The following is a 57671-nucleotide window of genomic DNA, read 5'->3' on the forward strand; positions in this document are numbered from 1 at the left end:
TCACCATCCTCTGGGCGCTCGGCGGCATGTTCGTCGGCGCGTACCTCCAGGGGTACTGGCGGAGCAGGACCCGGGCGCGTGACGCCGCCGCGGCGGGCGCGGACTGACCCGCCCACCCGCAGATGGACCCCGTTCTTTTCGCGCTCTTCATCGGTGCAGCACTGGCCAGCCTGTTCATGTCGTGGGTCATCGGCGCCGGGTCGAGCGGCGCGACGCCGTTCGCCCCCGCCGTCGGCGCGAACGCCATCGGGACGATGCGCGCCGCCCTCCTGGTCGGAGCCTTCGGGTTCACGGGTGCCGTCACGCAGGGGAGCAACGTCTCGGAAGCCGTCGGGAGCGGCCTCGTCGGCGACATCAGCCTCCCCGTCGCCGGCGTCATCCTGGTGTTAGCGCTGGGCGCGGGGTTGATGGCGGTCGGCATCACGACGGGGTACCCCATCGCGACCGCGTTCACGGTGACCGGCGCGGTCATCGGCGTCGGTCTCGCGCTCGGCGGGACCCCGGTCTGGGCGAAGTACCGGCAGATCGCCCTCGTCTGGACGTTGACGCCGTTCGTCGGCGGGGGCATCGCGTTCGGGATCGCGAGCCTCCTGCCGCGTCCCGGGGTCCCCGAGCGGTACTGCGTTCCGGCGCTCGCCGGTCTCGTCGGCGCCGTCCTCGTGAACGTCCGGTTCAGCTTCCTGGGCGACGGGAGCGCCTCGGGGACCGTCCGCGGTCTCGGACAGCGGGCGCTGGAGGTCGACGGCCTCGCGTCGGGGGTCGCCGTTACCGGCGTCGCCGCGCTGGTCGTCGCCGCCGTCGTCTGGTGGGACATCGGGCGCGACGAGCGCGCCGGGCTCCGGCGCGTGTTGCTCGCGCTCGGCTCGCTCGTCGCGTTCTCCGCGGGAGGTAGTCAGGTCGGGCTGGCCGTCGGGCCGCTGTTACCCCTGCTCGACGAGGTCGGGACGATTTCGACGTTCACCGTGCTCGTCGGCGGGGGGCTGGGGATGCTCGTCGGGTCGTGGACGGGCGCACCGCGGATGATCAAGTCCCTCGCGCAGGACTACTCGTCGCTCGGGCCGCGACGCTCGATCTCGGCGCTCGTTCCGTCGTTCCTGATCGCGCAGCTGGCCGTCCTGCTTGGCGTTCCGGTGTCGTTCAACGAGATCGTCGTCAGCGCCATCATCGGGAGCGGCGCCGCCGTCGGCGGCCGGGACGCGGTCGACCTCCGGAAAATCGGTGTGACGGTGGGAGCGTGGGCGGGGTCGTTCGGGGTCTCGTTCGCGCTCGCGTACGCGACCGCGTCTCTCCTCCTCTGAAATCGGCCGTCACTGTATTCTGACGTCGACCGCCGCTTCGCGTCGAGCGCAGCCGTCACCGCCGCGCGTGCGACCGATGTCCCGCGCCTGCGCCGACCGGTCGTCTGGACCGGCGAGCGCAGTACGTTACGCATAAGTTATGAATGGTCGGCCCGAGGTTATTCGGATATAGTATTGTGCGATAATCCCAAAACCGTTATAGGCGTGAACCGGGTAGAGTGAGTTGAACAGAAATGTGCCAACAGCGAATTTCCAACTGCGAAGACCGGGGGACGGATCGATGTCAGGGTTAGAGATTCCCACGTGGGACCCGGAGACGGCCATGCTCATCGGCGCGATCCTCTTGGAAGCGATCGTGCTGTACGTGGGTTACGGCGGGATCGAGCGCCTCTTCGGGCCCCGCTTCATGCGACTCCTAATCGGAGGCGAAGAGGATGCTCAGTAGCCTCTCCGACGGACTCGGCCTCCTCGGGACGAGCCCGGAGATGGCGGCGCTGTTCGTCGGCTTCGGCCTCGTCGTCGGCGTCCTGTTCGGGTTCTTCGGGATGGGCGGGTCGTTCCTCGTTACCCCCGCCCTGCTGATGCTGGACTACCCGGCGCCCGTCGCGGTCGGTAGCGGGATGGCGTTCGTCTTCGGGACGGCCGTCATCGCGACGTTGAAACACCACGACCTCGGGCAGGTCGATTACAAGCTCGGCGCGATCATGATCACCGGGACGACCGTCGGTATCGAGGCCGGCCGCGCCAGCGTCTACTACCTCGAATCGCTGGGACTCGCCGGCGGCGTCATCAGCGTCGCCTACGTCGCCCTGCTCGGCGGCGTCGGGGCGATGGTCACCCGTGACGCCCTGAAAAACGACGACGGCGGCGGCATCGACCACGAGGCGGCCGACCGCGACCTCAGCGAGTACGAGATCCCCGAGATCGCGAAGACGATTCAGCGGACGGTCCGGATTCCGCCGATGGTGACGCTCCGCGGCGACGTCCGCGTCTCCGCGTGGGTCATCACGGCCGTCGCCTTCGCGACCGGCCTCCTGTCGGGATTCCTCGGCGTCGGCGGCGGCTTCATCCGGATGCCGGCGATGATCTACGCGATCGGCGTCCCGGTTCCCGTCGCCGTGGGAACGGACCTGTTCGAGATCGTCTTCTCCGGCGGGCTCGGAAGCTACCTCTACGGACAGGGCGGCGGCGTCGACCTCGGCATCGTCGTCCCGCTGCTGTTCGGGAGCGCGCTCGGCGCCCGCGTCGGCTCCGCCGCGACCGCCGTCGTCGACTCCGACGGCATCAAGGTGTACTTCGGCGGGATGCTGCTCGCCGGCGCCATCGCGGTCGGTATCGGCGAGATCGGGTCCTACATCGGGAACTCGCTCATGGAGACGGTCGGACTGGTCCTCGTGATCGGCGCGGCCGTCGTCGTCGCCGCCGCGGTCATCTACACGTCGGTCGTCTCGCTGCGGACGACGCGCGGCCGACAGACGGCGACGACGGACTGACCGCGGCCGCTCTGGTCGAGGCCGGCCGTCGACTCACGCGACGAGCCGTCGCGGACCCGTCGTCGCTCCGCGACCCGACGAAGCTAGCGCACAATTGTGTAATCTATACACAAGTCTTTTAAGAGCTCACGGCATACGGATAGGTAACAAAATGCCAGATTCGATGTCCGAACAACTCCAGCGGGACATGGTGTGCGAAGGGCTCTTAGAGTGTTTCCACGGACTCAAACAGCTCGACAAGCGGGTTTTCCAAGAGCTCGTCCAGACCGAAACGCCGCTGACGATCGACGAAATTGCCGACGAAGTCGACCGCGAGCGCTCGACCGCGTATCGGGCCGTGCAACGGCTCCTTCAGGCGGGCTTCATTCAGAAGGAACAGGTGAACTACGATCAGGGCGGGTACTACCACGTCTACAGGCCGACCGACCCGGAGAAGGTCGCCGACGACATGCAGCGGATGCTCAACGACTGGTACGCGAAGATGGGTCAGCTCATCCAGGAGTTCGAGGACAAGTACGAGCAGGTGGAGACCTCGTCTCCGGCCGCCGAGAGCTAGCGCCGGCGCTCACTCGCGGCGACGCGGACCGATCGCCCGACTTCGAGGCGAACCGACTCTTCCGTACCGACCGACCTCCGACGCCGACCACCCGGTTTCGCAGGTCACCGAGAGCGCCGCGAAGACATCCGTGGATCCGATCAGATGGTATTGCTCGTTAGCTACAATTCAGGATCGGAGACGATCGGCGTCGGCGACCGTGAATGGCGCGCGACGGCGCGAGCCGCGACCCCCAGACACGCCGCTGAGGGCGCTCGACGCCGTCTCGGAATCGACCCGCTTCGAAGCCGGCGGCCCGCGTCCGAAACGAGGGGCACTCGAAACGGCGGTCGCGAACGAAATCGTAGACCGTCGCGACCGCAAAAATAACAGAATTCGTACTATAGTTAGTAAAGGGTACTTCCCGACACGCGCGAATTGACAGAGGCCACGTCCCTGTGATCTGTTCAGCCGGATTCGAGTATCCCCATTCCGAGGCTCAAAGTCATGAAAAGGCGATTTAAGCGCACTGAGCGTGTCGTTCGGTACGTTACTGCGCCGAGACAGTCGGAGGTCGAACCGGCAATGAGGCGCTCGACCCGATGCGTGGTCCGGGGCAACGAAGAAACCGCCCGAATCGGGCTAATAACGGCCTACAGTGCTGTTCGTGTGAACGGCGTCGAGACGTGACCGCGTCTGACCGCTCAGCGGCAATACGACCGAAGATATATCTGCAATGCGGTATTTTTATTAATCAGTCTGAATTATGAAGTGTTATCGGGTCTCCAGCGCGGCCGGAGAGGGTCGTCACCGAATCTCCTCCTCCCCCTCGCCGGGGATCGCGGTGGTTCCGGACCACCGCCCTCGCCGGGGGGCGGAGTCGTCCCGGGCCGCCCCCTTCGCCGGGGGGCGGAGTCGTTCCGGACCGTTCGCGAGCGGCCGCCGTTAAGCGCGCTGGCCTCCGCGTGAGGCCCCTCACGGTGCCGTCCTAGCGCACCCGCGAGGATCAGTGCGCGAGCGGCGCAGGTGCGAAGCTCCGTGACAGCGGTATACGTGTAATTCAGTCGAGTCGAGACGGTCTCCCCATAATTCTTATTACCCGCCTTCGGTGAGGTAGCGCATGGAGAGGCCAAAAACGGAGTCGGTACGGGCGACGGGGACCTCTATGCGCGTACTGACGGCCATCGCAGACCGGGATGAGGGAGTCTCTATCGCGGAGTTGGTCGAGAGCCTGGACCTGGCCAAGAGCACGGTGTACAAACACCTGATCACGCTCGAGGAGCACGGGCTCGTCGTCAAGCGCGAGGACGGCTACCGGCTCGGCCTCCGCTGCCTGGAGTTCGGTGGGATCGCTCGGCAGTACGACGGCGTCTACGACGTCGCGAAGCCGGAGGTGCGCAAGCTGGCCGAGGAGACGGGCGAACTGGCGAACCTGCTGTTCGAGGAGCGGGGGCTCGGCATCTACGTCTACACCGCTCGCGGCCGGCAGGCGATCGACTTCGACGTCCACCTGGGACGCCGCGTCTACCTCCACACGACGGCGCTCGGCAAGGCCCTGCTCGCGAGCCTCTCCGACGAGCGAGTCGACGAGATCGTCGACCGGCACGGGCTGCCGGCTCGGACCGACGAGACGATCACGACCCGGGACGCGCTGTTCGAGGAGCTCGACCGGATCCGCGAGGAGGGGTTCGCGTACAACGAAGAGGAGCGACTGGGCGGGCTCGGATGCGTGGGCACGCCGATCGAGACGGGGGAGCGTCGAAACGCCGCGATCAGCATCATGACGCCGATCAGCCGCCTGAAGCCCGAGGAGCAGCGGCGCGCGTACACCGAGAGCCTCAACCGGACGGCGAACGTGATCGAGGTCAACCTCACCCACGGACGGTCGTGAACACACGCGAATTACAATTACACCACCAGTCGACATCATTACAATCGTAGTAATGTAATGAAGCGGGTGAATGAGCCGAATTCGGCAGCGGAGCCGCTCGCCGGCCGAACGAATGACACGACTCGCAGTTCGAATATAGGAAACCGATTTTCTTCTCGACGGTGGGTGATTCGACCCGAATCTGGATCGGATTCGGTCGTATTGGCTCTCGGTGACTGACCGAAACAGGCGATATTTCGGTCAAAGCCGACGGAACGTCCGAAATGACTCGAAAAAACACCAGTAGCAAGGCAACGTCGTAATGTACGATATTCCGAAAACTCGATAATCAGTCGTTCGGAATGACGAAACATCTCGGCTGCGGATCGGCAGCGGGCCGAGAAGGGTTACGCGACGCGGTTCCGCAGCGATTCGGCCGCCTGATAGCGCTCGACGTTCTCCGTCACGAGCTCGGCGATGTCGAGGTGGTACCGGTTGGTCGCTGACCCCTTGTGCGGCGAGATGATCACGTCCTCGAAGCCCCAGAGCGGGGAGTCGTCTGGGAGCGGCTCGGTCTCGAACACGTCCAGCCCCGCGCCGTCGATCGCGTCGCTCTCGAGCGCGTCGACGAGCGCGGTCTCGTCGACTAACGGGCCTCGGGCGACGTTGATCAGGTACGCGTCGTCGCGCATCGACTCGAACTCCGCCTCCCCGATGAGCCCGTCGGTCTCGGGGGTGTGCGGCAGCGCGAGCGCGACGAAGCGCGCGTCGTCGATGGCGTCGTGGAGGTCCGACGGGTCGAATATCTCCGACACGCCCGGGACCGGCTCGTCGGACCGTCTGATCCCGATCACGTCCATCCCGAGCGCGTCAGCGCGCTCGGCGATCCCCCGGCCGATCGTTCCGAGACCGACGACGCAGAGCCGCTCGTTCTCCACGGTGAACGGCCGCTCGTACGCCGGCGTGTACCACTGCCGCTCGTTCTGGTGGTCGCGGTACACGTGGTGGAGGCGCGCGAGCGACAGCATGTAGCCGAGCGCGACCTCGCTGACGGTGGTGTCGTGAATGCCGGTGCTGTTGGTGAGCGGGACGCCCGCCGCCTCGTAGGCCGCGGTGTCGAACTCGTCGTAGCCGGCGCGGATACAGTGGACCCACCCCGCGTCGAGGAACTCCGGTCGGGGGACGTAGGTGGCGACGGCGTCGGTCTCGTCGTAGCTCTCGCCGTCGCCGACCAGTTCGACGTCGAGGTCGAGGTCGTCGAACGCCTTAACGAAGGCCTCGGGCGGAATGACGTTCTCGACGGAGTCGTGAACGGACAGGGTATCGAGTTGCGCTCGGTCTGACATACGCGGACCGTCGTCACAGCGGCGTATCAGTCCTTCGGGAGCCGGCAAGATTAGGGACGCGGCCGCGACGGCTCGGACCGCAGCGACGCTCGAAGCGACGAAACCGGCCTCGACAGGTACCTTTATTTAACCCCGGACCGGAGCCAGAAGTATACGATCTAATAAAAGATGAACGTTACAGAAGCCATCGCGAAAGCACTGAAAGAGGAGGGTGTAGAGTATCTGTTCGGATTCCCGAGTAACCCGCTGTTCGACACGGGCGCCGCCGAAGACGCCGGTCTCCGGACGATCATCACTCGTCAGGAGCGGACGGCGGTCCACATGGCGGACGCTATCGGCCGGCTCACGTCCGGCGACGAGGTCGTCGCCTTCGCCTGCCAGCACGGTCCGGGGACGGAGAACTCCATCGGCGCCGTCGCGCAGGCGTACGGCGAGTCGTCGCCGCTGGTGGCGATCCCGGCCGGCTACGACCGCGCCAAGACGGACGTCGATCCGAAGTTCAACTCCCTGGTGAGCTACCAGAGCGTGAGCAAGACGTGCGAGCAGCTCTCGGACCCGGACGCGGTCGGGGAGACGTTCCGCCGGGCGTTCACCGCGGCGCGCAACGGCCGCCCCCGCCCCGCGGTCGTCGAGGTGCCGAAGGACGTCTTCTGGGAGGAGATCGGCGACTTCGAGTACGAGCCGTCGAGCGCCAACCGCGCGGGCGTGGACCCCGACGCGGTCCCGGCGGTCGCGGACGCCCTCGTCGACGCGGAGAACCCGGTCGTCTTCGCCGGACAGGGCGTTCACTACGCCAAGGGATGGGACGAGCTGAAGGAGCTCGCCGAAACGCTCGAAGCGCCGGTCGCCACGAGCCTGAACGGGAAGAGCGCCTTCCCCGAGAGCCACCCGCTCTCGCTCGGCGCCGGGAGCAAGAGCGAGCCCGGACAGCTCGCGCACTTCCTCGACGAGTGCGACGTCCTCTTCGGCGTCGGCTGCAGCTTCACCGAGACCGCCTACGGGATCACGGTCCCCGAGGGCAAGACGGTGATCCACTCGACGCTCGATCCCACCGACATCGACAAAGACGTCGGCTCGGAGATGGCGCTCGTCGGCGACGCGCAGCTCGTCCTCGACGCGGTGACCGACGCCGTGGCGGAGCGCGTCGACGACGACCGCGGCCGCTTCGACGACGTGGCCGAGGAGATCGCGGCGGTCAAGGCCGACTGGCTCGACGAGTGGGAGCCGAAGCTCACGTCCGACGAGACCCCGATCAACCCCTACCGCGTGATCCACGAGATCACGAACGTCGTCGACCCCGACGAGACGGTCATCACGGCCGACGCCGGGAACCCGCGGGACTTCCTCGCGCCGTTCTACGAGACGGACGAGCCCCTCTCGTACATCGGCTGGGGGAAGACGACGCAGCTGGGCTACGGGCTCGGGCTCGCGATCGGCGCGAAGGTCCGCTTCCCCGAGAAGCTCTGTCTCAACATCATGGGCGACGGCGCCATCGGAATGACCGGACTCGACTTCGAGACGGCGGTCCGCGAGGACGCCCCGATCCTCACCGTCCACCTGAACAACTACGAGATGGCGTCGTACGACACGCCGTTCGGCGGCGACTTCGCCGACGTCGGCGAGGCCCTCGGCGGCTACGGGGAGCGCGTCGAGGACCCCGAGGAGGTCGCGCCCGCGCTCGAACGCGCCATCGAGAAGACGGAGGAGGGCACGCCGGCCCTCTTAGAGATAATCACCGCCAAAGAGACGGAGCTCTCTCGGCCAGACCTGGAGTGAGGCCCGGGAGAGCTCGGCGGTCGACGGCGCCCGCGGCCCGGTAGTCCGAGGTCGGCCCGGTCGGTGGACCGCGTTCGAGATGCTCGGACGGGCCGACCGGGCGGCGGGGCGTTTCGCGGAGCGCGGCGAGGCGCCGCGTGGCCGCCTCGTCGACCGATCCCGTATGCTCGTATTTCGATCCGCGCTCGACGGTCCGCCGCGCCGGCGCGAGGGGCCGCGCATCGCGAGACGGGACGGTGACGCCCATAAGTATTTATGCGATTCGCGTAATCGATCGGTATGACGCTAGAAGACGACTCATTGGAGTATCACCGGGCCGACCCGCCCGGGAAGATCGAGATCGCGACGACGAAGCCGACGAACACCCAGCGAGACCTCTCGCTGGCCTACTCGCCCGGCGTGGCGGGGCCGTGCCGCGAGATCGCAGACGACCCCGAGAAGGCGTACGACTACACGGCGAAGGGGAACCTCGTCGGGGTCGTCTCGAACGGCTCGGCCGTGCTCGGTCTCGGCGATATCGGCGCCACGGCGTCGAAGCCGGTCATGGAGGGGAAGGGAGTGCTGTTCAAGCGGTTCGCGGACGTCGACGTCTTCGACGTCGAGCTCGACATCGCGGACGTCGACCCCTTCTGCGAGGCCGTCGCGGCGATGGAGCCGACGTTCGGCGGGATCAACCTCGAAGACATCAAAGCGCCGGAGTGCTTCGAGATCGAGGACCGGCTCCAGGACGAGATGGACATCCCGGTGTTCCACGACGACCAACACGGCACCGCCATCATCAACGGCTCCGGCCTGATCAACGCCGCCGACATCGTCGACAAGGACCTCGGCGACGTGAAGGTCGTGTTCTCGGGGGCCGGCGCGTCGGCGCTCGCGACCGCGCACTTCTACGTCTCGCTCGGGGTCGAGCGGGACAACATCACGCTCTGTGACTCGACGGGCATCATCACGGAGGCGCGGGCCGAAGCGGGCGACGTCAACGAGTACAAGCGTGAGTTCGCCCGGGACGTCCCGGACGGCGACCTCGCCGACGCGATGGATGGCGCGGACGTGCTGGTCGGCCTCTCGGCCGGCGGGATCGTCTCGCCGGAGATGGTGCGGTCGATGGCCGACGACCCGATCATCTTCGCGATGGCGAACCCGACCCCGGAGATCGGCTACGAGGAGGGGAAGAACGCCCGCGACGACACGGTGGTCATGGCGACGGGCCGGTCCGACTACCCGAACCAGGTGAACAACGTGCTCGGCTTCCCGTTCATCTTCCGCGGCGCGCTCGACGTCCGGGCCTCGGAGATCAACGAGGAGATGAAGGTCGCCTGCGCGGAGGCGCTGGCGGAGCTGGCGCGGCAGGACGTCCCCGACGCGGTGCTGAAGGCGTACGGCGACGAGCCGCTGCAGTTCGGGCCGGAGTACATCCTCCCGAAGCCGGTCGACCCGCGCGTGCTGTTCGAGGTCGCGCCGGCGGTCGCGGAGGCGGCCATGGAGTCCGGCGCCGCGCGCGACGAGGTCGACCTCGAAGCGTACCGCGACGACTTGGAGGCGCGCGTCGGGAAGTCGCGCGAGATGATGCGGATCGTCGTCAACAAGGCGAAACAGGACCCCAAGCGCATCGCGCTCGCCGAGGGTGAAGACGAGAAGATGATCCGCGCGGCGTACCAGCTCTCCGAGCAGGGGATCGCCGAGCCCGTCCTGCTCGGCGACGCCGACGCCATCGCCGGGACCGTCGGCGACCTCGGCCTCGACTTCGAGGCGACCGTCGTCGACCCGACCACCGGGGAGTACGACGAGTACGCGGACCGCCTCCACGAGCTCCGCAAGCGGAAGGGAATCACCCGCAGCGAGGCGGGCGACCTGATCCGCAACAACACCGACTACCTCGGCAGCGTGATGGTCGACCAGGGCGACGCCGACGCCATGCTGACGGGGCTGACCCACCACTACCCCTCGGCGCTCCGGCCGCCGCTGCAGGTCATCGGGACCGCCGACGACGCCGAGTACGTCTCCGGCGTCTACATGCTGACGATCGGGAACCGGGTCGTGTTCTTCGCCGACGTCACGGTCAACCGGGAGACCGACGCCGACGTGCTCGCCGAGACGACGCGCCACACCGCGGACCTGGCGCGGCAGTTCAACGTCGACCCGCGGGCGGCGCTGCTGTCGTACTCCAACTTCGGGAGCGTCGACGCCGACACGACCGAGGCGCCGCGGGAGGCGGCCGCCATGCTCCGCGACGACCCGGCGGTCGACTTCCCGGTCGACGGTGAGATGCAGGCCGACACGGCGCTCGTCGAGGAGATGCTCACCGACACCTACGAGTTCTCCGAGCTCGACGAGGCCGCAAACGTCCTCGTCTTCCCGAACCTGGAGTCGGGGAACATCGGCTACAAGCTGCTCCAGCGGCTGGGCGACGCGGACGCCATCGGCCCGATGCTCGTCGGCATGGACGAGCCGGTCCACGTGCTCCAGCGGGGCGACGAGGTCAAAGACATCGTCAACCTCGCGAGCGTCGCCGTCGTCGACGCCCAGCAGCGCGAGTAACCGCCGCGACGGGACCGCGTCCGGGCGGTTCGAACCCCCGACGCGTTCCGCGCGACTCGGAGCGACGACTCGCGTCCTCCCGGCAGTCGTACCGTGTTGACGCGTAACATTCATGTCTACGCCACACTGAGGACAGTCAATTAACCGATGGGATCGAAGAACACAGCACCGGATCCGTCCACCGACCCGCGGGCGAATTACGATTACCAGAGCGAGACCGAGCACGACTCGTCGCTCGTCGCCGACCTCGACGCGCTCGTCGACGGCGACGTGCGCTTCGACGAGTACTCCAAGCAGATGTACGCGACCGACGCCAGCGCGTACGAGGTGACGCCGATCGGGGTCGTCTACCCGACCTCGACCGCGGACGTCGCCGCCGTGATGGAGTACTGCGACGCGGAGGAGATCCCCGCGCTCCCCCGCGGCGGCGGGACGAGCCTCGCCGGCCAGTCGGTGAACGAGGCGATCGTCTTGGACTTCACGCGGTACATGACTGACGTCGTCGACGTCGACCCCGAGGGCGAAGGGGTCCGGGCCCGGACGGGGATCACCCTCGGCGAGCTGAACCGCACCCTCGAACCGCACGGGCTGAAGTTCGCGCCCGACCCGTCGACGGCGGACCGGAGCGCGCTCGGCGGCGCCATCGGGAACAACACGACCGGGGCGCACTCCCTGAAGTACGGGAAGACGGACGCCTACGTGGAGGAGGTCGAGGCGGTGCTGGCCGACGGGAGCGTCGAGACGTTCGGCGAGGTCGACGTCGCCGAGCTGCGCGAGGGAGCCGACCCCGACGGGACGACCCTCGAACGCATCTACGCGGAGATCGTCCGTATCATCGACGAGGAGGCAGACGAGGTCGACGAGCGGTACCCCGACCTCAAGCGGAACGTGTCGGGGTACAACCTCGACGTGCTGATCGAGGAGGCCGAATCGGGGACCGTCAACCTCGCGCGCCTGCTGGTCGGGAGCGAGGGGACCCTCGCGATCGTCACCGAGGCCGAAGTGAGCCTGGAGCCGATTCCGGAGACGAAGGGGGTCGCGCTGCTCACGTACCACGACCTGCTCGACGCGATGGAGGACGTCGGCCCGATCCTCGAACACGACGCGGCGGCGGTCGAAGTGCTCGACGGCGTCCTCGTCGACCTGGCGCGCGAACTCGAGGAGTTCAAGGACGTCATCGGCCTGTTGCCCGACGAGACCGACTCGTTCCTGCTGATCGAGTTCTACGCCGACGACGAGGAGTCGGCCAAGAGGCAGGTCGACGACCTCATCGAAGACCGCGTCGGCGACTTGGCGTTCGACGGGATGGCGGCGTACGACGAGGAGACCCAGAAGAAGTTCTGGAAGATGCGCAAGGCGTCGACGCCGATCCTGCTGTCGCGGACGGGCGACGAGAAGCACATCGCGTTCATCGAGGACCTCGCGATTCCGCCGGAGCACCTGCCGGAGTACACCAAGGAGTTCAAGGAGATCTTCGAGGACCACGACACGTTCGGGAGCTTCTACGCGCACGCCGGCCCGGGTTGCATGCACGTCCGGCCGCTCATCAACACGAAGAACGCCGAGGGGACCGAGACGATGGTGTCCATCTCCGACGCCGCCACGGACCTCGCGGTGAAGTACGGCGGGTCGGTCTCCGGCGAGCACGGCGACGGGCGCGCCCGGACCCAGTGGAACCGGAAGCTGTACGGCGATCGCCTCTGGCACGTCTTTCAGGACCTGAAAACGGCGTTCGACCCCGACTGGCTGCTCAACCCCGGGAGCGTCTGCGGCGACCACGACATGAGCGAGAACCTCCGGTTCGGGGAGGAGTACGAGTTCGACGCCGGCTTCGAGCCGGCCTTGGAGTGGGAGAACGAGAACGGGTTCCAAGGAATGGCCGAACTCTGTCACGGCTGTGGCGGGTGTCGCACCAGTCAGGAGGGCGCGGGCGGCGTGATGTGTCCGACCTACCGGGCGTCACAGGAGGAGATCACCAGCACTCGCGGTCGCGCGAACCTGCTCCGGCAGGCGATGAGCGGGGACCTCTCCGAGGACGAGCGGTTCGACACGGAGTTCATGCGCGAGGTGCTCGACCTCTGCGTCGGCTGTAAGGGGTGTTCGATCGACTGTCCCAGCGAGGTCGACATGGCGAAGATGAAGGTGGAGGTGGAACACGCCCACCACGAGGAACACGGGGCGGACCTCCGGTCGAAGCTGTTCGCGAACGTCGACGCGCTCTCGAAGCTCGGGAGCGCGACGGCGCCCCTGTCGAACCTCGGCACCAAGGTCCCCGGCGCGCGCGTCGTCATGGAGAAGACGCTCGGGATCGCCCGAGAGCGCTCGCTCCCGACGTTCCACCGCGAGACGTTCGTGGACTGGTGGGCTGACCGCGGCGGGTCGACGGTGAGCGAGTCGACCGCGGACCGGCGCGTCGTGCTGGTGCCCGACACGGTCACGAACTACAACAACCCGAAGGCCGGGAAGGCCGCGGTCAGGGTGCTCGAAGCGGCGGGCGTCCACGTCTCCGTCGCCGAGGAGATCACCGACAGCGGCCGCCCCGCGCACTCGAAGGGGCTCCTCGGGAAGGCCCGCGAGACGGCCGAAGCCAACGTCGCGACGCTGGCGGCGCACGTCGACGACGGGCGCGACGTCGTCGTGGTCGAGCCGTCCGACGCCGTCATGCTGCAGTCCGACTACCTCGACCTGTTGTCGTCCGACGCCGCGGCACAGGTCGCCGAGCACGCCTACGGCGTGTTGGAGTACCTCGACACCCGCCGGCTCGACGAGGCGCTCGACGCCGACGGCGGCGCGGAGCGGCTCACCTACCACGGCCACTGCCACCAGAAGTCGGTGAAGAAGGACCACCACGCGGTCGGCGTCCTCCGGCGGACGGGGTTCCGGGTCGACCCGCTCGACACCTCCTGCTGCGGGATGGCCGGGACGTTCGGCTACGAGTCGGAGCATTACTCGATGAGCCAGGCCATCGGCTCCATGCTGTTCGACCGGATCGACGACAGCGACGGCGACTCCGTCGTCGCCCCCGGGGCCTCCTGCCGGACGCAGATCGGCGACGAGTACGACGAGAAGCCGCCGCACCCGATCGAGAAGATCGCCGACGCGCTGGCGTAGGGCGCCTCGGCTCGCGGACGTCGTTCGGTACTTAAATGGGGACGAGCGCGGCGACGGTGTTTATCAATGATTGCGACGGTGCAGTGGCGCGTGCCGGTGAGCGGCCGACAGGCCGTGAACCGCACGCGCGAGGGAGTCGCGAACGGAGTGAGCGACGAGGCTGGGGAGGCGTGAGGTGCTGTGCGGAGCGGTTGGGTGGGACTCAAAGGGGCAGCCGTGAGGGGCGCGGAGGCGTTCACGAGAGCGGAGCTCTCGTGAGCCAATCAGAACGCTTCGCGTTCTGAAGACGATGCAAGCACCGCAGGGAGCGAACAGAGTGAGCGACCGAGGAGCGCAGCGAGGAGCGCAGCGAGCGTGCGCGCCCCTCACGGCTGGGGCTTTGGAGGTGTTCACCGGGTCGTCAGCGACCTATGCGCGATCGGCTACGTCTTTGGAGTGGTTCACCGGCGCTCCGCGATCGACTGTTTATAAACAAAAACGACGAGAAACCGTTTTTCCGTATTAGTCGCCGAACGCGCCGCCCTCGCGCCACTCGTCGAGCGTCGTCTGGTCCCCGGCGACGTCGGCGAACACGGACTCCGTGTGCTCGCCCAGACGCGGCGCTGGCGACCGGATAATGTCGTCGTGCTCGGGGAAGTTGATCGGGTGGCCCGGGAGCAGGCACTCGCCCCAGTCGGGGTCGTCGTGTTCGACGACGAGGTCGCGCGCCCGCGTCTGGTCGTAGTGGACGACGTCCTCAACGTCGTTTATCGGGCCGCAGGGGAAGCCGTAGTCGATGAGGCGGTCGAGCCAGTACTCCGTCGACTCCGTCGCAAACTCCGCCTCGATGATCCCGACGACGGCGTCGGCGTGCTCGAACCGGTCGTCGTTCGTCGGGTACTCCGCCAGCTCGTCGCGGCCGACCAGCTCGACGAAGTCGTCCCACCGGTCGTCGCTCGGGACGCCGGTGACGAGGGCGCCGTCGGCGGTCTCGAACCGCTGGTAGGGAACGAGCGTCTGGTGGGAGGTGCCCTGCGGCCCCGGCACCGACCCGTCCATCGAGTACGACGTGAGGTACTCGTTCAGCAGCGTCACGATGGAGTCGAAGAGGCCGACGTCGAACTTGCCGTTGAACGAGTCGGCGGCGGAATCGGCCTCCTCGCCCTCCGAGCCGCCCGCGTTCCCGCGCTCGTAGAGCCGAGCGAGGATCCCGATCGCGGTGAACATCCCGGTCGTGAGGTCGCCGATGGCCTGCCCGATCTTCACTGGCTCGCCGCCCTCGGGACCGGTGACGCTCATGATCCCGCCCTCCGCCTGCAGGATGAGGTCGAGGCCGGCCTGCTCCTTCCGCGGGCCGGTCTCGCCGTACCCCTTGATGCTGGCGTAGACGATCTCCGGGTTCACTTCCTTGGCGGCCTCGTGGCCGACGCCGAGCTTGTCCGTGACGCCGTAGCCGAAGTTCTCGATGAACACGTCGGCCGCCTCCAGCAGCGACAGCGCCGCCTCGGTGCCCGCGTCGGACTTGAGATCGAGCGTGACGGAGCGCTTGTTCCGGTTGTTCGCCATGAAGTAGCCGGACTTGCCGTCGGGGCCGACGCCCTGACTGCGGGCGGGGTCGCCGACGCCGGGGCGCTCGATCTTCACGACGTCGGCGCCCATGTCGGCGAGGAGCGCGCCGCAGAACGGGCCCGCGCGGTGGCCGGTCATCTCCACGACGGTGAGGCCGGCGAGCGGTCCCCCGGTCATGCGTCGTTGAACTCGTCGACGAGCCGTTCCCGTTCGTCGGTCGCGAACTGGTCCCACCAGACCTCGGACTCGAACGCGCGGTTCTCCTCGGCGCTCTGCGCGTCGACCGCGTGGTTGAACGCGCGCTTGGAGTTCTTCACCGCGGACCGGCCCGTGCTCTGGATCGCCTCGACGATGTCACCGACCGTCTCGTCGAGCTCCTCCCGCGGGACGGCGTGGTTGACGAGCCCGATCCGCTCGGCCTCGTCGGCCTCGATCATCCCGGCGGTGTAGACGAGCTCCTTCGCTTTCGCCTCGCCGACGAGCTCGATCGCGCGCCACGTCGAGTTGCCCGTCGGGATCTGGCCGATGTCGGTCACGGGGACGCCGAACTTCGCGTCGTCGACGGCGATCCGCATGTCGCAGTACATCGCGAAGATGAGGCCGCCGCCCACGCAGTACCCGTTGACCTTCGCGATGACGGGCGCGTGGCACTCGAACGGTTTGCGGTACATCTCGTAAAACAGCTCCTGGCGGTCCTTCTGTCGCGGGTCGTGCTCCTCGGCGGAGCCCGCGTACTGCGAGATGTCCGCGCCGGCGGAGAACGCGTCGTCGCCCTCGCCCGTGATCACGACCACGTCGACGGACCGGTCGAGCTGGATCTCGTCGAACGCTCGGAGCAGGTCCAGCATGACCGTGTCGTTGAGCGCGTTGTACACCTCGGGCCGGTGGAACTCGATCGTCGCCACGCCGTCTGTGACGTCGAGCGAGATACTCTCGTAGGCAGTCTCGCTTACCATGACTCAATCTCCCATCGGGGAGTGAAAAGCGTTGTGAGTGGGGTAATCGCGGGCGATGAGCCGCACCGTTCGCGAGGAGCGATCCGGCCTCGAATCGGGCGGGCAAGGGGTGCCACGGCCCAAAGAGTTTAGATTGTGTGAGCGAATTCCGGAACCATGTCATACGAGATAGCGACGATACCAGGTGACGGTATCGGTCCGGAGGTCGTCGACGAAACGCTCCCGCTCCTTCACGAGGCGGCGTCCCGCCACGGCGTCGACGTCGCGTTCACCGAGTACGACTGGGGGACGGAGCGGTACATGGAGACGGGCGAGATGATGCCGGACGACGCGCTCGATCGGATCGTCGACGCGGATTCGATCCTCCTCGGCGCGGTCGGCCATCCGGACGTCCCGGACCACATCACGCTGCACGGGCTCCTGTTACCGATCCGGAAGGGGTTCAACCAGCAGGTGTGCAAGCGCCCGTCGACCCTCTTCGACGGCGTCGAGAGCCCGCTCCGCGGGTACGAGGGCGGTGACATCGACTTCGTCGTGTACCGCGAGAACACGGAGGGGGAGTACTCGGACGCCGGCGGCCGCGTCCACGAGGGGTTCGACCACGAGGTGGCGATCCAGAGCGCGGTCCACACGCGCGAGGGGACGGAGACCATCGTTCGGGCGGCGTTCGAGGCGGCGACGGAGCGCGAGGGACACCTGACGAGCATCACGAAGTCCAACGCGCAGGCGTTCAGCATGACGTTCTGGGACGACGTCGTCGAGGACGTCGCGACCGAGTACCCCGACGTCGAGGTCGAGTCGCTGCTCATCGACGCCGGGAGCATGGACCTCGTCCGCAGGCCGGAGGAGTTCGACGTGTTGGTCGCCTCCAACCTGTTCGGCGACATCCTCACCGACATCGGCGCCATCGTCAGCGGCAGCATGGGGCTCGCGCCGTCCGGGAACATCAACGTCGACGGCGACTACCCGTCGATGTTCGAGCCCGTCCACGGGAGCGCCCCCGACATCGTCGGGCAGGGCGTCGCGAATCCGATGGCGACCGTGCTCTCGGCCGCGATGCTCTTCGAGGACCTCGGTGAGGCGGCGGTCTCCGACGCCCTCTGGAGCGCGGTTCGGGAAGTGCTCGCCGACGAGGACGCCCCGTCGACGCCGGACCTCGGCGGGTCGGCGTCGACCGGGGAGATCGTCGCGGCGATCGAAGAGCGACTCTGATCAGTCGGCTCTGATCAGTCGGTTCGGATCGAGACGACCGGGGTCTCGGAGTTGAGCATCAGGGACTGAACGACGCTCCCGAACAGCGCCTTCCCGACCGGCGACCGCTTCCGACCGGCGATGACGAGGTACCTGGCGTCGTTGGAGTCGGCGTAGTTGCTGATCTCGTCGGCCGGCTCGCCGAGGAGCCCCACCGGCTCCGCGTCGTCGACGCCCGCCTCGTCGATCGCCTCCTGCGAGAACTCCTCGGCGATCTCGAGGACGTCGTCCCTCGGGATCGACTTCCCGGTGTCGGTCACGCTGGTCCGTTCGAGCCCGACGAACTCCGAGCGGGACAGGACGTGGACGACGTGGACGGGCTCGTCGAACGCCTCGCCGAGCTCGTTCGCTTCCTCGACGATACCCGGCGCTCTCTCCGACCGATCGACGGCTGCAACGATTACCATACTGACCGTATTCCGCCCCGGAATATAAAAGGTTCCTCCCGGTGGGTCGACTCGGGTCACGGGGCCGCGGCGCGCGAACCGGCGCGAACGACGATCGGCGACCGAACTGGCTCTCGCCGGTCGACCGGGGCGCACGCCGCCTTTGTATACCAAGTTCGACATCTGACAACGGGAATTTTAATAGAAACATTTATGATATTGCCACCGAATGGCATGCATGGATACGGCGAAAGCCGAACCCCCGAAAGCGGATCCGGGCGAGAAAACCAGCTGAGCCGACCAACGTGACAAGATGACAGAAGAAACACCAACCGACTCGGTCGAATCGACCTCGAACACGAAGCGGCGACGCTTCCTGCAGGCGATCGGCGCAACCTCCGCCATTTCGCTCGCCGGCTGTTCCGGCAACGGCGGCGACGGCGGCGATGGCGGTGACGGTAGCGACGGCAGTGACGGAAGCGACGGCAGCGACGGAAGCGACGGCAGTGACGGAAGCGACGGCGGCGACGGATGGTCCCCCGAAGGGACGGTCCGGTACATCGTCCCGTACGACGAGGGCGGCGGAACCGACACGTACGCACGCGGGATTCAGCCGGGACTCCGAGAGGCGGTCGGCGAGTCGCTGCAGATCGACAACATCCCGGGCGCCGGGGGTCTGAACGGACTCGGAGAGCTGTACCGCTCGGAGCCCGACGGACAGACCATCGCGGGCAACGCCGGACCGCTCGAAGTCGCGCCGCAGCTGATCAACGAGCCGGACTTCGACATCCGCGACCTCACCGGCCTCGGCGTGGTCGGGCAGTCGACGTGGTGTCTCGTCGTCAACGAGGAGTACCAGGACGAGGTCGAGACGTTCGACGACGTCCTCGCGAAGTACGAGAGCGGCGAGTGGGAGAACATCGGCGTCCAGTCGTCCGGGAGCTCCCAGGACATCATCGTTCTGCTGTACAAGTACGCGTACGAAGACGAGGTCGGCTGGAACTGGCAGAACCGCGTGCAGTACACCGGGACGGGTCCCGTGACGCAGGCGGTCGCCAGCGGCGAGGTCCCGTGCGGTATCGGGACCGACGCCGGGACCCAGTCCGTCGTCGACACGGGCCGCGTCTACCCCGTCGTGACGTTCTTCGGGTCCGGCACCCAGGTCTACCCGGACATCGATTCGGTCACCGACCTCGGCTACCCGGAGATCGACTTCGTCGGCGGCGTCTGGCGCGGCATGTACGGCCCGCCGGAGATGGACCAGGAGATCGCCGACTTCTACGCCGAAGCGCTGGAAGAGACCGTCAACAGCGAGCCCGTGCAGGAGTGGAGCAACGAAACGGGGAACCCGGTCGTGTACGAGGGCCCGGAGGTCGCCGAGCAGAACTTCGCGGACGCCTTCACGCAGTACGAGGAGCTCGAAATCCTCGAACTCGTCAACGAAAACCAGCCCTGAATCGATCGCGGCGCGACCGGCGCGTCGAACTCAATTTATTTATAGTTGGAGTCCAGCGGATCAGATAATACTGTCATGGTCAATTACTCAAAACGACTTGAAGGAATCACGGCGGAACACGTCCTACTCGTAACGCTGCTCGGGCTGTCCGTAGTGTTCTACGTCGACCCGATAATCAAAGATTACCCGGAGAACGCGACGATCTTTCCGCAGTTGATGGCACAGGTCGTCGGGATCGGATCGTTTCTCCTCCTCATACAGAACTACCTCCCGGGACCGCTCCAGAAGTTCGTCGCTCAGGAAGTGAGTATGACGGAGAGCTTCGAGGAGGGCCAAACCGAAGGTGTCGGCGCCATCGAGGACGCCGAGGAGGACGAGGGCTCCACGGACGTCGCGGACACCGCCGTCGACGAGAGGTATCTCGATACCGACGATGACGACGATACCGAGGGCGTCCGGGCGAAAGACCTCCCGCTCCATCAGAAGTGGGGCATCGACATCAACAACACCGTTATCATGATCGTCTTCTCGAGCATCTACTTCGCGCTCGGGTGGGCGGTCGGGTTCCTCTACGTGACGCCGCTGTTCGTCTTCGCGTACACCACGTGGTTCAGAGTGAGACCGCTCAAGTCGGCGTTCCTCGCCGTGCTCGCGACGGTCATCGTGTACGGGTTCATCGTCTTCCTGCTCATGCCGTTCGATCAGGGAGCGATCGTGTTCACGGAGGGGCTCTGAATGGCGGTCGCAAGTCTGGTCGAGGGGATACAGATCGCGGTCAGCTGGCCGGTCATCGGCTGGATGGCCGCCGGGCTGCTCGCGGGGATCGTCCTGGGAGCGCTGCCGGGGATCGGCTCGCCGGTCGGCATGGCGATCGTCCTCCCGCTCACCGTCCCGCTCGATCCGACGCCCGCGCTCATCCTCCTGATCTCGATTTACAGCGGTGCGATGTTCGGCGGGAGCATCTCCGCGATCCTGTTGAACGCCCCCGGGACCGAGTCGGCGGCCGCGACGACGCTCGACGGCTATCCGATGGCGAAGAAGGGGCTCGCGAAGAACGCGCTCGCGATCGCGACGACGGCCTCCGCGTTTAACGGGTTCATCGCCGCGATCCTGTTAGTCCTCATCTCCCCGATCCTCATCGAGGTCGTCCTCCTGTTCGGATCGGTGGAGTACTTCCTCCTCGCGATCCTCGGGATCTCGCTCATCACGATCGTCGCGGACGGGTCGATCGTGAAGGGGATCGTCGCGGGCGCGTTCGGCTTTATGATCTCGACGATGGGCATCGCCATCATGGCGCCGACGCCGCGCTACGCGTTCGGCCAGCTCGCGCTGTACGACGGGCTCAACTTCGTCGCCGCCCTGATCGGGATGTTCGCCTTCGCGGAGATGATGAAGCTCGCGGTCCAAAACCAGATCGCTGAGGACGCGGTCGGCATCACGGGCAGCATCACCGAGGGGATCAAGACGGTGTTCAGGTACCCGAAGTCGCTGTTCAAAGGCGGTGTGATCGGCATGCTGATCGGCGCCGTCCCCGGCTCCGGCGCGACGACGTCGACGTTCGTCGCGTACGCCGAGGAGGCGCGCTCCTCGGCCGCCGCCGGGATATTCGGCGAGGGCGACCCGCGGGGGATCATCGCCCCCGAGGGAGCGAACAACCCGACCGTCAGCGGGTCGCTGGTTCCGACGCTCTCGTTCGGTATTCCCGGGAGCGGTTCGACGGCGGTGTTCCTCGGCGGCATCCTGATGCACGGGCTCCAGCCCGGTCCGGGGCTGTTCGGCGCGCAGCTTCACATCACGTACGCGCTGTTCGTCTCGGTGTTCCTCGGCAACTTCATCATCCTCGCCGTCGGGTACACGGTCATCCCGTACGCGAGCGCGATCACGAAGCTCGACACGGACGTCATCATCCCGATGGTGATCGTCCTCTCGTTCATCGGCGCGTTCAGCCTCAGGCGGAGCTGGTTCGACGCCTTCGGCGTGCTGGCGCTCGGCATCCTCGGCTACTACATGGTGAAGTACAAGTACTCGGTGATAGCGTTCGTCCTCGGGATCGTGCTGGGGCCGATAGCCGAGGAGAACTTCTTCCGCTCGCTACAGCTATCGGGCGGCGGGTACGGCATCTTCGTGTCGCCGAGCCGGCCGCTCTCGCTCGGGATCTCCATCCTGATCCTCCTGGCGCTGTTCGGGCCGTTCCTCGGACCGTACGTGAAAAGGGCGGTGAATAACCTCAGATAGCGCGTCGCCGGACACCCCGGCACGGCGGATCGCTTCGACACTCGGCCGGGCGTCGTTGAGCGCCCGACGACCGACGTACTGCTCGCGGCTCTGTTTTTTAAATGCTCGATCGGACCACCGATGAGCCCGCGCTCCGTCGGCCGCCGAGTCGTTCGCGTCGAGCACGCGCGCCGAGGGCCGCCGAGTCGTTCGCGTGCAACGAGTGGCGGGAACCGTGCCTATAAACCGGTCTAGCGTCTGGGTTAGACCGTACGATGACCGCCCAGAAGCGAGAAGCGCGGGCAGTAGACGCATCACCCGTTCGCGGCGACCCGCCGGCGATAACGGGCGCCGGTATGACGGCGTTCGCGACCGCCGACGACCGGTCGCTCCTCGACCTCCTCCTCGTCGCGGCGGAGCGCGCGCTCGACGACGCCGACCGCGACCCGGCCGACGTGGACTCGGTCCACGTGGGGAACATGGCCGCAGAGGCGTTCAACCGCCGGTCCGGGCTGGCGAACGCGCTCGTCGGCGGGCTCGGCATGACCGGCGTCACGGCCCGACGGGTCGAGAACACAAGCGCGAGCGGCGCCAGCGCGTTTCAGAGCGCCGTCGCGGCGGTCGCGAGCGGGCGGAGCGAACGGGCGCTGGCCGTCGGCGGCGAGAAGATGTCCGCCGCGGACACGGCGACGGCCACCGAGATCATCAGTCGGATCACGCACGACCGGGAGTACGAGCAGGGGGTCACCCTGCCGTCGTTCGGCGGCCTGGCGGCGGCCGCCTACCTGCGCGAGACCGACGCGGACCGGCGCGACTTGGCGCGGGTCGCCGTGAAGAATCACGCGAACGCGTACGCGAACGAGTGCGCCCAGTTCAACAAGCGGATCGACGTGGGGGACGTGCTCGCGTCGCCGTCCGTCGCGTCGCCGCTGCGCCTCTACGACTGCTGTCCGACCAGCGACGGGGCCGCGGCGGTCGTGGTCGAGGCCGGCGCGGCGGCGACCGACGACCCGGTGACGGTCGCCGCCTGCGAGAGCGCCACCGGGACGCACGCGGTCGCCGACCGGACGGACCCGCTGGAGATCGATAGCGTCCGGGTCGCCGGCGAGCGGGCGTACGACGCGGCCGGCTTCGGGGCGGACGCGATTGACCTCGCGTGCATCCACGACGCGTTCACGATCCTCGAGTGGCTGGAGATGGAGGAGCTGGGGCTCGCGCCCGAGGGGCGGGCGTGGGAGCGCACTCGCGACGGGCTGACGGACCTCGACGGGGAGCTCCCGGTCAACCCCGGCGGCGGGCTGAAGGCCCGCGGGCACCCGCTCGGTGCGACGGGGATCTCGCAGGTGATCGAGCTGGTGTGGCAGCTCCGCGGCGACCTGCCCGACGAGCGGGCGGTCGACGGCGCGTCCCGCGGGCTCGCCGTCAACGTCGCCGGGTTCGGAAACAACGCTGTCTGTACGCTGCTGGAGGGCGACGCGTGACCGAACTGCTGGAGTGCCGCGACTGCGGGCACCGGACCTTCTACGAGAAGCACCGCTGTCCGGAGTGCGGCGGGGCGGAATTCGACGGCGTCGCGGCGGGGACCGGCGAGCTGCTGTCGGTGACGACCGTGCACGTCACGCCCGACGGGGTCCGGGAGCCGAACGCGCTCGGGCTCGCCGCGTTCCCCGGCGGCGCGAACGTCGTCGCCCAGCTCGACGAGACGCTCTCGATCGGCGACGGCGTGCGGCTGGTCGGGGACAGAGAGCTCCGGGCCACCGACGACGGGCCGCTGCGGGGCGTCCGTCTCGCGGCCGTCGAGTGAACCGGGGTTGAATGAGCCGCCCCCGAGGGGGCCGTCGCCCGGGAGAACCGGCGGAGACCCGCTTAGTCGCCGACCGGCTACACGTCGCCGCCGTCGAGCTCGTCGAGCGTCGCGATCTTGTGGACGGGGTGGCGGCCCTCGGGCGGCCAACCCATCGCGACGAGCCGGACCGGCTCGTCGAACGGGTTGTGGATCAGGTGCGCGCCGTCGCGGCCCGCGTCGAACCGGACGACGTCGTCCGCCGTCGCGTCGAAGCCGCCCTCGTCGACCTCGACCCGGCACGTCCCGTCGGCGACGTACACCACCTCCTGTTGGTCGTCATGGTAGTGGAAGTGATTCTCCGAGAGCCGCTCGCCGGGCTCTAAGACGGCGACGTTGAGATTGAATGCGTCGATCTCCAGTTCCGGGGAAAGCTCCCAGCGCCGTCCGGGCTTGTCCTCGCGTCGACCGATTTCCTCGGGCGTCACGTGTGTCCAACCATCGGTCATGTACCAGTTACTTTGCTCGGAGCGCATTAAGCATTCGCGTCGTACCGGGCCAACTCGACCAGGTTGCCGTCGGGGTCCCGGACGTACACCGACTCCGTTCGGCCGCGCGCGCCGACCTTCTCGACGGGGCCGTGGACGACCTCGACGCCGCGGTCGCGGAGGTGCCGGCGGAGCGCTTCGAGGGAGTCGTCGACGACGAGACAGAGGTCCCCGCTCCCCGGCGTCGGCCGATCCGCGTGGGGCGAGTACACGGCGTCCGCCGGGTGGAAGTTGATCTTCTGGTCGCCGAACGAGACGGCCCGCCGACCGCCGTCGAACGTCTCGGCCGTGCCGCCGAGTGTCCCCGCGTAGAAGTCGACGGCGCGGTCGACGTCGGCGACGGTCAACACCGCGTGATCGAGCCCGGTGACGTGCATGCGTTCTGTGGGAACGGCGAGCACATAAGCGCTCGGCAGGGCGGAGCGCTCGCCGCGTCGGAGCGCTCCCCGCGGGGCCCGACCGCGGGCACAACACTATACGTCGGTTCGTCGTACGGAGCCGTATGCGTGCCGTCAGATTCCACGACCACGGAGACGAGAGCGTACTGACCGTAGAGACCGTCGACCGGCCCGATCCCGGCCCGGGGGAGGCGCTCGTGCGGATCGAGGCGGCGAGTGTGAACCCGATCGACGAGTACGTGCGCGAGGGGAGCGTGAGCCCACCGTCCGGCCTCCCGCACGTCGGCGGGTCCGACCTCGCCGGGGTCGTCGAGGCGGTCGGCGACGGCGTGACCGCGTTCGAGCCGGGCGATCGCGTGTTCGCGACCGGCCTCGGCCTGTTCTCGCCCGGGACGTACGCGGAGTACACCGCGGCGCCGGTCGACCAGCTCGCGCCGCTGCCCGAGTCGGTCCCGTTCCGGGAGGGGGCAGCGGCCGCGATGGCGTTCGCGACCGCCTGGCGCGCGCTCGTGACCCGCGGCGACCTCCGACTGGGCGACGTCGCGCTGGTCCACGGCGCGTCCGGCGGCGTGGGCCACGCGGCGGTGCAGGTCGCCGCGGCGGCGGGCGCGACCGTCGTCGGCACCGCCCGCGACGGCGAGCCAGCCGCGTTCGCGCGGGAACTCGGCGCCGACGCGGTCGTCGACTACCGGAGCGAGCGCCTCGCCGACGACGTCGCGGCGGCGGCCGAGGGGCGCGAGGTCGACGTGGTGTTCGAGCCGCGGGCGGACGCGCACCTCGCGGCGAACCTGGCGTGCCTGACGCGCGGCGGTCGGATCGTCGTCATCGGGGAGGACGGGCCGATCGCCGTCGACGGCGGGACGTCGATGGCGGCGAAGCAGGCGGACGCGGACCTCCGGTTCATGTCGATCGTGGCCTCCGCGGGCGATCAGGCGGCGATCCTCGAACGGGTCGGCGAGCGCCTCGCCGACGGGACGTTCACCGCGGCGGTCGACTCCGTGTTCGGGCTCGATTCGGTGCCCGAGGCGCTGGCCGAACTGCGCGCCTCGGGAACGCTCGGGAAGGTCGTCCTCGACACGTCTCGCTGATCGCCGGCGCGCCGGTCAGGGCTCCGGGATCGCGCCGGCCTCGATCAGCTCGTCGATGCGGGCGTCGTCGTAGCCGGCCGCTTTCAGCACGCGCACCGTGTCCTCGCCGAGCAGCGGCGGCGCCTTCTCGAACCCCGAGTCGGCCCGGTCGTAGTTGAGCGGGTGTTCGATGACGGGGATCTCCCCCGCCGCGGGGTGGTCGACCGAGCCGACGGCGCCGCGGGCGCGCACCTGCTCGTTATCCAGCGCCTCGTCGACGTCGAACACCGGCCCCACGGGGAGCCCGCGCTCGTCGGCCAGCAGGTCGACCCACTCGTCGGTCGTCTTGGTTCGGAGGACCTCCGAGAGCTCCGCTTCGAGCGCGTCCATGTTGTTCACCCGCGCCGAGTTCGTGGCGAAGCGCTCGTCCGTCGAGAGGTCCTCGCGGCCGATCGCCGCGCAGAACTCCTCCCAGAGCTTCTGGTTCCCGCAGGCGACGTTGATGTGACCGTCGGCCGTCGGGTACATCTGGTACGGCGCGAGCACCGGGTCCTTCGTCCCCATCCGCGAGGTCTCCTCGCCGACGAAGCTCTTGCCGGCCTGCTTCGTGAGCCACGGGAGCGCCGCGTCGAGCATCCCGAGCTCGACGCGCTCGCCCTCCCCGGTCCGCTCGCGGTTGTACAGCGAGGTGACGATCCCGAACGCGGACCACATCGCCGTGATGAGGTCCGTCTGCGGGAGCCCGACCTTCGCCGGCGGGGCGTCGGGGTAGCCCGTGACGCTCATCATGCCGCTCATCCCCTGCACGAGCAGGTCGTACCCCGGTCGGTCGCTCCACGGGCCCGTCTCGCCGAACGCCGAGATCGAGCAGTAGATCAGCTCGTCGTTCCGCTCCCGGAGCGTCTCGTAGTCGACGCCGAGCCGCTCGGCGGTGCCCGGTCGGAAGTTCTCGACGACGACGTCGGCCTCGGCCACGACGTCGTACAGCGCCGTCAGCCCCTCCTCGGTCTTCAGGTTCAGTTCGATGCTCTGCTTGCCGTAGTTCACCGTCCAGAAGTACGGCGACTCGCCCTCCTCGGACGCCGGCTTCCCGGGGCCCTCGTACCCCTCGACGTCGACGAACGGCGGCCCGGAGTACCGGCTGTCGTCGCCGACGCCCGGCCGCTCGACCTTGATCACTTCGGCTCCCTGGTTCGCTAACATCAATGTGGCGAAGCCGCCGGTGACGAACGTCGTCAGGTCGATCACGACGATCTCCTCTAAGAGTCGCTGTCGCTTCTCGTCTGCGCTCATACCTACCACTCCGACGACGAGGTCATAAAAGTTGGGAGATTTCGGGGGGTGCCCGGCGGACGGCTACAGCCGCATCAATAACAGCACCGCGGCGCCGCCGAGCCCGGCGATCCCCGCGAGGAGCAAGAACAGCACGGAGCTCGTCGCGTGCGTGAGCACGAACCCCGCGAGCGACGCGCCGAGGGCCCCGACGCCGAACATCGCGAGATACGTGAACCCGTACGAGAGCCCCTGCACGGCTTCGCCGGCGTTCTCGGCGACGACGACCTGATAGATCGGCGCCGTGCCGTACACGAAGAAACCGATCAGGAGGCAGACCCCGACGAGCGCGACGGTCCCGAGTCCCCGGACGAACGGGAAGGCCGCGGCGAGGCCGGCGAGGACCGCGAAGAAGCCGAAGAACGCGGTGGTGCTGGAGACGCGGTCGGTCAGCCGCCCGCCCACGTACTGGCCGCCGATGCCGACGGTCAGGAGGCCGGTGTACACGTACTGGGCCGGCTGGACGGTCTGGTCGAACAGCTCGAAGGGGCGCAGCGCCGGGGACTCGGCGAGGACGTCCGGGAGGAACGTCAGCAGGCCGCGGTAGTACGTGCCGTACAGCAGCACCGCGACGAGCGCGACCGTGAAGGCGGTCGCGAACAGGGTGCGGGAGTCCCGAGCGGTCTTCCGGAGCTCCTGGGCGATCGAGCCCGTCTCGCCGGCGTCCTCGCCCCCGCCGAGTTCGAACTCGATCCGCGTGCCGGCCAGCCCGACGAGCAGGGCGACGGCCGACAGCGCGCCGGCCGCGAGCCGCCAGTCGGCGAACATGAGGAGCAGCGCCGTGAGGAGCGGGCCGAACGCCGTCCCGACGTTGCCGCCCACGCCGTGATACGCGAACACCGTGCCGCGGGCGTCCGCGGTGCGGCTGATGAGCGAGAGCCCGGCGGGGTGGTAGACGCTCGCGAAACAGCCCCACAGGAGGACGGCGACGGCGAGCGAGACCACGCCGCGCGCGAGGGCCACGATCCCGAACCCGATCCCCATCCCGACGATGGAGGCCAAGATCAGCCGCCGCGAGCTGAACCGGTCGGAGAGGACGCCGCTCACCGGCGCGCCGAGCCCGATGAACGCGTATCCGGCGCCGATGACGGTGCCGATGACGGCCGCCGAGACGTCGAATTCGGCCATCCAGAGCCCGACGAAGAGCGGTATGGAGAGTTCGTACGTGTGAAACATCCCGTGGGCGAGAGAGGTAAATCGCACGAGAGCCCGGTCGTTCGCGTTCATTGGGTTGACGAGCGCCGAGAGACGTAATAAACTCTCGGGGCCCGGCGATCCTCACACGGAGTGTTCGATGTGGAGCTCCAGCTCGTTGACCGCGCCGAGGATCCGCTCGGGGAGCGCCTCCGTGAAGCGATCGCCGGTGATCCGGTTGGCGGGTCCGGAGACGCTCAGCGCGCCGACCACCTCGCCGCCGGCGATCACCGGCGCGCCGATCGCGTGGACGCCCGCCGTCGTCTCCTGTCGGTTGAACGCGTAGCCGCGGTCGCTGATCGCGTCGAGCTCCGCGAACAGCTCCTCGCGGGTCGTGATGGCGTCGTGTCCGGCGTCCAGTCCGCGGTCGTCGAGGATCGCCTCGACGCGGTCCCGGTCGTAGGCCGCGAGGATCGCCTTCCCACCCGCGCTCGTGTGGATCGCGCCGCGCTTGCCCACGTGGGCGCCGGTCTGGACGGCGCTCTGTCCGACTTCGGTGTAGAGGTACACTCGCTCGCCGTTCTCCTCGACGATGAACTGCGCGCGTTCGCCCGTCTCGTCGGCGAGGGCGTCGACCTTCTCCTTGATCATGGGGTACGCCGTCACCCGTCGCTGGATCTGCCCGCCGATCGTGAGGAACTGGAGGCCGAGGGCGTACACGTCGCCGTCGCGGACGACGTACCCGTGTTTCTTCAGGGTGGCGAGGTGGCGGTGGACCGTGCTCGGAGCCAATCCGAGATGCTCGGATAAATCAACGATAGTCATGCCGTCGGTATCTCGCAGTACGTCGATCAGTCGTAACGACGTTTCAGTCGTTTTCGCGACCGATTTGAGCTCTTTTGCCATACACGGTACACCGCCCCAAGCCACTTAACTTCCCGTGTACTCGGATAATAAAGAATATTCGACCGCGTGAGCCGGGCTATATCCCGGGCAGACGCGGCCGAATCGGACCGAAATCTGATTTCGCGGGACGACTCGTCCCGGATTCTGACGCTTGATATCGGCGAGTAAGGCGAAAAAGAGAGTCGTGCCGACTACAGACGTCGATCCGGTATGTTCGGATCCATGTCGGATCTCGACGAAGTTCATTACATCCGTACGTTTGTAACGGCAGTCGGGCCGGCGACGCGGGATCGACGCCTCGCAGGTACCGATCGCGGGGGACGGGCGCCGGGACCGGTCGCGGGAGGGACGGTCGCAGGTGCCGATCGTGGGGGACGGTCGCGAAGGGACGGTCGCGGGGGGTCGGTTTCGGGACGAATCGCGCCGCGGCCCCCACGTTTATGTCGGTCGAGCGGGAGTCGTTCGCATGGACTCACTCGACGACCTCGTCGTGCCCGAGGCGACCGTGCTCGACGCGTGCGGCGACCGACCGCTCCCGGATCTGGGGCTCGTCGAGCGCGACTGGGACACCGATCCGATCCCGAGCGATCGCGTCGAGGCCGCGGCCGCCGAGGCGGTGGCGTCGCTGGAGTTCGCCGGGGTTCCCGAGGGCGGCGAGGTCGCCGTCGGCGCCGGCAGCCGCGGGATAGCGAACCTCCCGTCGATCGTGAGCGGCGTCGTCGGCGCGATCGAGGACGCCGGCTACGACCCCTTCGTGTTCCCGGCGATGGGGAGCCACGGCGGGGCGACCGCGGAGGGACAGCGGGAGATGCTCGAATCCCTCGGCGTGACCCCTGCGGCGATCGGCTGCGAGATCCGGTCGAGCATGGAGGTCGTCCGCGTCGGCGAGACGCCGGACCGGGGCGTTCCCGTGTACGCGGACGCGCACGCCGCCGGCGCCGACGCGATCGTCCCGGTCAACCGGGTGAAGCCCCACACCGACTACGACGGCCCCGTCGAGAGCGGCCTCTCGAAGATGCTCGTCATCGGCATGGGGAAACAGCGAGGGGCGAAGACCGCACACGAGTGGGCGATCGACTGGAGCTTCCGGAACATGATCCCGGAGATCGCGGAGAAGCTGCTGGCCGAGCTCCCGGTCGCGGGCGGCGTCGCGATCGTCGAGGACCAGTTCGACGACACCGCCGTGATCGAGGGCGTCCCCCCGTCCGGCTTCCTCGACCGCGAGGCGGAGCTGCTGGAGCTCGCGTACGACCGCCTGCCGACGATCCCGTTCGACGACGTCGACGTGTTAGTCCTCGACCGACAGGGCAAAGACGTCAGCGGACAGGGGATGGACACGAACGTGATCGGTCGCCGCCCGTTCGCGATCAACGAGCCGGAGCCGGAGCTGCCGGACGTCAAGCGGATCTTCGTGCGAGGGCTGACGGAGACGACACACGGCAACGCCATGGGGATGGGCTCCGCGGACTTCGTCGGCCGCGACCTGGCCGCCGAACTCGACAGCTCGACCACCCTCATCAACGCGATCACCGCGAGTACGACGCGGGGGGTTCGACTCCCGCCGGTCGTCGAGACGGACCGCGCCGGCCTCGTCGCCTCGCTGTCGACCGTCGGCGTCGTCGGCCCCGACGACGCCCGCGTGCTTCGGGCGACGGACACGATGCGGCTCGGCCGGCTGTACGCCTCTCCGGCGCTCGTCGAGGAGGCGCGCGAACGCGACGACCTGCGGGTCCTCGCGGAGCCGAGCCCGATCGAGTTCGACGACGGCCGGTTCGTCGCGCCGACGCCGCACGAAACCGGAGACGGCGGCGATTGAAAGATAGATTTAAGTCCGTGAGAGGATTGAGTAAGATAACCGATGGTTCAGACCTCTCAATCGGTCGTGCGCGTCGACGCTCGAAACGTTGGCGGCATCGACGAGGCGTCCGTGACCCTCCCCGAGGGGGTCTCGGTGTTGGCCGGGCGAAACGCGACGAACCGGACGTCCTTCCTGCAGGCGCTGATGGCCGGGCTCGGGAGTCGTCGGAGCTCGTTGAAGGGCGACGCAGACGAGGGCGCTGTGACCCTCGAAGTCGGGGACGAGACGTACACCCGGACGCTGACGAGACGCGGCGACTCGGTCGCGTTCGGCGGCGACCCGTACCTCGACGACCCGGAGCTCGCGGACCTGTTCGCGTTCCTGTTAGAGAACAACGAGGCGCGTCGGGCCGTCGCGCGCGGCGACGACCTCCAGGAGATCATCATGCGCCCGATCGACACCGACTCGATCGACGCCGAGATCCGGGAGTGCAAACAGGAGCGGTCCGAGATCGAATCCGAGATCGACCGACTCGACGGGCTCGAACGGGACCTCCCCGAGCTCGAGGCCGAGCTCCGGGAGAAGCGGTCGGCCCTCGACGACGCCGAGGCGGAGCTCGAAGCGGTCAGGGAGGAGCTGAACGACCTCGACGCCGGCGTCGAGGAGAGCCGCACCCGGAAGCGGGAGCTCGAGGAGGCGTTCCAGCGCGTTCGCGACGCTCGCTCGGAGCTCGACGACCTCGAGTTCGACCTCGAGACCGAGCGGTCGACGCTGACGGAGCTGAAGGCGGAGCGGGACGAGCTCCGGCAGACGATCGAGTCGGCACAGGAGCCGGAGGAGAGCCCCGATCAGCTCGCCGGACGCGTCGACGAGCTGCGCCGCCGCCAGCGGTCGCTCGACGACGCGATCAACGAGCTCGGCAGCGTCATCAACTTCAACGAGGACATGCTCGACGGGTCGGCGCCCGCCATCGACGTCGGTCGGAGCGGCGACGGCGCGGCCGACGCCGACGGGGCGTCCCGGGCCGGCGACAGTCCGACCGACGCGCTGACCGGCGACGACCGGACGACGTGTTGGACTTGCGGCTCCGAGGTCGAGACCGAACAGATCGAGACGACGCTCGACCGCCTCCGGGACCTGCGGTCGGAGCGGCTCGACGAGCGCAGCGAGCTGCGCTCGGAGATCCAGGAGCTCACCGACCGACAGTCCGCGCTGCGCGAGGCGGAACGCGAGGTCGAGCGCGCCGAGGAGCGGCTCGATACGGTCCACTCGGAGATAGAGGCGACGGAGTCTCGAATCGCCGACCTCGAATCGCGGATCGAGTCGAAGGAGTCGGATATCGAGGAGCTGGAGGCGGAGGCCGAGTCGATCGACGTGGACGGTCACAACGAGGCGCTGGAGCGCCACCGCGAGGCCAACGAGATCGAACTCCGGATCGGGCGGCTAGAGGACGAGATCGAGGAGATCGAAGCGCAGATCGACGAGCGGGAGGAGGCGATCGAGCGCCGCGAGGATCTCGAAGCCGAGCGGGAGGCGGTCGCGGACCGGCTGACGGAGCTGCGAACGCGGGTCGACCGGCTGGAGGAGAGCGCCGTCGAGGAGTTCAACGAACACATGGCGACCGTCCTCGACATCCTCGAGTACGAGAACCTCGACCGGATCTGGATCGAGCGCCGCGAGACCGACGTGCGCGAGGGGCGGCAGAAGGTCACGCAGACGCGGTTCGACCTCCACATCGTCCGCTCGTCTCCCGACGGCGCGGCGTACGAGGACACCGTCGACCACCTCTCCGAGAGCGAGCGCGAGGTGACCGGACTGGTGTTCGCCCTGGCGGGATACCTGGTTCACGACGTCCACGAGACGGTGCCGTTCATCATCCTCGACTCGCTGGAGGCGATCGACTCGGACCGCATCGCCCGCGTGGTCGACTACTTCCGCGACCACGCCGACTACCTCGTGGCCGCGCTGCTCCCCGAGGACGCCGCCGCGCTCCCCGACGAGTACGCGTACGTCGAGCAGATCGAGTGACTCCGGACCGCCACTGATCGGTTCGGAACCGGCGCCGTCCGGTGCCGGAACGCGGCGTGACACCGATACCCTTGTAACGCTACCCCTCGATCGATCGGTATGACCGGCGAGGACGGACCGAACACGAAGGTCGGCCGAGTGATCGAGGCGTACGACCTCGACGAGATGGGGCCGACGCTCGAGGCCGAGTGGACGGGCGAGACGGGCGAGCGCACGAGCCTGCGGGATCTCGCCGACGAGTTCAACGAGGCGGTGTTGACGGCGGCGGTCCGCGAGACCGCCAACCCGTCGCTCGACGTCGAGATATCGAGCACGTACGAGGCGCTGCAGGACGGGACCGGCTCGGAAGTGACTCGGGCGCGACGGCGGCTCGAACGCAAGGGCGTGGACGTCGACGAGCTGACGGGGGACTTCGTCACGCACCAGGCGATCCACACGTACCTCACCGAGGACCGCGGAGCGAGCCTCCCGACCGACGATGAGGGCCGCGTCGAACGGAAGATCCAGACGATCGAGAAGCTGCAGGGGCGGCTCTCGGCGGTCAGCGAGTCGGCGATCTCGTCGCTCGCGAACGCCGACGAGCTCGACCGAGACGACTACGATGTCCTCGTCGACGTGCGGGCCGTCTGTCCCCACTGCGGGGCTGACGCGCCTGTCAGCGAGCTCATCCGGCGCGGCGGCTGCGGCTGCGAGACCGGAGACGCCGCGGCGGACGGCGACTGACTCGCGACCGGCCGACTACCGCTCTCTGGCCGCCGCGACCGCGTCGACCGTCCGGCGCGCGTTCTCCGCGATGCGCTCGAACTCCCCGTTCGCGACGGCGTCGTCGTCGACGATCGCGCTGCCGACCCCGACGGCGACGGCGCCGGCCTCGACGTAGTCGCCGGCGTTCGCGGGGCCGACCCCGCCGGTGGGCACCAGGGGGATCTGCGGGAGCGGGCCGCCGAGGGCCGCGACGTGTTCGGGTCCGCCGGTCGCGGCCGGGAACACCTTCACGAAGTCGGCGCCGGCCTCGGACGCGCGGAGGGCCTCCGTCGGGGTGAACGCGCCGGTCGCGACCGGCGTCCCGTAGCGGTTCGCGGTCTCGATCACGCCGGCGTCGACCGTCGGCGTGACGAGGAACTGGGCGCCCGCGAGCTGGACCGCCCGGGCGGTCTCCGCGTCGAGGACCGTCCCGGCGCCGACGAGGACGTCGTCGAACCGGTCGGCGAGCGCGCCGATCGTCTCCGTGACGGCCGGCGTGTCCGCGGTCACTTCGAGCGCCGTGACGCCGCCGTCGACGACCGCGTCCGCCACGTCGATCGCCGCGTCCGGGTCCACGCCGCGGAGGATCGCGACGACCCCGCCCTCGCGGATCCGGTCGGCTCGTCGTGAGTGCATACCCGCATCCGCGACGGCGACCCTAATAAATGGGACGGCTCGCGGGCAACGCTCGCTCCCGGCGACCGCCGATCCACCCGAAACGACTAACAGCGCCGGTGGGGTACTCCCAGGCGATCAGATGAGCGAAATCGTCGACTACGAGCTGTTCGAGGTGCCGCCGCGGTGGCTCTTCCTGCGCGTCGAGACCGCAGACGGAACGGTCGGGTGGGGAGAGCCGGTCGTCGAGGGGCGGTCGAAGACGGTGCGGACCGCCGTCGAGGAGCTGTTCGAGAGCTACCTGCTCGGGGAGGAGGCCGGTCGGATCGAGGACCACTGGCAGGCGATGTACCGCGGCGGCTTCTACCGCGGCGGGCCGGTGCTGATGAGCGCCATCGCCGGCGTCGACCAGGCGCTGTGGGACATCAAGGGGAAGCAACTCGGCGTCCCCGTCCACGACCTGCTCGGCGGGGCGGCGCGCGACCGCATTCGGGTGTACCAGTGGATCGGCGGCGATCGGCCCTCCGACGTGGCCGAACAGGCGCGCGAACAGGTCGAGGCGGGATTCACGGCGCTGAAGATGAACGCGACCGAGGAGATGGAGCGGGTCGACGACCCCGCGACCGTCGACGCCGCCGCGCGGCGACTGCGCGAGGTCCGGGAGGCCGTCGGCGACGAGGTCGGGATCGGCGTCGACTTCCACGGGCGGGTGTCCAAGCCGACGGCGAAGCGCCTCGTGGCGGCGCTGGAGCCGTACGACCCCATGTTCGTCGAGGAGCCCGTCCTGTCGGGGCACAACGACGCCCTCCCGCAGATCGCCGCGCACACGACGACGCCGATCGCGACCGGCGAGCGCATGTACTCGCGGTGGGACTTCAAGGAGGTGTTCGAGAGCGGCGCCGTCGACGTGATCCAGCCGGACCTCTCGCACGCGGGCGGGATCACCGAGGTGCGGAAGATCGCCGCGATGGCCGAGGCGTACGACGTGGCGATGGCCCCTCACTGCCCGCTCGGCCCGATCGCGCTCGCCGCCTGCCTGCAGGTGGACGCCTGCTCGCCGAACGCCTTCATCCAGGAGCAGAGCCTCGACATCCACTACAACGAGACGAGCGACGTGCTCGACTACCTCGCGGACCCGTCCGTCTTCGACTACGAGGACGGGTACGTGCGGATCCCCGACGGCCCCGGGCTCGGGATCGAGATCGACGAGGAGCACGTCCGCGAGCAGGCCGAGAGGGACGTGGACTGGCACAACCCCGTGTGGCGGCACGCCGACGGGAGCGTCGCCGAGTGGTGAGGCGAGAGCGGGGGTCGTCCAGGGGGGCGGGGACCCGCGGGCGGTGATTATTTCACCGGCGGCGCCGGCATGACACGTATGTCACCGAGCGATCCGACCGAGAACGCCGTCGCGGACAGACACGCGGACACCGTCGCCCTCGTCACCGGCTCCACCCGAGGGATCGGCGCGGGCGTCGCCCGTCGCTTCGCCGCCGAGGGCGCCGCGGTCGTGGTGACCGGGCGCTCCGCCGACCGCGGCGAGGCCGTCGTCGACGAGATCGAGTCGGCGGGCGGCGACGCGACGTTCGTCCGGGCCGACATGCGCGAGCCGGCGGAGATCGAGGCGCTCGTCGACCACGCCGTCGCGGAGCACGGGCGGATCGACGTGCTGGTGAACAACGCTGGCGTCCAGACGGAGACGACCGCTCGCGAGGCGACGATCGACGACTGGGAGTTCGTCGTCGAGACCGACTTCCGGTCGTTCTGGCTGTGCGCGAAGCACGCGGCCGAGCGGATGCCCCCGGGCGGGACGATCCTCAACACCTCCTCGAACCACGCGTTCCTCACGATGCCGGGGCTGTTCCCGTACAACGCGGTCAAGGCCGGGATCAACGGAATGACCCGCGCGCTGGCGCTGGAGCTCGGTCCAGACGGGATCACGGTGAACACGATCAGCCCCGGCTGGATCGAGATCGAACGGACCCGGGAGGAACTGGGCGACGACTACGAGCACACGGCGGACATCCACCCGGTCGGTCGCCTCGGGAAACCGGCCGACGTGGCCGGACTCGCTGCGTTCCTCGCGAGCGACGACGCGGACTTCATCACCGGCGAGAGCGTCCTCGTCGACGGCGGGCGCTCGCAGGTGATGCAGGACGACAGCTACCTCGACTACCGCCGGAATCGGTGACGAGGCGGCGACCCCTCCGACGGCTGCGACGGCTGTGACGGCGGTGCGGTGGCAATGCGTTCCGTCGACGGCGGCGGTCGAGCCGAGACCGGGCCGACATTTATATAAGTAATAGTATAGTTATAGATAAATACTGGATAGATGTTATTTCGATCGTGAGAGTCAGTCGTTCGGAGTCGGTCGATACGTCGGCGTTCGTTCCGTTTGCGTTCTCGGGTTATCAGACGCCTGAAACCGCCTCTGACGCCGACTCGTCGACGAACGATCACCATCGATCGGCGCGTCTACGACTCGTTCGAGCGTCACCGCTCAGTCCTCGGTTGTCGATCCCCTCGGCCGAGCGGTCCGTCGTCGGATTCGAATCCCGTTCGACCGACGTATATGGGCCGTTATCGGCGCATATCGAGAACTGGCGTCGTGAGAGGTCAGCTTCTCCGTCGACGCGAAACGCCAATGTGATCGCCGATACGGAACGAACAGAGACGATCCACGTAACTGCTGTATATAAGGATTATATTATACCTGTATATCTGGTAATTTGTCGATCCGCTGCTGTGGCACCACCGCGTCGTCGAGGTCGAGAACCTCATCGATCGAACGGGAGAATCGTTTATTGCCCGCGGGGCGCACGGCCCCGTATGGACGAGGCGGCGGTGTTCGACCGCGTCGTGACCGCGCTCGACGAGCGGAACTACGAGCCGCTGGTGCACGTCCCGGACGCCCACAGCGAGACGTACGCCGACGTGCTCGACCGCTGTCGCCGCCACGAGATCGCGATCCGGGGGCGGTACCCGGACGTGCTCGGCTTCACCGACGCGGACCGCGTGTTCGCGATCGAGGTGAAGGGGTCGACGAACCTCCTCCGCGGCATCGGGCAGGCGATGACGTACCAGCAGGGCGCGCACGTCTCGTACCTCGCGGGCGACGGCGAGGCCGTCGCGCCGCACGCGAACCTGCTCCGGTCGAAGGGGGTCGGCGTCATCGGCGTCGACGCCGACGGGGCGACCTCGTGGAGCGACCCGCCGAGCGCGGAGTCGGCCGAGGAGGTCGCCGACATCGAGGGACAGCTGTCCGTCAGGCTTCGGAGCGACGCGTTCGGCGGCGACGTCACGACCCTGAGCCTCGCGCAACCGCTGAACTACCTCGCGCCGGTCGTCGCCCTCGATCGGTACGGGCCGCTCGCGCGCGACGAACTCGTCGACGTCATCGCCGACGAGTACGGGTTCGGCGCCGGCGACGAGACCGCTACGAGCGCTCGGACCCTCGGCCTCCTCGCGCTCGGCTCGCCGAACGAGCTGACCTCGCAGGGCGAGCTGGCCGCGACGGTGCTCCGCGGGTACGGGATCGAGGACCTCGGCGACCTCCGATTGACGAAGGCGGACGTCGGCCGGGACACGGTCGCCGAGGTCCACCCGCCGCTCGCGGTGCTCCTCCGGAACTCCTTCTCCAGACACCCCGAGTTCGGCCTGCTGCTCGACGCGCTCCGCAAGGAGGGGCCGCGCGTGCAGTTCCTCGACCTCGTCGAGCGGCTGGTCCGCGAGTACCCGAACGTGTTCCTGAGCGCGTTCTGCACGACGCGGGGCGCCGCCCGCGCCCGAGAGCTGATCGAGCGGGGGAAGACCGCTCGGCTCTATCGAGACCCGTCGGTCTGGCGGGACGTGATCCGCACCAACGTCCTGTTCAACTTCGTCCAGCAGCTGAAACACGTCGGCGTGCTCGCGCCCGAAACGCGCAGTCACAGCGGGGCGATCGCCGAGTACGACCCCGACGAGAAGCCGTGGATCGTCGCCGACCCGGGCTAGGCGTCCGGAGCCGCGGCCGAAGGCGGACCGACGCGACCGAAGGCGGACCGACGCGACCGAAGGCGGACCGACGCGACCGAAGGCGGACCGACGCGACCGGAAAGCGACCCGCCGGCGGCGGATACGGGTCGGACATGTCGTTCGAATATCACCCGAAGTATCTAGTATTATTAACCGTGTACATTACTGTGGCATGGTATCAGTAGGCAAGATGCGCGAGCTGTACGCCGACATGGTAACGGCGCGGTACTACGAGGAACGCCTCCAGGAGGAGTACCTGAAGGGGAAACAGCCGGCGTTCGACATCTCCGCGGGACCGATCCCCGGCGAACTCCACCTCGCGGCGGGCCAGGAAGCGGCCGCTGTGGGCGTTTGTCACCATCTCCGGTCGGACGACACCGTGACGGCGCCACACCGACCGCACCACGTCGCCATCGCGAAGGGCGTCGATCTGAAGCGAATGACCGCCGAGATATTCGGCCGGAAGACCGGTCTCGGCAAGGGGAAGGGCGGTCACATGCACCTGTTCGACCCCGACGTGAACTTCGCGTGTAGCGGGATCATCGCCGAGGGATGTCCGCCGGCGGCCGGGGCGGCGTTGGCGGCGAAAAAGCGGAACGAGGACGCCGTCGCGGTCGCGTTCCTCGGCGAGGGGGCGATCGACCAGGGGGCGTTCCTCGAGTCGCTGAACTTCGCGAGCGTCCGCGACCTGCCGGTCGTCTTCGTCGTCGAGGACAACGACTGGGCGATCAGCATGCCGAAAGAGCGCGTCACCGACGTGGAGGACGGCTCGAAGCGGGCGGCCGGGTTCGACATGCCCGGCGTCCGCGTCGACCGTGACGACGCGCTCGCTGTCTACGAGGCGGCGGGCGAGGCGGTCGGGCGCGCTCGGGACCGAAACGGACCCACGCTCCTGGAGGTGCAGGTCCACCGCCGGATGGGCCACTTCATGGGCGACCCGCAGACGTACCGGTCCGAGGACGACGAGGAGGCGGCGCTCGCTCGCGACTCGATCGACAGGATGGAGTCGGCGCTGCGGGACCACGGCGTCGACGACGACGGACTCGCGGCGGTCCGCGACGACGCGGAAGCGCGGGTCGAAGAGGCGATCGCGTGGGCGAAAGAACAGCCGCAGCCGGAGCCCGAGGACGCCTACGAGGACGTGTTCGTGAACCCGCCCTCGGGCGTGACGACGGACGAACCGGAGTTCGAGCTCGCGGAGGTGAACGGCGATGAGTGAGACGGAGGGCGTCGTCGACCGCGAGCTGACGATGAGCCGCGCGATGGTCGAGTCGATCGCCCACGAGATGCGCGAGAACGAGGAGGTGTTCTACATGGGCGAGGACGTCGCCGACTACGGCGGCATCTTCGACAGCACGCAGGGGCTGCTCGACGAGTTCGGCCGCGACCGGATCATGGACGTACCGATCAGCGAGACCGCGTACCTCGGGGCGGCGGTCGGCGCCGCGCAGGAGGGGATGCGGCCCGTCGCGGAGCTGATGTTCGCGGACTTCTTCGGCGTCGCGATGGACCAGATCTACAACCAGCTCGCGAAGAACACCTACATGAGCGGCGGCAACGTGAACGTGCCGCTCGTGCTCACGGCCGCCGTCGGCGGGACGTACAACGACGCGGCCCAGCACTCGCAGACCCTGTACGGGACGTTCGCGCACGTCCCCGGGCTGAAGGTCGTCGTGCCGTCGACCGCCTACGACGCGAAGGGGTTGATGCACAACGCGATCCGCGACGACGACCCGGTGATGTACCTGTTCCACAAGCGGCTGATGGGGATCGGCTGGATGCCGGCGCCCGACGGCCCGAAGACGCCGGTCCCAGAGACGGACTACACCATTCCCTTCGGGTCGGCGGACGTCAAGCGCGAGGGCGCCGACGTCACCGTGGTCACGCTCGGGCTCCACGTCCACCGCGCGCTCGACGCGGCGGAGTCGCTCGCGGCGGCGGGCGTCGACGTGGAGGTCGTCGACCTCCGGACGCTGGTTCCGCTCGACATCGACACCGTCCTCGAGTCGGTCCGGAAGACCGGGCGGCTCGTCGTCGTCGACGAGGACTACCGGTCGTTCGGCGTCACCGGAGAGGTCGTCGCGAGCGTCGCCGACCGCGACCTCGGCGCGCTCGACGCCGTGGAGCGAGTGGCCGTCCCGGACGTCCCGATCCCGTACGCCCGTCCGATGGAGGACGAGGTGATCCCGGACGCGGGCGATATCGAGGAGCGCGTTCGAGCGGTCCTGTCCGCGGAATGAGCGAGCGACGACTGGCGGCCGACGGCAGCACCGGGATGCGGGTCGCGGTCCGCGCGACCGGCGACTGGGAAGCGGACGTCGACGAGACCGAGGGCATCCTCGTCGACTGGTTCGCCCGCGAGGGCCGGTCGGTCGAGGCGGGCGACACGCTCTGTGAGATACAGGTCGAGAAGGTGAGCGTCGACGTCCCCGCGCCCGTGGCCGGGACGCTCGACGAGGTCGTCGTGGCCGAGGACGACACGTTCGAGATCGGCGACACGCTCGGGTGGATCCGGACCGAGTGACCGCTCGCCGCTTCCGACATCCCTCGACTGTCGGGGACACGAGGCGTCAGCGAGCCAAATACCGTCCGAACAGCAGCGGGGAGACGAGCAGCGCGATCGGAACGGCGATCCAGACCTGCCCCGCGAGCACGTCGTACTGCCCGAGCGTGACCGAGACGGGCGTCCCTTCCGCGTACCCGACGACGAACTCGAAGCCGACGGTGAGCGTCGTCCAGAGAACGCCGACACCGATGCGTTCGGTCCGTCCGTACTCGATCGGCGTCCGCGAGAAGTAGGCGAACGAGACGAGGAGTATCGCGGCGACGAGGAGCGCGGTGCTCGCCACGTGTCCGGGGTAGTCGCCGATGCGGGGAATGAAGAAGACTTCTCGGAAGACGCCGTTGGCGACGGCGACGACAGCCATCGCCGCCCAGACGCCCAGCGGATACAGGAGCGCGTGCGGTCGAACCGACCCCGTTTTCGATCCGGGTGTGAGTCTCATCAGTCGGCGTTCGTACCGCGACGAGATAAGCGGACGCGGAGATTCTCCGCCGTCGGGATCAGCGGGCGCCGAGCAGCGAGGCGAGCCGTTCCGGGAGCGACGACCGGTTCGTCCGCTCGGTCGCCACCGACGCGTCGCCGGTCCCGAGCTCTTTGAATCCCGCTCCGGTCGGAACGAGGACGACGGCGTCGTTGAGCACTGGATCCGCACCCGTCCGGGAGTGGGCGACCGACCGATTCGACCGCTACTGGGAGCGGGCGACCCCGTTCGATCCCCTGGCGTTCGAATAAAAACAAGATCGCGGGGCTAGTTATCCAGCTCGAACTGCGCGTCGTGGTCGTTCTGGATCTCGATCGTCGTCTCGCGGCTCACGTCGTCGAAGTCGTGGCCGTAGCGTTCATTGGCGATCTCGTCGCGCGTCCGGATGTCGGCCGGCTCCGTTCCGTCGGGGAACGGCTGGCGGTTGTAGATCGCCTGGACCTCGCCGGCGGCCTCGGTGCTACGATCCGAGAAGTTGTACCCGTACTTCGCTTGGGAGTCCTCGGTTGAGAGCGACGCGGCCGTCCGGTGGAGCGCGTGAACTGATCGAAGAGCTCGTGGCGTAGGGACCGGTTGGTTCGACCCCGTCGAAACGTCCAGTCGCTGACGAGCCGGCGAGGACCGCCGAATAGGAGATGCCGTTCTCGCATACGGGTCAGCTGTGGGGCGTGCGTCCGGATCGGTCAATGCGGAACACGTACGCGGTCGACTTCCCCCCGCAGTCCGTCAATTCGATACCGCAGCGTTGGTGAAACCGTCGACGTCCTCTCTCAGCGCGCCGCCTTCGCTCCTTCCTCTCTCGCCACTCGCTGAGGAAGGGTCCTCGATCCGTTTTCGGCTAAAAATTCGTTCGGAGGCGGCCGTCGCGATCAGCCGTCCTCGTCCCCGTCCTCTTGCGGGATCGATACCGTTAGCTCTCCCGTATCACCTCCTTCGTAGGTCCCGCTGGTGGCTTCGAACAGCTCTTGTTCGTCGATTTCATCTTCGTCGAACGGTCCCGGAAGCGTAAACGCTGCGAGGTGCAGGTCCCGCGCTTCGGCGTCTTCTTCGAGTTCGAATTTGACCGTGACTTCCGTCGGGTTCCCCTCGTCATCGAATTTGAACTCGTTGTCGACGATGTTGACGTCGCCGAGCTGTCCGTCCGATTCTTGTCTACGGAGTGAGGGGTTTTCCGTAACCCCATCCTCGGAGTTACCGAGCCCCGACATCACATCGTTCGGCCAGTACGAGGGCGGCGTCGGCGGATCCTCACCCTCGCTGAAGTCAACTTGCCAGTAGACGGTTTCGTCGTCGCCGTCGTCGGCACCATCACCGTCATCACCGTCGCCGTCGCCCGCATCGCCATCGTCGCCCGCATCGCCATCGTCGGCGTCCTCGCCATCGTCACCGTCGTCGGCACCGTCGCCGTCGTCTGTATCACCGCCATCACCGTCGCCGTCACCAGCGTCACCGTCGTCACCGTCGTCGGCACCATCGTCGTCGCCCGCATCGTCATCGTCGCCGTCGTCGGTACCATCACCGTCATCACCGTCGTCTGTATCACCGTCATCATCGTCCCCGTCGCCAGCGTCACCGTCGTCGCCGTCATCAGACTCGACCGTGATCGAGGCGTCCGTCGTCTCGGTCACGGTGTACGGCTCGCCGTCTTCGGTGCCGAGTGCGTCGACCGCGAGCGATAATCCGCTCGTTCCGGGAGCATCTCCGGTGACGGTGGCCGTCGCGATGGTGACACTTCCCGTGTCACTGGTGTTCGCGAGCGCGGCCGAGACCGACACCGACGAGCCGTCGTCGGCGAACGTCGCGTTACTGGTTTCCGCGGACGGGTCTCCGCCGAACTCGAGATCCGTAACGGAAGCCACCGACGGGTCGTCGACCGTGATATCGAAGTCGTACGCACCGACACCGCCGTCGGCGTTATCGACGACCACGTCGTACGTCGTCGTCTCGCCGACGGTAACCGTCGAGTCTGACGGCTGGAGGCTCACCGCGGTCTCCCGAACCGTTTCGTCACCGTCGTCACCGTCGTCGCCGTCGTCGCCGTCGTCACCGTCGTCACCGTCGTCCGCACCGTCATCTCCGTCGTCTCCGTCGTCACCGTCGTCCGCACCGTCATCTCCGTCGTCACCGTCGTCACCGTCGTCCGCACCGTCATCTCCGTCGTCACCGTCGTCGGCGACTTCGATGGTGATCGTCGCGGTCGCGGAGTCGTCGTCGGTGACGACGCCGTGGGCGTAGTCTCCGGCGTCGAGACCGCTCGTGTTGATGTCCTCGAGCGCGACCGTCTGCGTCTCGTCGCCGTCCAGCGTCACTTCCCGGTCGGCGAGCGCCTCGTCGCCGTCAAGCGAGCCGTCACCGTCGAGATCGAGGCGGAACTCCACCGTCTGGGTGTCCTCTTCATCGCCGTCGTTGGTGACGTCGGCGGAGACGTCGATCGCGTCGCCCTGTGTGGCATTGTCCGGCGCGTCGAGGTTCGACACCTGGAAGCTGGCCGGCTCCGGTTCGGGTTCCGGGTCTGGCTCCGGCTCCGGCTCGTCGGCCTCGACGGTGATCGAGGCGCCGGTCACCTCCGTGACGGTGTACGATTGGCCGGCTTCGGTGCCAAGCGCGTCGACGGACAGGTCGACGTCGCTGGTCTCCGCGGCGTCCCCCTGAATAGTGACCGTCGCGACGGTGACGCTCCCCGTGTCGCTGGTGTTCGCGAGCGCGGCCGTCACGTCGGCCGAGGAGCCGTCCGCCGCGATCGAGACCTCGGTCGTCGCTTCGCTCGGATTCCCGCCGACGGCGACTTCCGAGACCGAGGCGACGCTCGGATCGTCGATGCTGACCGTGAAGGTGTACGCACCGACACCCCCGTTGGCGGTGTCGACGACCACGTCGTACGTCGTCGTCTCACCGCTCGTGACGGTCGCGCTGCTCGGCTCGAGGCTCACCCCCGTCTCGAGCGGATTCTCCTGCTGTGCCGCCCCCATCTGGAGGCCCGCGTCCGGGCCGACCGCCAGGGCAGCCCCGGCGATCCCGGCGGTCGCAAGCAACGCTATCACCGCGATAACGGCCGTGCTCTGCGCCTCAATCGTCGTTCCGATCTCTGTGACACTCATTGGTCAGGCACCTCCGTGAACAGCTTCTGCACGTCGACGACGTCGACGGTACCGTCGCCGTTGAAGTCGAACGCGTCCGGGTAGTTCTCGATCGTCTCGTCGTCGAGGTTGGCGAACAGCGCCTGGACGTCGACGATGTCGAACTGGCCGTCGCCGTTGACGTCCTCGTAGAGACCGTCGTCGTCAGGGTCGGTCGGCGAATTCTGGAAGTCACCGACGGGCGGAATCTCGACGACAGAGATCGACGCGCCGTTCTCGTCGGTGACGGTGTAACTATCGCCGTTCTCGTTCCCGAGCGCCTGAACGTCGACGGACAGGTCGCTCGATCCTTCGGCCACACCTTCGACGGTGACCGATGCGATGGTGACGCTTCCCGTGTCACTGGTGTTCACGAGCGCGGCCGAGACCGTCACCGACGAGCCGTCGTCGGCGAACGTCACGTTCTGGGTTTTCGCGTCTGGGCCTCCGCCGAGTTCGACGTCCGTGACGGAAGCCACCGACGAGTTGTCGAGCGAGACCGTGAGTTCGTACGCGCCGACACCGCCGTCGGCGTTATCGACGACCACGTCGTAGGTCTCGTTGCGATCGACCACGACTTCGGAGCTCTCCGGTGAGAGGCTCACCGACGTTTCGGAAGCGGTCGGCTCCTCGTTGATACTGATCGTCGCGGTCGCGGAGTCGTCGTCGGTGACCACGCCGTGCGTGTAGTCCCCGGCGTCGAGCCCGCTCGTGTCGATGTCAGTGAATTCGACGGTCGTCGACTGCTCGGGATCTAACTCGACTTCCTGAGAGAGGACGACGTCGTCATCGTTATCGAAGCCGTCATCGTCGACGTCAAGTCGGAACTGGACCGTCTTCGTGGCCTCCTCGTCGCCGTCGTTGGTCACGTCAGCGGAGACGGTGATGTTGTCTCCCTGCGTCGCGCTGTCCGGCGCGTTCAGGTTCGACACCTGGAAGTTCGCCGGATCGGGCGCCTCACTGACGGAGACCGTCTGCGTGGTCTGGGCCGTCGCACCGTCGTCGTCGGTAACGTTGAGTGTCACCTCGAAGTCGCCAGCCGAGTCGAAGGTGTGCGTCGTCGTCTCGCCTTGGGCGGTATCGCCGTCACCGAAGTCCCACTCGTAGCTCGCGATGGAGCCGTCGGGGTCGTTCGAATCGGAGGCGTTGAAACTCACCTGCTCACTAACCTCGGGTGAGTCCGGGTTGAAGCTGAACGACGCCGCCGGTTCCTCGTTGACCGGTTGGACGGTGACGTTCACCGAGTCGACGTCGGTCGCACTGCCATCGGAGACCTCAACCTCGAAATTGAGCGTCGTCTCGCTCTCCACGTCGGGTGCGGTGAAACTCGGCGTCGCCGAGGTGTCGTCGTCAAGCGTTACACCGGAGCTCGTAGTCTCCGACCACACGTACGAGAGGCTGTCACCGTCGGGGTCCGATGAACCAGACGCGTCCAGTGTGACCTCATCGCCCTCGTCGACGGTCTGGTCAGCGCCGGCGTCTGCGGTTGGCTGCTCGTTCGCTCCCTCAACAGTGAGGGCCGCGCTGCCGATGTTGTCGATTGTGTAGCTGCCGCCGGCCTCATCTCCGACAGCGACGCCGTTGACGGCGTCTTCGGGGTTGCCAACGACGTCGATGTTAGCTGTCCCCTCGGCCACCGCCTCGACGGTGACAGTGAGGAAAACGACCTCACCGGTGTCGTTCTGGGTCGATGCAGCGGCGAAGTTGATGTTCTGGCCAGTCTGGTCGCCCCGGACGTTCTGGAAGGCGGCGTCCGCCTCGACCGTCACGTCTTTGATAGTAACGACCGACGCATCACTGGTCTCGACTCTGAGGTCGACGGAGCCGACACCACCGTCAGCGCTCGAGAGAGCGACGGTCACCTCCGTCGTCTCACCTGGCGCGAGTGTGCTCTCCGCTGGCGATACCGCGATGTCCGTGGTGCCAGCCGCGACGGCGACGCCGCTGACGGTCCCGAGGACCATCAGCAGCGCCACCAGTGCGACAGTGCTACGGTTTAGTGTGCTTCGTATGCTGGTTGTGTTCATTGTTTGTTGGGCCGTTGGCTCGTCCGCGATCTACGCCGCGGGATCGGTGCGTCTGCACTGCCGCGAACTCGGGTCAGGGGTCGGCCTCTGGAGTCGCATTCCCCGGTCACGGCGTTCCCGGCGGGACTGATCAGGTCCCCCCGTTTCGCGCGGGATCCGTCAGTCAGAGCTGCTCACCTCCTCGAACAGTACGGTCACGTCCGCACCCGAGACGGAGCCGTCTTCGTTGAAGTCGAACGCCTCGGGATTCTCCACGACCGCGTCGTCTCCGCTGCTGATGGCGTTGAACAGCGCGGTCACGTCGGCTCCAGTTAGGTTACCGTCGCCGTTGACGTCCTCGTAGAGGCCGTCGCCGTCGGGGTCGGTCGGCGCGTTCTCGAAGCCGTTCACCGGCCCCGGCCCGTCGTCGATCCGCTCGACTTTCACCGCGCTGATTTTCGCGTTGTCGTTGGTCACCGCGAAGTCGACGTTCAGCGTGCCGTCGGTCACTTCGACCGTGTAGGTCTTGTCGGTGGCCGTCAGCGGGCCGACCTCGGAGTAGATGTCGTACTCCGTGAGGACCTGCTGGCCCTCAACGGTCGCGCTGAACAGCCGGTCGTTCTCGTTCGTCCCGTCGGTGGGCGGCGTTGACGAGTCCGGCGAGTCGCTGCCGGAAACGCCTTGGTAGATCTCAGCGAACTGGAGCGTCACTTCGTAGGTCCCGTTCTCCGGAACGGGAACGGCGACGTTCGGCGCCGTGGCGCTGCTGCCGTCGCCGCCACCGTACAGCTCAGTCTGGTACAGCGTGTCGTCCTCAGTCCCTGCGATGGACTGATCAACGCTGTACGTCGAGCCGCCGGTGAACACGTTGCTGTCCCCACTTGCGGCGTACACGGTCCCGTCGGTGGCGGTGTAGTTGCTACCGCCGGCGTTGGCCGCCGCGACGACCGTCCCGTTCTGGTCGGGTTCGTCGACGTACACCGCGAACGACTCGCTCGCGGTCGCGTTCCCGTCGTCGGCGGTGACGGTCACGTCGTACGTGCCGACCGCGTCGTCACTGGGCGCGACAGTGAGCGTGTCGTTCTGGTCGTCGAGGGTGACGAACGACGGTCCGTTGACGGACAGGTCGAGCGCGTCGCCGTCCGCGTCGGACGCCGGTACGTCGACGGTAAGCGACTCGCCTTCGGTGACGCCTTTGTCGGTGATCGATCCGACCGTCGGGGCCGTGTTCTCGGGCTCCTCCGAGAGCTCGAGCACCACGTAGTCCGAGGTGGGCCCGGTGTCGCCGTTCGGTTCCTCGACGGCGGCGACGAAGTAGTTCAGGCCGCCTTCCGCCGTGGAGTTCGTCAGCGTGACGTTCACCGTGGCCGCGCCGGTGTCGTCGGTCGTCGCCGAGTAGTACTCGACGTCGACCGCTTTGTTCGCCTCGTACGCCTCGATATCGTACGGGTCGGGAACGTTCGAGAGGTTCAGTTCGCCCTCGACGCGGAGGAGCGTCACGTTCGCGTTCGCGGGCGCGTCCGAGATACTGACCGTCTGGTTCTCGTCGGTGACCGTCGCCGCAGTGTGCCGGTCGGACAGCGATATCGCGGACGGCGAGACGCCGTCGACACCGATGGTCGGCGGCGACTCGTCAGTATCGTTCATCACCGTCGCCTGCGACCCGCCGGGGCTGCCGTCGCCGACCAGCGTCGCCTCGTTGTCGGCGGTCGCGCCGTCACCCACGCTGACAGTTCCGCCGACGAGTTCGAGTCCGGAGACCGGGCCCGCGGCCTGCGAACCGAGCGTGGTGCTACTGATGCTGGTCGGGTCGTTGTCGATGGAGAACGACATCGTCTCGCTCGGCTCGAAGCCCGAGAGCGTGACGATCAGACTGTCGTAGCCGGCGCTGTTGTTCTCTCCGTTGTGGAAGTTCGCGTACTCGACGTTCTCGACGGCGACGTCGCCGCCGTCGAGCGTGAACTCCTTGCCGACGTTGTCGCCCGCGGTGTTGAACGGATCGAACACCATGTCCGGCAGGACCGTCTCGTTGAGGTCCACCCGGAGCGTCGTGATGTTCGTCTCGCCGGTGTTGGTGACCTGGTAGGAGCCGCTACCATAGGTGCTCGTTTCGATACCGCTTCCGGGCGTGAGTTCCACGTCGGCCGACGTCTCAGGCTCCGGCGTTGGCGGCTCGGGACCGACGATCTCGATCGCGTTGACCTTCGGGTTCTCCTGCTCGTGCAGGAATTCGAGATCGATCGTCCCGTCAGACGGCGTGACGGTGAATGTCTCTACGGCCCCAGTGTCGTGGCCGTACTGCTGGATGATGTTGTAGTCGTTCAGCTCTGTCTCGCCCTCAGCGGTCACGTCGAACGTCCGGGGAAGGCTACTAGATCCGGACTCGAACGCGATCTCTGCGAAGTAGAGCCGGACCTCGTAGGTCTCGCCCTGCTGTGCCGGGAACGACCACTGCATCTCGGTGTCGTCGGTCGTCGAGTCGTCCGTGTCGGCGTCCCAGCGTTCGGTCTGGAACAGCGACGTCGGGGTGCCCGACGGCACCGAATCGTTCAGCGTAATCGCGTCCTGCGTGCTGTAGGTCTGCAGTCCGTTGTCGCCGTCGAAGTTCACGTACTGGGACGGACTGGCGTCCGTGTCGGCGCTCCAGTTCGGTCCGGCGTCGGTCGCCGAGACCTCGGCACCACCGGCGTTGACTCGATAGACGACATCGGCGGTCGGCGCCGGCTCCTCGACGGTCACTTGGAACGACTCGGTGGTCGTGTCGGTGCCGTCGTCGGCCGTCACTTCGATCGCGTACGGCGAGTTCGCGGCATCACCCGACTGCGGGTCAATGCTGATCTCGCCGTCCGCGAGCGTCACGAAGTCGGGCGACTGGCTCAGCGACAGCGACACGGAGTCGCCGTCGGCGTCGGAGACGTTGACCGGAACGGTCGCCGTGTCGCCCTCGGTGACGGTCTGGTTCGAGATGGCGTCGATCGCTGGCGCCGTGTTCGCATCTTCGACGTCGACGATCTCGATCGCGTTGACCTGCGGATTCTCGATCACTCCCTCGGTGAAGGTGACCGTGACGTTCCCGTCGCCGTTCTCGGTGGCGGTGAACGCCTTCACCGTCCCGTTGGCGTGGCCGACGTCTTGGACCGGATCGTACTCCGTCAGCACTTGATCGCCCTCGACGGAGACGTTGTACTGACGCGTGCCAGGTTCGTTCGTGCACGCGCACTGGCTGGCGAGGTAGAGCCGGACCTCGACCTCGGAGTCGGCCGGCACGTCGAACTCCCAGGTCATATTGCCGTATCGTTCGGCGTTGTAGACCTCTGGGGGAGTGCTCGACGGTACCTCGCTGCCCGGTGTCACGTCGTCGCCGTCGTCGTAGTTGCCCGTGGTGCCGGAGACGGAGACGAGCGGGCCGTCGGTGGTCACGCCCGTGACGCCAGTCCAGTTGAGACCGCTGTCGGTAGCCTGAATGGTAGACCCACCGGCGTTCGCACGTGCAAGTGCCGTACCGGCCGTGGTCGACGTGGCCGTATCGACCGCGAGCTCAAAGCTCTCGGTGGCCGTGTCGGTGCCGTCGTCGACCGTGACCTCGACCGTGTACGGCGAGTCCGCGGCATCGCCCGACTGCGGATCGATGCTTATCTCGCCGTCCGCGAGCGTCACGAAGTCGGGCGACTGGCTCAGCGACAGCGACACCGAGTCGCCGTCGTCGTCGGACGCGCTTACCGAGACGTTGACGTTCTCTCCACTGACGATCGACTGGTCGCTGATAGCTTCGACCGTCGGTGCGGTGTTGTCGTCGCCGCTGTCGACGCTCTGGACCGAAAGCTGGTCCCACGTCGCCGAGAACGTCGACGACGCGAAGTTGGACGTGCTGATGACGCCCGTGGCGAGGCCTTGATCGCTGTCGGTGAACCAAGCGGCCGGTGCCGCCGTCGTGCCGACCGTCTGCTCTTCGCTGCCGTTGACTGCGTACGAGGCCGTGACCTCGTACTCGTCGACGCCGTTGCCTGGTGACGGATCGGTCGTCGGATCGACAGTCAGGAAGAGGTCGGTCGCCGTCTCCGACCCGGTGACGCTCGCGTCGTTCGGCTGTGCGATGTTGGTGAACGACCCGCCGCTCTCGTTCGCCAACTCGACGCCGCCGGTTCCATCGGTGGCCGAGACGACGAACTTGAGGTAGTTGTCTTGGTCACCGTTCCCGATGAACATGCCCGCCGACTGGGCTGACTCGGGGTTCTCTGGGAACCCGGCGACTGTCGTGTGGACCGTGAACGGCTCGTTCACGTCGCTCGTGTTCGCGCCGAACTGGAACGCGTACTGCTGGTCGTTCTGGTCCTGATACGCGTCGCCCTGCGGGACCTCATCGACGCTCAGGAGGTTCGCTTGTCCGCCCGCGAAGACGTTATCCGGGTTGTACAGGTCCGAGTAGTTATCCTGCCCGTTCGTCATCAGGCCGGTGAAGCCGAGACCGTCGGTCCCGCCCGACGTCGCCGGGATCGTGTTGGCGAACGTGTCGGTCGAGCTGAAGTCCAGCTCCACCGGGAGCTGCGTGCTGTTCCCGTTGTCCGGGTCGAGCGCGAACGAGTCCTCGCTGTCGGAGAGCCCGTCGTTGTCGTCGTCGTCGTCCAACTGGTCCGGATTGCCGTCGTCGTCGTAATCGTCGGGCACGGACCCGGCGGAACACGGGTCCGTCCCGACGGCCTGCTCGTCGCCGTTGGTGTAGCCGTCACCGTCGGCGTCGCCGTCGGGGTCGCTCGCGTCGCACTGCGTCGGATCGTCTTCGTAGTCGTTCGGCTCGAAGACCTGAATCGCGTTGTCCGTCCGCTCGGCCGACCACACCGTGCCGGGCAACTGACCGTCGTCACCCTGAACGGTCACGTCGAGCGTCCCGCCGCTCGACAGGAGCGGCGTCGGGGCCTCCGTCAGGTCGTCACCCTGGGCGTTGCGTTGCATGCGGTAGACGTTCCCGTCGAAACTCGAGGTCAGCAGGTCGCCCTGCATCGCGCCGCCGAAGTTCGACGCCGTGTACTCGGTCAGGCCGTTCGTCGACGCGCCGAACGTCGCCAGCGCGCCGTCCTCCTGACCCGGCACGAGGTAGTCACACTCGCCCGAACCGTCGTATCCGTCGTAGACTGCGCCCGGGAAGTATTCGGAGTTCGCCCGAACCGGGTTGGGATGGCCGGCGTAGTATCCCTCTCCGGAGATGTAGTGCAGGTTGTCGCTGTACGTCGTCCCGCTGTTCTGGCTCACGTCCGTACAGGTCTGCGTTGGCGGCCCGCCGAGCCCGCCGTTCGGCCCGTTGTCGACGCTGTACAGCTGACCGTCCTCGGTCAGGTGGACGTCGTACGGGTTCCGGAAACCAGGGGCGTGGATCTGAACGGGACTGCCCTGTTCAAGCACGGCCATGTTGTCGCCGTCAAGCCCACCGTACGGCCCGTCGGTCGGGGTCTGACCGGGCGCCAGCGTCGGCAAGTCGTACTTGTACGGGACGTCCGTGTTCGAGGCGTTCTTCTCGTCCATCGACTCGACCTCCGAGAGGTCTATCGAGAGGATCGCACCCGAGTACGCGTACTCGGGGATCTCCGAGAAGAAGTTCGAGGGCGTCCCCATGTTCGTGTGGCCGCCCTCCGCGAGGTACAGTACCCCGTTCTGTTCGTCGAGCGCCAACCCGTTCGGGGCGTGGTTCTCCTCCGAGCGCGGGAGCCCGCGCACGAGCATCGTGTGGTCCCATCCCGAGCTCGTCTGTGTCAGCTTGGAGATGACACCGGAGTTCGTGTCGAGACTGTCAGACGGGGGATTCGTGTTCCCCGTCGCGATCCGCCAGTCGCTCGACGACACGTAGATGACCGGCTGGTCGGCCGTTCCGGTGACCGTAATCCCGGTTACTTGCCGGATATCTTGGGAGTTGTATGCGCCGTCGTCGTTGTGGTTCGGAACGTCGTTTTTGATCGTTGCGATCGTCTCGGCGGACGTCGCCTCGTAGTCGTTGGCTCCGTTGCGCTGGATCTCGAACGCGTAGATGATCCCGTTCTGCTGGGAGACGTACAGTCGCCCGTCGGGACCGAACTGCACCGAGGTCGGGTTGTTGATACTGTCGACGCTGACTCCGGAGAGATCGAGTTCGCTGCTCCCGAACCCGACGGGAACGTCACTCACGCCCTCGCCGGAGAGGTCGACCGAGAGCGGTGAGTTGCTCCCGGTGTGAGTCACCTCGAGCACCGCACTCTTCGGATCGACACTCGTTGGGGCGAACGTCACCGGGATGTCCGCGGACTCACCGGGCGCGAGGGCCGTCTGCGACGGCGCCCCCGTAGTGAACTCGCTCGCGTCCGCGCCCGTTACCGAGACGTCCGTGATGTCGATGCCCGGGTCGTTCTCGCCGCCGAGGTTGGTCACAGTGACCTGCTCGGTCGCGGAGTTGCCTGTGACGACCGCCCCGAAGTCGGTGCTCGACGGCCCGCCGAGCGTGTCGGGCTGCGGTTCGGCCGAGACGATCTGGATCGCGTTTATCTGCGGGTTCTCGGTGACGTGTGCGAAGTCGACGTCGATCGTGCCGTCGCTCGTCACGGTGAACGACTCCATCGCGCCGGTCTGGTCGCCGTACGTGTCGATGATGTCGAAGTCGTCAAGGACGGTCTGGTCCTCTATCGAGACGTCGAAGACGCGCTCGCCCACGGCGTCGGTACAGGTGCATCCGTCGTAGAAGTACAGGCGCACCTCTACTTGTTGCCCGTCTGGGACATCGAACTCGTACTGCATCTCCTCACCGCCGCTCGGGTCCCAGCGTTCGGTGTCCCATATCTGATCGGGCGTCCCGCTGGGTACCGAACTGTCTATCGAGCTCGGCTGGCCGTGGGAGGACGTCTCGTCTTCTCCGGCGACTTGATAATCGCTCAGCGTGCTCCAGCTCCCGTCACTGGTAGAGAAGCCGCCGCCGGCGTTCGCCTGATAAATGACTTCGCCGCCCTCCTGCGCCTGTGCGACGCCGGCCCCGCCGATCATCCCGGCCCCCATGGCCGAGACCAGCATCAGCACGGAGAACGCGACCGCGAAGAACCGGGTGGTTGCGGACGCGCTCACTGCGATCTCGTCTCCGTTCTCGATAGCGTCGTTTCGTCGCTGTGCCTCCTCCGCCGATTTGCCTTCGGACGTGGACGCGCGTCACAGGCCGCCGCGCACACGGCGACAGGCCGGTTCCGTCTGAGGAGCATCAGACATATTGACAAAGCAATCTATCATTGTTATGAGTCCGACAATAATATTCAAGAAGCGATTAGGTAGATTACATTTTGCCTACTGATCGGGCCGTGTGCAGTTCCGATTTCGGCCCTCCATTGGATATTTCATATAATATGTTTATTAATAAAAGAGAGAATAACACGCGTTCAGGACGGTGCTGAAACCATGGTAAGTTCACAGTAAAAACGCCTTCTGGAGGCCTGAAAGCGCCGTTCTCCCCGCTTGTCAGAACGGTGGGCGAACCGGGACGTCCCGGTTCGAACGGTCGCATTCGATAGATTGCGGGCCGTCCGCCGTATTCGATATCGAGGCGGACATTCGCTCGGTGAACCGCCCGGTCAGTCCGAGCGCCTCCGAACGCTCCGACGACGTCACGGGTCGAGTTGAGAAGGTGCGGCCCGCCCGTCGACGGACGTCACACGGCGGTCGTCGCGGACGCCGTCAAGAGGCGCCGAACAGCGAGGCGAGCCGTTCCGGGAGCGACGACCGGTTCGTCCGCTCGGTCGCCACCGACGCGTCGCCGGTCCCGAGCTCTTTGAACCCCGTCCCGGTCGGAACGAGGACGACGGCGTCGTCGTCGTCGATCTCGCCGCGCTCCGACAGCCGGGTCGCGCCCGCGAGCGACGCCGCCGACGCCGGCTCGACGCAGAACCCGCCGTCGACCGCGAACCGCCGCTGCGCGGCTCGTATCTCGTCGTCGTCGACGGAGACGACGGCGCCGGCGGTGTCGCGGACCGCGGCGAGCGCGCGACCGCCGCTCGGCGGGTCCGGGTTCCCGATCGAGTGAGCGATCGTCTCGCCGGTCTCGTCGGGCGCGATGGGCGTCGGGTCGGTCGCGCCCGACTCGAACGCCCGCGTTATCGGGTCTGATGCGGCGGTCTGGACGAGGCACAGCCGCGGGGGGTCGTCGAGGAGTCCGGCGGCCTCGAGGTCGCGGATCCCGCGCCAGAGCCCCGAGGCGAACCCGCCGGAGCTCGTCGGCAGGACGACCGCGTCGGGCGCGTCGGGGGCGAACGCCTCGCAGATCTCGAACATCGCGGTCGCGTATCCGCTTATCCGAGCCGGGGCGTCGCTGACGAGGAACCGGACCGGGAGTTCGTCGGAGAGGTCGAGCGCGTCGCCGTAGAGGGCCCCGTAGTCGCCGTCGACGCGCACGATCGTCGGCTCGTACTGGCCGATGAGCTCGAGTCGGACCGGGGAGATGTCGTCGGGAACGAGGACGACGCACTCCCTGTCGAGGCTCGCGGCGTGGGCGGCGGTGCTCATCGCCATGTTGCCGTACGAGACGGTTCCGACGGCGCCGTCCGCCGCGGCGACCGCGTGCGGGACGGCCGCGGCGCTGCCCCGGTCCTTGTACGCGCCGGTCGGGTGTTCGCCCTCGTCTTTGACGTACACGCGACAGCCCGCGGCGTCGTCGAGGCCCTCGCTCCTGACCAGCGGGGTGCCGCCCGCGGCGCGAGCGACGCCCTCGGGCCGGTCGATCGGCAAGAGCGGCTCGTACCGCCACGCGCCGTCGTACGCCCGGCAGTCCTCCCAGCCGAACGCCGCCGCGTCGGGCTCGAACCAGAGCGGCTCTCCGCAGTCGCAACGGACGCGGAGCGGGTCCCGGTAGCGATCTCCACATCGGTAACACCGCAGTGCGGGAGACATGGAGCGTTCTGCGGCGCGCGGCAACGTATACTCTCCGACCCGCGGAGGCCCTCACCCATCTCGCCGCTCCCGTCAGGCCGCCGCCCGGTACGCGTTCCGCGACCACCGAACGGCACACGGTACACGACCACCGACCGCGATCGCCGGCGAGCGCCGCCGGCACCAGCCTTTTCAGTATTCATCACGAAAAATAAACATGGACGTGGAAGCGGCGATGACCGACGTCTGCGACTGCCAGTACCCCGTCACGTACGACACCGTCGTCGAGGAGTGCGACGACGGCGTCGTCGAGTTCGCGAACGGCGAGACGATGCCGCTTCCGGAGATCCTCGACGTGGTCGACGACGAGCCGGACGCCTTCCGGTCCGAGGCCGAGCTGGAGGAGTTCGTCACCTCGCTGCTCCCGGAGGACGCCGTCGGTCGAAAGGGGTACGACGACCGCGGGCGCGCCGCCGTCGAGTCGGACGAGACCTCGTTCTGACCCCCGGGCCGCCGCTCGTCTCGGCGGGACGACGCAGCCGGACCGGTCGCCTCCGCGCCGAGACGAGCGGCGCGTCCGACGACACCGAGACTCCTGAGGGCTACCGATGGGCGCCGACGCCGACTATCGCGCCACAGCCGGCGCACTCGGAGACGACCAGCGGATCGGACGGGGAATGTCTCACGACCACGTCGGTGACGTCGGTCGGACCGCCGCACCGCCTGCAGAGGACCGGACGGGTGTCTATCATTTGGGTATCAGTACTCCGGAGAGAGCTACGTCGCTGTCGGGGATAACCGCATTCTATGCTTCGTTGTCAGGTCGGAAGGCCGTCCCGAGCGACCCGCGTCCGTCAAAACCGGGCGCGACGCCGCCCGAAGCGAGACCTCGCGAGAGCCGCGCGTCTCTTCTCGCCCGGCCGGCCGGCTCTCCGAGTACGAGACGTATTAAACGGCTGATTACGCGGCGCCCGCATCTCGGGCCGGTTCCGCCGAAGCCCGAGAAGCCCGAGAAGTCCGACCGGGCCATCGTCCCTCGCTCGCCGCCGCTCCCGTCGACCGCCGGAGACGCCTCCGTTCGGGATCAGTTGACGTCGACGATTTCGACGTCGAACGTCAGCGTTTCCCCGGCGAGGCGCGGGTTGAAGTCCACTCGGACGACCTCATCGTCGACGTGGACGACCTCGCCCTGACGGCCGTTCTGAGCCTCGAGATACGAGCCCTCCTCGGGCGTCTGGCCTCCGAGCATCTCGCGGAGCTCGTCGGTGTCGAACGTCTGAATATTCTCGTCGGTTGGCTCGCCGTAGGCCTTCTCCGGCGGGATGGTCAGGGTGTCCGTCTCCCCGGCCTCGAGGCCGATGAGTCCCTCCTCCATCCCCTCGATGACCTGTTCGTCGCCGATTTCGACCGTGAGCGGCGCGTACTCTCGATCGGGCTGGGCCTCGGCGAGGCCCGTCTCCTCGGCGACGGACTGCCGAGAGGTGTCGAACACAGTCTCGTCGTCGAGCCGCCCAGTGTACTCGAGCGTCACAGAATCGCCGGTCTCTATCGTCATACGAACACGAGAGGTGCCAGACGGAAAGTCTGTTGCATCGAGCGCCTGCGGTCGGGACCCGTCCGCGAGCCCCCTGCACCGGTCGGGATTGGCTCGGTGTCAGTCGTCGGTCGGGGAGTTCGACGGAGACCCGTATGTTCAAGCCGACGCGCGAGTACCGTCGCACGTAGTGACGGCTGGATTGCGGCTCCGGACGTACGATCCGCGGGACGAAGCGGCCGTGTGGGCCCTCCACGAGTGGGCGCTCAGGGACGCCGGCGTCGACCCGACCGACGTTCCCGGCACGGACGACCTGAGCGCGGTCGAGGCGTCGTACCTCGACGCCGGGGGCGAGTTCGTCGTCGGCGTCGTCGACGCGACCGATCCCTCGGACGGCCCGGCCGCCCCCACGAACGGCCTGACGGGTCCCGCGGACAGCTCAACCGACGCCGCGGCCGACGCCGCCGAGGCGTCCGAGACCGGTCTCGCCACCCGCGACGGCACGCTCGCGGCGATGGGCGGTTACCTCCCGAACCGCGCCGGCCACGGCGAGGAGCGAGACCGACCCGGCGCGGCCGAGCTCCATCGGATGCGCGTCGCTCCCCCGTACCAGCGACGCGGGTACGGTCGGGCCCTCCTCCGCGAGCTCGAACGCCGCGCGGCCGCCGCCGACTTCGAGACCCTGCTCGCCACGACGTCGACTCGGCAGGCGGCGGCCCTCGAGTTCTACCGCGCGCACGGCTACGAAGAGGCGGCCCGCTCCGTCGCCGGCGCGTACGAGCTCGTTCACTTCGAAAAAGAGCTGTGAGCGCCGACGCGCGCTCCCGTCGCGTCGCCCCGACTCAGTCCGCGAGGTCGAAGTGCTCGGCGGCCGTCTGCATGTCCTTGTCGCCGCGGCCGCAGAGGTTGACCAGCAGCGTGTCGTGGCGGTCGTCCTCGGCGAGCTTGGCGGCCAGCGCGAGGG

At 67.7% G+C, this 57671-nt stretch carries 45 protein-coding genes and 1 pseudogene (1 of these 46 running past the window's edge); 27 read left to right on the forward strand and 19 right to left on the reverse strand.

Translation table 11 applies throughout. The features are described 5' to 3' along the window. The 6 genes and pseudogenes from DJ74_RS19530 to DJ74_RS03125 form a co-directional block, all read left to right on the forward strand. A pseudogene (locus tag DJ74_RS19530) lies at positions 1-107 on the forward strand (YeeE/YedE family protein); the annotation flags it as partial. A 15-nt stretch (positions 108-122) separates the two neighbouring features. After that, complete coding sequence (locus DJ74_RS03110; RefSeq protein ID WP_094526327.1) at positions 123-1298, forward strand: inorganic phosphate transporter; 1176 nt, start codon at positions 123-125, stop codon at positions 1296-1298. 280 nt (positions 1299-1578) lie between these two features. Beyond that, on the forward strand, positions 1579-1743 hold the full coding sequence (locus DJ74_RS19015) for a hypothetical protein (protein WP_170938209.1): 165 nt from the start codon (positions 1579-1581) through the stop codon (positions 1741-1743). Continuing rightward, positions 1733-2791, forward strand: a complete 1059-nt coding sequence (locus DJ74_RS03115) for a sulfite exporter TauE/SafE family protein (protein WP_094522093.1) — start codon at positions 1733-1735, stop codon at positions 2789-2791. Before DJ74_RS19015 ends, DJ74_RS03115 begins: the two co-directional genes overlap by 11 nt. A 151-nt stretch (positions 2792-2942) precedes the next feature. After that, positions 2943-3347: a helix-turn-helix domain-containing protein gene (locus DJ74_RS03120; protein ID WP_094522094.1), complete on the forward strand. Its 405-nt coding sequence runs from the start codon at positions 2943-2945 to the stop codon at positions 3345-3347. 1099 nt (positions 3348-4446) lie between these two features. After that, positions 4447-5217, forward strand: coding sequence for an IclR family transcriptional regulator (locus DJ74_RS03125; protein ID WP_094522095.1), 771 nt, complete (start codon positions 4447-4449; stop codon positions 5215-5217). A 386-nt stretch (positions 5218-5603) separates the two neighbouring features. On the opposite strand, the gene ddh is transcribed toward DJ74_RS03125, so the two are convergent. Further along, positions 5604-6542, reverse strand: coding sequence for a D-2-hydroxyacid dehydrogenase (ddh, locus tag DJ74_RS03130; RefSeq protein ID WP_094526328.1), 939 nt, complete (start codon positions 6540-6542; stop codon positions 5604-5606). Between the two features lie 168 nt (positions 6543-6710). Between ddh and DJ74_RS03135 the strand changes: the two genes are divergently transcribed. The 3 genes from DJ74_RS03135 to DJ74_RS03145 all read left to right on the forward strand — a co-directional run bounded on the left by DJ74_RS03135 (position 6711) and on the right by DJ74_RS03145 (position 13967). Then, entirely contained in the window at positions 6711-8318 is a 1608-nt protein-coding gene (locus DJ74_RS03135; protein WP_094526329.1) for a thiamine pyrophosphate-requiring protein, read from the forward strand. A 279-nt stretch (positions 8319-8597) separates the two neighbouring features. Next, the gene (locus DJ74_RS03140; RefSeq protein ID WP_094526330.1) at positions 8598-10856 is read left to right on the forward strand and encodes an NADP-dependent malic enzyme; all 2259 of its coding nucleotides are present in this window, start codon (positions 8598-8600) and stop codon (positions 10854-10856) included. A 147-nt stretch (positions 10857-11003) separates the two neighbouring features. Further along, entirely contained in the window at positions 11004-13967 is a 2964-nt protein-coding gene (locus tag DJ74_RS03145) for an FAD-binding and (Fe-S)-binding domain-containing protein (protein ID WP_094526331.1), read from the forward strand. A gap of 501 nt (positions 13968-14468) precedes the next feature. On the opposite strand, the gene DJ74_RS03150 is transcribed toward DJ74_RS03145, so the two are convergent. Continuing rightward, complete coding sequence (locus DJ74_RS03150; protein WP_094526332.1) at positions 14469-15692, reverse strand: CaiB/BaiF CoA-transferase family protein; 1224 nt, start codon at positions 15690-15692, stop codon at positions 14469-14471. Further along, entirely contained in the window at positions 15689-16471 is a 783-nt protein-coding gene (locus DJ74_RS03155) for an enoyl-CoA hydratase/isomerase family protein (protein WP_094522101.1), read from the reverse strand. The genes DJ74_RS03150 and DJ74_RS03155 overlap by 4 nt, the downstream gene beginning before the upstream one ends. Before the next feature lie 156 nt (positions 16472-16627). On the opposite strand from DJ74_RS03155, the gene DJ74_RS03160 reads away from it, so the two are divergent. Then, positions 16628-17683 (forward strand): isocitrate/isopropylmalate dehydrogenase family protein, encoded by a 1056-nt coding sequence (locus DJ74_RS03160; RefSeq protein WP_094526333.1) that lies wholly within the window; start codon positions 16628-16630, stop codon positions 17681-17683. A gap of 14 nt (positions 17684-17697) precedes the next feature. Here DJ74_RS03160 and DJ74_RS03165 read toward each other — a convergent pair whose 3' ends face one another. Then, positions 17698-18129 (reverse strand): universal stress protein, encoded by a 432-nt coding sequence (locus DJ74_RS03165; RefSeq protein WP_094522103.1) that lies wholly within the window; start codon positions 18127-18129, stop codon positions 17698-17700. Between the two features lie 292 nt (positions 18130-18421). On the opposite strand from DJ74_RS03165, the gene DJ74_RS03170 reads away from it, so the two are divergent. The 5 genes from DJ74_RS03170 (at position 18422) to DJ74_RS03190 (ending at position 23582) form a co-directional block, all read left to right on the forward strand. Continuing rightward, on the forward strand, positions 18422-19564 hold the full coding sequence (locus DJ74_RS03170; protein WP_094522104.1) for a tripartite tricarboxylate transporter substrate binding protein: 1143 nt from the start codon (positions 18422-18424) through the stop codon (positions 19562-19564). A 75-nt stretch (positions 19565-19639) separates the two neighbouring features. Beyond that, positions 19640-20299, forward strand: coding sequence for a hypothetical protein (locus DJ74_RS03175; RefSeq protein WP_094522105.1), 660 nt, complete (start codon positions 19640-19642; stop codon positions 20297-20299). Further along, positions 20300-21799, forward strand: a complete 1500-nt coding sequence (locus DJ74_RS03180; RefSeq protein WP_094526334.1) for a tripartite tricarboxylate transporter permease — start codon at positions 20300-20302, stop codon at positions 21797-21799. A gap of 254 nt (positions 21800-22053) precedes the next feature. After that, positions 22054-23259 (forward strand): thiolase family protein, encoded by a 1206-nt coding sequence (locus DJ74_RS03185; protein ID WP_254922128.1) that lies wholly within the window; start codon positions 22054-22056, stop codon positions 23257-23259. Beyond that, positions 23256-23582 (forward strand): Zn-ribbon domain-containing OB-fold protein, encoded by a 327-nt coding sequence (locus DJ74_RS03190; RefSeq protein ID WP_094526336.1) that lies wholly within the window; start codon positions 23256-23258, stop codon positions 23580-23582. The genes DJ74_RS03185 and DJ74_RS03190 overlap by 4 nt, the downstream gene beginning before the upstream one ends. 77 nt (positions 23583-23659) lie before the next feature. On the opposite strand, the gene DJ74_RS03195 is transcribed toward DJ74_RS03190, so the two are convergent. Beyond that, the gene (locus DJ74_RS03195) at positions 23660-24070 is read right to left on the reverse strand and encodes a cupin domain-containing protein (protein WP_094522109.1); all 411 of its coding nucleotides are present in this window, start codon (positions 24068-24070) and stop codon (positions 23660-23662) included. A 26-nt stretch (positions 24071-24096) separates the two neighbouring features. Then, on the reverse strand, positions 24097-24486 hold the full coding sequence (locus DJ74_RS03200) for a VOC family protein (protein ID WP_094526337.1): 390 nt from the start codon (positions 24484-24486) through the stop codon (positions 24097-24099). A 125-nt stretch (positions 24487-24611) separates the two neighbouring features. On the opposite strand from DJ74_RS03200, the gene DJ74_RS03205 reads away from it, so the two are divergent. Continuing rightward, entirely contained in the window at positions 24612-25595 is a 984-nt protein-coding gene (locus DJ74_RS03205) for an NADPH:quinone reductase (protein ID WP_094526338.1), read from the forward strand. A 15-nt stretch (positions 25596-25610) separates the two neighbouring features. On the opposite strand, the gene DJ74_RS03210 is transcribed toward DJ74_RS03205, so the two are convergent. The 3 genes from DJ74_RS03210 to DJ74_RS03220 all read right to left on the reverse strand — a co-directional run bounded on the left by DJ74_RS03210 (position 25611) and on the right by DJ74_RS03220 (position 28946). Further along, the gene (locus tag DJ74_RS03210; protein WP_094526339.1) at positions 25611-26867 is read right to left on the reverse strand and encodes a CaiB/BaiF CoA-transferase family protein; all 1257 of its coding nucleotides are present in this window, start codon (positions 26865-26867) and stop codon (positions 25611-25613) included. Between the two features lie 63 nt (positions 26868-26930). Continuing rightward, positions 26931-28133: an MFS transporter gene (locus DJ74_RS03215; protein ID WP_094522113.1), complete on the reverse strand. Its 1203-nt coding sequence runs from the start codon at positions 28131-28133 to the stop codon at positions 26931-26933. Between the two features lie 51 nt (positions 28134-28184). Then, the gene (locus DJ74_RS03220) at positions 28185-28946 is read right to left on the reverse strand and encodes an IclR family transcriptional regulator (protein ID WP_094522114.1); all 762 of its coding nucleotides are present in this window, start codon (positions 28944-28946) and stop codon (positions 28185-28187) included. 466 nt (positions 28947-29412) lie between these two features. Here DJ74_RS03220 and DJ74_RS03225 point away from each other — a divergent pair, with 466 nt between their 5' ends. From DJ74_RS03225 to rdfA, 3 genes are all read left to right on the forward strand, one after another. Continuing rightward, complete coding sequence (locus DJ74_RS03225; RefSeq protein ID WP_094526340.1) at positions 29413-30762, forward strand: DUF362 domain-containing protein; 1350 nt, start codon at positions 29413-29415, stop codon at positions 30760-30762. Positions 30763-30804: 42 nt separating this feature from the next. Beyond that, positions 30805-32772 (forward strand): archaea-specific SMC-related protein, encoded by a 1968-nt coding sequence (locus tag DJ74_RS03230; protein WP_094526341.1) that lies wholly within the window; start codon positions 30805-30807, stop codon positions 32770-32772. A 99-nt stretch (positions 32773-32871) separates the two neighbouring features. Further along, entirely contained in the window at positions 32872-33495 is a 624-nt protein-coding gene (gene rdfA, locus DJ74_RS03235; RefSeq protein ID WP_094522117.1) for a rod-determining factor RdfA, read from the forward strand. Between the two features lie 15 nt (positions 33496-33510). On the opposite strand, the gene DJ74_RS03240 is transcribed toward rdfA, so the two are convergent. Then, positions 33511-34152 (reverse strand): bifunctional 4-hydroxy-2-oxoglutarate aldolase/2-dehydro-3-deoxy-phosphogluconate aldolase, encoded by a 642-nt coding sequence (locus DJ74_RS03240; RefSeq protein ID WP_094522118.1) that lies wholly within the window; start codon positions 34150-34152, stop codon positions 33511-33513. Between the two features lie 121 nt (positions 34153-34273). Between DJ74_RS03240 and dgoD the strand changes: the two genes are divergently transcribed. The 6 genes from dgoD to DJ74_RS03270 all read left to right on the forward strand — a co-directional run bounded on the left by dgoD (position 34274) and on the right by DJ74_RS03270 (position 40666). Continuing rightward, positions 34274-35428 (forward strand): galactonate dehydratase, encoded by a 1155-nt coding sequence (dgoD, locus tag DJ74_RS03245; protein ID WP_094526342.1) that lies wholly within the window; start codon positions 34274-34276, stop codon positions 35426-35428. 69 nt (positions 35429-35497) lie between these two features. Continuing rightward, positions 35498-36319 (forward strand): SDR family NAD(P)-dependent oxidoreductase, encoded by an 822-nt coding sequence (locus DJ74_RS03250; protein ID WP_094526343.1) that lies wholly within the window; start codon positions 35498-35500, stop codon positions 36317-36319. A 638-nt stretch (positions 36320-36957) separates the two neighbouring features. Further along, a complete protein-coding gene (locus tag DJ74_RS03255) occupies positions 36958-38121 on the forward strand; it encodes a hypothetical protein (RefSeq protein WP_094526344.1) in 1164 nt (387 codons plus the stop codon). A gap of 193 nt (positions 38122-38314) precedes the next feature. Continuing rightward, on the forward strand, positions 38315-39361 hold the full coding sequence (locus DJ74_RS03260) for a thiamine pyrophosphate-dependent dehydrogenase E1 component subunit alpha (protein ID WP_176451300.1): 1047 nt from the start codon (positions 38315-38317) through the stop codon (positions 39359-39361). Then, a complete protein-coding gene (locus DJ74_RS03265) occupies positions 39354-40382 on the forward strand; it encodes an alpha-ketoacid dehydrogenase subunit beta (protein ID WP_094522122.1) in 1029 nt (342 codons plus the stop codon). The genes DJ74_RS03260 and DJ74_RS03265 overlap by 8 nt, the downstream gene beginning before the upstream one ends. Then, the gene (locus tag DJ74_RS03270) at positions 40379-40666 is read left to right on the forward strand and encodes a lipoyl domain-containing protein (RefSeq protein WP_094526345.1); all 288 of its coding nucleotides are present in this window, start codon (positions 40379-40381) and stop codon (positions 40664-40666) included. Before DJ74_RS03265 ends, DJ74_RS03270 begins: the two co-directional genes overlap by 4 nt. A gap of 46 nt (positions 40667-40712) precedes the next feature. Here the strand turns inward: DJ74_RS03270 and DJ74_RS03275 are convergent, their stop codons facing one another. The 7 genes from DJ74_RS03275 to DJ74_RS03300 all read right to left on the reverse strand — a co-directional run bounded on the left by DJ74_RS03275 (position 40713) and on the right by DJ74_RS03300 (position 55194). After that, positions 40713-41147 carry a hypothetical protein gene (locus tag DJ74_RS03275; protein ID WP_094526346.1) on the reverse strand — a complete coding sequence of 145 codons (435 nt, stop codon included), beginning with the start codon at positions 41145-41147 and terminating at the stop codon, positions 40713-40715. A 58-nt stretch (positions 41148-41205) separates the two neighbouring features. Next, positions 41206-41346 carry a hypothetical protein gene (locus DJ74_RS18560; RefSeq protein ID WP_254922129.1) on the reverse strand — a complete coding sequence of 47 codons (141 nt, stop codon included), beginning with the start codon at positions 41344-41346 and terminating at the stop codon, positions 41206-41208. Between the two features lie 107 nt (positions 41347-41453). After that, positions 41454-41873, reverse strand: coding sequence for a hypothetical protein (locus tag DJ74_RS03280; RefSeq protein WP_094526347.1), 420 nt, complete (start codon positions 41871-41873; stop codon positions 41454-41456). A gap of 182 nt (positions 41874-42055) precedes the next feature. Next, entirely contained in the window at positions 42056-44284 is a 2229-nt protein-coding gene (locus tag DJ74_RS03285; RefSeq protein WP_094526348.1) for a cohesin domain-containing protein, read from the reverse strand. After that, positions 44281-46266, reverse strand: coding sequence for a PKD domain-containing protein (locus DJ74_RS03290; RefSeq protein ID WP_176451301.1), 1986 nt, complete (start codon positions 46264-46266; stop codon positions 44281-44283). The genes DJ74_RS03285 and DJ74_RS03290 overlap by 4 nt, the downstream gene beginning before the upstream one ends. 222 nt (positions 46267-46488) lie before the next feature. Beyond that, the gene (locus DJ74_RS03295; protein ID WP_094526350.1) at positions 46489-53385 is read right to left on the reverse strand and encodes a malectin domain-containing carbohydrate-binding protein; all 6897 of its coding nucleotides are present in this window, start codon (positions 53383-53385) and stop codon (positions 46489-46491) included. A gap of 600 nt (positions 53386-53985) precedes the next feature. Then, entirely contained in the window at positions 53986-55194 is a 1209-nt protein-coding gene (locus DJ74_RS03300; protein WP_094526351.1) for a pyridoxal-phosphate dependent enzyme, read from the reverse strand. A 196-nt stretch (positions 55195-55390) separates the two neighbouring features. Here DJ74_RS03300 and DJ74_RS03305 point away from each other — a divergent pair, with 196 nt between their 5' ends. Then, positions 55391-55675 carry a hypothetical protein gene (locus DJ74_RS03305; protein WP_094522126.1) on the forward strand — a complete coding sequence of 95 codons (285 nt, stop codon included), beginning with the start codon at positions 55391-55393 and terminating at the stop codon, positions 55673-55675. Positions 55676-56257: 582 nt separating this feature from the next. Here the strand turns inward: DJ74_RS03305 and DJ74_RS03310 are convergent. Continuing rightward, positions 56258-56704, reverse strand: a complete 447-nt coding sequence (locus DJ74_RS03310) for a peptidylprolyl isomerase (protein ID WP_249269046.1) — start codon at positions 56702-56704, stop codon at positions 56258-56260. A 193-nt stretch (positions 56705-56897) separates the two neighbouring features. On the opposite strand from DJ74_RS03310, the gene DJ74_RS03315 reads away from it, so the two are divergent. Then, the gene (locus DJ74_RS03315; RefSeq protein WP_094526352.1) at positions 56898-57515 is read left to right on the forward strand and encodes a GNAT family N-acetyltransferase; all 618 of its coding nucleotides are present in this window, start codon (positions 56898-56900) and stop codon (positions 57513-57515) included. Between the two features lie 34 nt (positions 57516-57549). Here the strand turns inward: DJ74_RS03315 and trpB are convergent, their stop codons facing one another. Then, positions 57550-57671: the final stretch of a tryptophan synthase subunit beta gene (trpB, locus tag DJ74_RS03320; protein WP_094522129.1), read on the reverse strand. 1042 nt of this gene lie beyond the right edge of the window; the window shows 122 of its 1164 coding nt (coding positions 1043-1164); its start codon lies beyond the right edge, outside the window — the gene reads right to left on this strand; it ends in the stop codon at positions 57550-57552.

It is taken from the genome of Halorubrum sp. Ea8 (genome assembly GCF_002252925.1).
GTDB lineage: Archaea > Halobacteriota > Halobacteria > Halobacteriales > Haloferacaceae > Halorubrum.

Excerpts from the sequence above, each read along its gene's own strand:
- DJ74_RS03260 (WP_176451300.1), top strand. The coding sequence starts at position 38,315 with ATGGTATCAGTAGGCAAGATGCGCGAGCTGTACGCCGACATGGTAACG.
- DJ74_RS03300 (WP_094526351.1), bottom strand. The coding sequence starts at position 55,194 with ATGTCTCCCGCACTGCGGTGTTACCGATGTGGAGATCGCTACCGGGAC.
- DJ74_RS03155 (WP_094522101.1), bottom strand. The coding sequence starts at position 16,471 with ATGGTAAGCGAGACTGCCTACGAGAGTATCTCGCTCGACGTCACAGAC.
- DJ74_RS03265 (WP_094522122.1), top strand. The coding sequence starts at position 39,354 with ATGAGTGAGACGGAGGGCGTCGTCGACCGCGAGCTGACGATGAGCCGC.
- DJ74_RS03150 (WP_094526332.1), bottom strand. The coding sequence starts at position 15,692 with ATGACCGGGGGACCGCTCGCCGGCCTCACCGTCGTGGAGATGACCGGC.
- DJ74_RS03225 (WP_094526340.1), top strand. The coding sequence starts at position 29,413 with ATGGACTCACTCGACGACCTCGTCGTGCCCGAGGCGACCGTGCTCGAC.
- DJ74_RS03145 (WP_094526331.1), top strand. The coding sequence starts at position 11,004 with ATGGGATCGAAGAACACAGCACCGGATCCGTCCACCGACCCGCGGGCG.
- DJ74_RS03135 (WP_094526329.1), top strand. The coding sequence starts at position 6,711 with ATGAACGTTACAGAAGCCATCGCGAAAGCACTGAAAGAGGAGGGTGTA.
- DJ74_RS03185 (WP_254922128.1), top strand. The coding sequence starts at position 22,054 with ATGACCGCCCAGAAGCGAGAAGCGCGGGCAGTAGACGCATCACCCGTT.
- DJ74_RS03305 (WP_094522126.1), top strand. The coding sequence starts at position 55,391 with ATGGACGTGGAAGCGGCGATGACCGACGTCTGCGACTGCCAGTACCCC.
- DJ74_RS03210 (WP_094526339.1), bottom strand. The coding sequence starts at position 26,867 with ATGAGCGCAGACGAGAAGCGACAGCGACTCTTAGAGGAGATCGTCGTG.
- DJ74_RS03110 (WP_094526327.1), top strand. The coding sequence starts at position 123 with ATGGACCCCGTTCTTTTCGCGCTCTTCATCGGTGCAGCACTGGCCAGC.
- DJ74_RS03195 (WP_094522109.1), bottom strand. The coding sequence starts at position 24,070 with ATGACCGATGGTTGGACACACGTGACGCCCGAGGAAATCGGTCGACGC.
- DJ74_RS03270 (WP_094526345.1), top strand. The coding sequence starts at position 40,379 with ATGAGCGAGCGACGACTGGCGGCCGACGGCAGCACCGGGATGCGGGTC.
- DJ74_RS03250 (WP_094526343.1), top strand. The coding sequence starts at position 35,498 with ATGACACGTATGTCACCGAGCGATCCGACCGAGAACGCCGTCGCGGAC.
- DJ74_RS03165 (WP_094522103.1), bottom strand. The coding sequence starts at position 18,129 with ATGGTAATCGTTGCAGCCGTCGATCGGTCGGAGAGAGCGCCGGGTATC.
- DJ74_RS03220 (WP_094522114.1), bottom strand. The coding sequence starts at position 28,946 with ATGGCAAAAGAGCTCAAATCGGTCGCGAAAACGACTGAAACGTCGTTA.
- DJ74_RS03115 (WP_094522093.1), top strand. The coding sequence starts at position 1,733 with ATGCTCAGTAGCCTCTCCGACGGACTCGGCCTCCTCGGGACGAGCCCG.
- DJ74_RS03200 (WP_094526337.1), bottom strand. The coding sequence starts at position 24,486 with ATGCACGTCACCGGGCTCGATCACGCGGTGTTGACCGTCGCCGACGTC.
- DJ74_RS03255 (WP_094526344.1), top strand. The coding sequence starts at position 36,958 with ATGGACGAGGCGGCGGTGTTCGACCGCGTCGTGACCGCGCTCGACGAG.
- dgoD (WP_094526342.1), top strand. The coding sequence starts at position 34,274 with ATGAGCGAAATCGTCGACTACGAGCTGTTCGAGGTGCCGCCGCGGTGG.
- DJ74_RS19015 (WP_170938209.1), top strand. The coding sequence starts at position 1,579 with ATGTCAGGGTTAGAGATTCCCACGTGGGACCCGGAGACGGCCATGCTC.
- DJ74_RS03175 (WP_094522105.1), top strand. The coding sequence starts at position 19,640 with ATGGTCAATTACTCAAAACGACTTGAAGGAATCACGGCGGAACACGTC.
- DJ74_RS03240 (WP_094522118.1), bottom strand. The coding sequence starts at position 34,152 with ATGCACTCACGACGAGCCGACCGGATCCGCGAGGGCGGGGTCGTCGCG.
- DJ74_RS03180 (WP_094526334.1), top strand. The coding sequence starts at position 20,300 with ATGGCGGTCGCAAGTCTGGTCGAGGGGATACAGATCGCGGTCAGCTGG.
- DJ74_RS03140 (WP_094526330.1), top strand. The coding sequence starts at position 8,598 with ATGACGCTAGAAGACGACTCATTGGAGTATCACCGGGCCGACCCGCCC.
- DJ74_RS03205 (WP_094526338.1), top strand. The coding sequence starts at position 24,612 with ATGCGTGCCGTCAGATTCCACGACCACGGAGACGAGAGCGTACTGACC.
- DJ74_RS03120 (WP_094522094.1), top strand. The coding sequence starts at position 2,943 with ATGCCAGATTCGATGTCCGAACAACTCCAGCGGGACATGGTGTGCGAA.
- DJ74_RS03170 (WP_094522104.1), top strand. The coding sequence starts at position 18,422 with ATGACAGAAGAAACACCAACCGACTCGGTCGAATCGACCTCGAACACG.
- DJ74_RS03230 (WP_094526341.1), top strand. The coding sequence starts at position 30,805 with ATGGTTCAGACCTCTCAATCGGTCGTGCGCGTCGACGCTCGAAACGTT.
- DJ74_RS03285 (WP_094526348.1), bottom strand. The coding sequence starts at position 44,284 with ATGAGTGTCACAGAGATCGGAACGACGATTGAGGCGCAGAGCACGGCC.
- DJ74_RS03125 (WP_094522095.1), top strand. The coding sequence starts at position 4,447 with ATGGAGAGGCCAAAAACGGAGTCGGTACGGGCGACGGGGACCTCTATG.
- DJ74_RS03290 (WP_176451301.1), bottom strand. The coding sequence starts at position 46,266 with ATGGTCCTCGGGACCGTCAGCGGCGTCGCCGTCGCGGCTGGCACCACG.
- DJ74_RS03215 (WP_094522113.1), bottom strand. The coding sequence starts at position 28,133 with ATGAACGCGAACGACCGGGCTCTCGTGCGATTTACCTCTCTCGCCCAC.
- rdfA (WP_094522117.1), top strand. The coding sequence starts at position 32,872 with ATGACCGGCGAGGACGGACCGAACACGAAGGTCGGCCGAGTGATCGAG.
- DJ74_RS03275 (WP_094526346.1), bottom strand. The coding sequence starts at position 41,147 with ATGAGACTCACACCCGGATCGAAAACGGGGTCGGTTCGACCGCACGCG.
- ddh (WP_094526328.1), bottom strand. The coding sequence starts at position 6,542 with ATGTCAGACCGAGCGCAACTCGATACCCTGTCCGTTCACGACTCCGTC.
- DJ74_RS03160 (WP_094526333.1), top strand. The coding sequence starts at position 16,628 with ATGTCATACGAGATAGCGACGATACCAGGTGACGGTATCGGTCCGGAG.